Here is a 57,265-nt window from a genome sequence, read left to right as displayed (position 1 = left end):
AAAATCGGCCTAAGTCAGCCCGGAAGGTGTAGCTCCAAATTTGCCGGGAAACCTGATCCGCATGGAAAGGAGCACGGCACCCGCGGAGTGCGCTACCCGCAAGCGAAGGCGATCGAAACAGTTAATGGAGCAGTTTCCACTATTAGATTCCAGTTCCGACATGCCTCTCCGCGCCACACCGGCAACGCAGGTCAGCGCTCATCATTACTAACTTCCTGGGCCCCGCTCTCGAAAGGTTGAGCAAATGTCAGCACCGTCAAGTGGCAAAAGCCTGGGTCTGGCCGCCTGTACCGCCATCGTCGTCGGTAACATGGTTGGCTCCGGCTTCTACCTCTCGCCGGCGGCAGTTGCTCCCTACGGCAATCTCGCTATCGTGATTTGGATCGTGATGGGAGCGGGTGCGATCTGTCTCGGGCTGACGTTCGCACGGCTCGCAAAGCTCTCTCCGGCAGTCGGCGGGCCTTATGCATATACGCGCCTTGCCTATGGAGACTTTCCGGGCTTTCTTATCGCTTGGGGATATTGGATTTCCATCTGGGCGTCCCTGCCCGTTATCGCCGTGGCGTTCGCCGGCGTGGTCATCGATTTTTTTCCGTTCCTCCGCGGGCGCGGAACGGCGACGCTGCTCACGTTGAGCGTGATCTGGCTTGTCGTGCTCGTCAACTTACGCGGCGTCCACGCGGCCGGGCTCTTTTCGGAAATCACCACCTACGCTAAGATGATCCCGTTCGGGGCCGTCGCGCTGCTGGGCCTGTTTTACATCGACTTCTCTCACTTTGCCGACTTCAATCCAAGCGGCCAGCCGCTCCTTCAGGCGAGCGCTGCGTTGGCGCCGCTTACCATGTTCGCCTATCTGGGGCTTGAATCTGCCACGGTGCCCGCTGGCGATGTGCGCGACGCCGAACGTACGATCCCGCGTTCAACGGTGCTTGGAATCGCCATTGCTGTAACGCTGTACGTTCTGGGCACCATTGTCGTTATGGGGTTGGTGCCGAGAGAGGAGCTCGTCCACTCGGTGGCGCCGTTCTCCGAGGCAGCCAGGAGAATGTGGGGACCGGCCGGTGAGCTAGCGATTTCTCTCGCAGTTGTCCTGTCATCAATCGGAGCGCTGAACGGCTGGACATTGCTGATGGGGCAGGTGCCAATGGCGGCGGCGCGAGACGGATTGTTTCCACCGCTGTTCAGCCGGCTCTCGGCGCGACATGTGCCGGCCACGGGGATTGTCGTTTCGGCGACTCTGGCGACGATTCTCGTTCTCGTTCAGGCAGCCGGTTCCGAGGGCTTCTCATCCATTTATCGTCTATTCGTCGGCTTGAGCACAATGACCGCCGTCATACCTTATGCGTTCTGCGCTCTTGCCAGCAGTCTCGTCTCCGCTCGTGTTAGCGGAGGTACTGTAATACCGCGTGTAACCCTTATCGAGCTTGTTGGTTTCACTTTTGCAATTTTCACGCTTTACGGCTGTGGTGCGGAGCCTGTTCTCTATGGACTAGTGCTGTTGTTGCTGAGCATCCCCGTTTACATATGGCAGCGACGGCGGAGCTTCGTGCCGGGTGATTTCGGCCAATGATCCTAGCCGTGACCTGACGCGAAATCGATTGCGATGACTTAAAGCGGATGCGGGCGGAGAACCGCGTGCACTTTTCCTCATCCCGATCGAGGCAAGTAGCAGCGCCTGGTACCGGTGTGTGGTTCGTTCCGTACCTCGAGGGCGATATGTGCAACGAGCAGACCTTCCTTCGGGCTTCCATCGCCGCTACCGTTGTCGTCGCGGCATTCGGAATTATCCTGGGACTTCTGTCCGGATCATTCTCCATCACATTTGACGGCGTCTACTCGCTCGCCGATGCCGGAATGACTGTCTTGGCGCTTTGGGTTTCCAGACTGATTGCAGTATCGGCAACGGGCGGTGCGTTGTCCGGCCGGATGCGGGATCGTTTCACGATGGGGTTTTGGCACCTCGAGCCGATCGTCTTGCTTCTCAACGGTACATTGCTAATGGCCATAGCCGTTTATGCCTTGATCAATGCGCTGACCAGCGTTCTGAAAGGGGGCCATCAGCTCCAATTCGGGTTCGCCATTGCCTACGCTGCCGTCACCGTGTTCGTTTGTGCGATGATGGCGGTGATCGGTGCGCGAGCTAATCGCGGGCTTCGATCGAATTTCATCGCGCTTGATGTCAAGGCCTGGATCATGTCAGGGGGCATCGCCTCGGCGCTGCTCGTTGCTTTCATAATCGGCCATGCGGTCCAGGAAACGGCATTGCATTGGATGACGTTATACGTCGATCCCGTGGTGTTAGCTTTTGTCTGCATCGTCATCATCCCCCTGCCGATCGGTACGGTTAAGTCGGCTCTCGCCGATATCCTGCTGATCACCCCAAACGAGCTCAGGGCTCGGGTGGAGCGCATCGCCGACGAAACGGTGCGGAAGCAGGGCTTTCTTTCTTACCGGGCCTATGTTGCCAGGGTTGGGCGCGCCAAGCAGATAGAGCTTCATTTCATCGTGCCCAGCAACTTTCCTCCTCAACCGGTAGAGTCGTGGGACCAAATTCGAGATGAGATTGGGATTGCTATTGGCGACGAAGGCCACAATCGCTGGTTGACAGTCGCCTTTACCGCAGACGAGAGGTGGGCAGAGTGAGCACGAGCCCTGCCGGCATCGTTGGTGTCGCCGCCGCCGATCCGTCGGTCGGTGCCCGATCGAACACGATTATCCGACCATTCCGGGATGAATATAAGCTCGCGGTCATAGGTTTGATCGGGATCAACGACGCGGCGGCGTCGCGCGTGTACGAATTACAACGAAAGCTTTGAATTCGCCGCCGCGTCCGCAGGAGCCTGGGACCATGGAGTTCTACAAGGCATTCCCCATCGCTGTGATCGATGAAGATTACGAGGGTAAAAGCGCGGCCGGGCGGGGCATGCGCAGCCTCGCAGAGGCGATTGAAAAGGAAGGTTATCGGGTCGTTGCAGGGCTCAGCTATGAGGATGCACGCCGCCTCGTGAACGTCTTCAACACCGAGTCTTGCTGGCTGATTTCAGTCGACGGGACGGAATCAAGTACGACGCGCTGGGAGATTTTAGCCGAGCTGCTCGCCGCGAAACGCTCCCGGAACAACCTGCTGCCAATCTTTCTGTTTGGCGACGATACAACGGCGGAAATGGTGCCGGCGCCCGTGCTGCGCCACGCCAATGCCTTTATGCGTCTTTTCGAGGATTCTCCGGAATTCATGGCGCGCGCGATCGTGCGCGCGGCGCAGAATTATCTTGAGAGGCTTCCGCCTCCAATGTTCAAGGCGTTGATGGAATACACGCTTCACGGCGCCTATTCCTGGCACACGCCAGGGCACGGAGGCGGGGTGGCGTTTCGCAAGAGCCCGGTTGGCCAGCTCTTTTATACGTTTTTTGGAGAGAACACATTGAGGTCGGACATTTCTGTGTCCGTCGGCAGCGTTGGTTCGCTCCTCGATCATGTTGGGCCGATTGGCGAGGGTGAGCGCAATGCCGCTCGCATATTTGGTGCGGATGAGACGCTGTTCGTTGTCGGCGGCACATCGACCGCCAATAAGATCGTGTGGCAGGGTATGGTCACTCGGAACGACCTCGTCCTCTGCGACCGAAACTGCCATAAGTCTATCCTGCACTCGCTGATCATGACGGGTGCAACGCCGATTTACCTGACGCCCTCACGCAACGGCCTCGGCATCATCGGACCGATTGCGAAGGAGCAGTTTACCCCAGAGGCAATCGCGCACAAGATCGCCGCCAGTCCGTTTGCCAGTGAGACGAACGGTAAAGTGCGCCTGATGGTAGTGACAAACTCCACCTATGATGGGCTCTGCTACAATGTAGATGGAATCAAATCGGCGCTCGGCGATGCGGTGGAGGTACTGCATTTCGACGAGGCCTGGTTTGCTTACGCCAATTTTCACGAATTCTACGATGGTTATCACGCGATCTCTTCAACGAAGCCCGCGCGCTCGCAAGAAGCCATCACATTCGCAACCCAGTCCACGCACAAGCTGCTGGCCGCCTTCTCTCAAGCTTCAATGCTTCATGTGCAGCATGCCGTGGCGAAGCAACTCGACATCACACGCTTCAACGAAGCGTTCATGATGCACACATCGACATCGCCGCAATATGGGATCATCGCCTCGTGCGACGTGGCTGCTGCCATGATGGAGCAGCCCGCCGGGCGGGCGCTGGTACAGGAGACCATTGACGAAGCCATGAGTTTCCGCCGAGCCGTCAACGCCGTGCGGACACAGATGCAGGATTCCTGGTGGTTCGAAGTCTGGGAGCCCCCCATCGCGGATCGGGCCCCGAGCGACGCCACGTCGGATTGGCTTCTAAAGCCCGGTGACGCTTGGCATGGTTTCGAAGACCTGGCTGAGAATCACGTTATGGTTGACCCGATCAAGGTCACGATCCTTTCGCCCGGACTCAATGCGGGCGGAGCGATGCTGGAGCATGGTATTCCGGCTGCAGTCGTCACGAAGTTCCTTTCTTCTCGCCGGATCGAAATCGAGAAAACCGGCCTTTACTCTTTCCTGGTGCTCTTCTCCATGGGGATCACACGGGGCAAGTGGAGCACCCTGATCACCGAGCTCTTGAACTTCAAAGACCTCTATGATGCCAATGCGCCTCTTTCACGCGCCCTTCCCGCCCTCGCGGCAGCCCATCCCGATGTCTACCGTGCAATGGGCCTTAGAGATCTTTGCGAGAAAATTCACGACGTGTACCGCAGCGATGGCGTGCCGAATGCCCAGCGCGAGATGTACACCGTGCTGCCCGAAATGGCACTGCGCCCGGCAGACGCCTACAACCGCCTGGTCAAGGGGTGCGTCGAAAGCGTCGATATCGACGAATTGATCGGCCGGACACTCGCAGTCATGATTGTACCCTATCCTCCGGGGATCCCGCTCATCATGCCTGGCGAGCGGATCACTGCAGCCACAGGATCGATCCAGGACTATCTCGTCTACGCCCGGAGCTTCGACAGGAAATTCCCGGGATTTGAGACGGACATCCACGGACTCCGTTTCGTCGCTAACCCGAGTGGACGGAGATATCTCGTGGATTGCATCGTCGAGGAGGGACAAGATGATACCGCGTGATGTGAAGGCTCCGACCGTCCCCATTCCATTCCACAAGCTGCTCAAGGTCGTGGCATTCGTCGACGAAAGCAATCTGGAAACGAAGAGACTTCTTGCGCACATTGTCGCGGAAAATTTCGAAGTCGAGTTGCGCGGCAGCTATAACGCCGACGTGTCCGAGGACGCTTCGGTTGGTGCCTATATTGGGACGGTCGAGGGCGGACGGCTCGAAGATGCCCGCAAGTTCGTCCGTGCGGTCAGAGACATCGGATTCCGCACGCCGCTATGGGCCCTCGCAGACTCCCACGGCATTGCGGACATTGCGGCGATTAAAATGGCCGGTGAAGTGGACGGCTTCGTTTATCTTGGGCAGCAGACACCGGCGTTCTACGCAAAGCAGATCATTTCAAGTCTGGTCAATTACGGCAAGACGCTCCTCCCGCCGTTTTTCGGCGGCCTCATGGCTTACGATGGAGAAGCCAACATCGCGTTCGACTGTCCAGGACACCAAGGCGGTCAGTTTTACCGGAAGTCGCCCGCAGGCCAGCTCTTTTTCAATTATTTCGGCGAAAGCATATTTCGCGCCGATCTTTGCAATGCCGACGTCGACCTTGGCGACCTGCTAATCCATGAAGGGCCGGCGGCCGAGGCGCAGAAGAATGCGGCAAGGATTTTCGGCGCGGACCGGACCTACTTCATTCTGAACGGCACAAGCACATCGAACAAAGTGGTTACGAACGCGGTACTGCGCGCAGGCGACCTCGTGTTGTTCGACCGCAACAATCACAAATCGCTTCATCAGGGCGCGCTGGTGCAGGCGGGAGCGATACCAGTTTACCTGCCGACCTCACGCAACTCGTTCGGGATGATCGGTGCCGTGGACTGGGACGCCTGGGACGAAGCGAGCCTGCGCCGGCAGATCGAAAGGCATCCCCTGGTCGAGGACAAGACGCGAGCCAGTGCAGAGCGACCGTTCCGACTCGCCTGCATCCAACTTGCGACCTATGACGGCACTATTTACAACGTCCGCAAGGTGTTGGAACAGATCGGACACCTGTGCGACTACGTACTCTGGGACGAGGCGTGGATCGGCTACAACGCTTTCCACCCGTTGTTTGAAAACCACAGTCCGATGCGGATCGACACGCTTGATGCCGAAATGCCGGGGTTGTTCTCAACGCAATCCGTCCACAAGCAAGGGGCGGGCTTTTCGCAAGCCTCGCAGATTCACAAGCGCGACGAGCACATCCGTGATCAGCGCCGCTACGTCGAACATAAGCGCTTCAACGAGTCGCTTCTCATGCATGTTTCGACTTCACCATTCTACCCGCTATTCGCCTCGTTGGACGTCAATGCCAAGATCCACGAGGGCAAGGCTGGTGAAATGCTCTGGGATCGCTGTATCGAGCTGGGTATCGAGGCACGCAAGAAGCTCAGAGAATTCACCCGGTACTACGAGTCGTCGGGTGCGGGGCCCCAGGAGCAGTGGTTCTTCGACCCCTTCGTACCCGATGTGGTCACGATCTCGGGCTCCAAACATACCGAGGATGTTGTCGAGTCCCGTTGGGAGGCGCTCCCGACGGAGGTCATCAAACGGGAACAGCAGTGCTGGCGCTTCCGTCCAGGGGCTTCATGGCATGGATATTCCGGCTACTCCGATGGCTACGCAATGGTGGATCCAAACAAGCTTACGCTTCTCACTCCAGGCATAGACCGTGCGACCGGGGAGTATCGAGACTTCGGCATCCCAGCAACGATCGTTGCCAATTATCTTCGCGAACAGCGCATCGTTCCCGAGAAGTGCGACCTCAACAGCATACTGTTTCTGCTCACACCTGCCGAGGACGAGAGCAAGCTCAACACGCTGATAGCCAAGTTGGTGAAGTTCAAGAACTTATGGGATCGGGACGCACCTTTGGCCGAGGTTCTACCAACCGTGTTTGCGGCGAACAGAGAGCGCTATGCAGGATACACACTCCGGCAGGTCTGCGCAGAGATGCACGACTTCTATCGGCAAGCAGGGGTCAAGGAATTGCAGCGCCTCTGCTTCAGGGCGGAGAGCATGCCCGAGCCCGCAATGACGCCGAAAGCGGCTTATGAAGCCCTCGTGGCAAACGAAGTTGATTATGTGGCACTCGACGAGGCTTTCGGCAGGATTTCGGCCACGCTCGCGTTGATCTACCCGCCGGGCATAGGCGTCATAGTCCCCGGGGAGCGCTGGGACGAAAGGGCGCGGCCGATGCACAACTATTTCCTGGCATTCCAAGAGTCCTTCAACCGCTTCCCCGGCTTCAATTACGAGGTCCAGGGTGTGTTTCAGGAGCGCGTTGACGGCCAGATCAAATTCTACACCTACGCCGTGCGCGAGTAATCGCCTCTTCCGAGGGAGGATCAGGTCATGACTGAACATTCGCTCAACGTTGCCATGGAAGCTGCGTCGAAGAAGAAAATGAACCTGGTCCAGCTCACCTTTATCGTTGCGGTGAACATGATGGGCTCGGGAATAATAATGCTGCCGGCGAACATGGCGCAGGTCGGCGCCATTTCACTTCTGTCCTGGCTGGTGACCGCGGTCGGGTCGATGGCGATCGCTTACGGATTTGCACAAGCCGGTCTATTCAACCAGCGTCCCGGAGGGATGTCGGCTTATGCGGAGGATGCCTACGGTAAACCTGGCTATTTCCTCGTTTTCTTACTCTACTTTCTTTCGCTCGCTGTCGGCAATGTCGCGATTGGCATTTCGGCCGTCGGCTATCTCGCCGGGTTCTTCCCGTGGCTGACGTCCACGCCGATTGCGACTTGCGTGAGCCTGATCATCCTCCTGTGGCTTACGACTGTAGCCAATTTTGGCGGGCCGCGCGTCACGGGCCGTATCGGGTCAATCACGGTATGGGGAGTGATCCTCCCCGTAGGGCTGCTCTGCGTTATCGGTTGGGCATGGTTCAGTTCGGAGGTTTTCGCGGCTGCCTGGAATCCCAATGGGCTGACCCTCGTTCAAGGCATGGGATCGAGCATCTCGCTGACGCTCTGGGCATTCCTGGGGATGGAATCGGCTGCACAGAACTCCGATGCGGTGGAAAATCCCAAGCGGGACGTTCCTCTTGCCTGCCTGTTCGGGACACTCGGTGCCGCTATTATCTACATTCTCTCGACCACAGTCATTCAGGGTATCGTGCCGAACGCTGAGCTTGCCGCGTCGACGGGACCGTTCGCGCTTGCCTTTGCCACGATGTTCAACCCCGCCATCGGATCAGTCGTCATGGCGCTGGCTGTTCTCGCCTGCGTCGGCTCGCTACTCGGCTGGCAGTTCACCATCGCGCAGACCGCGCGGGCCGCCGCGGACGAGCGCATGTTTCCGTCCCTTTTTTCGCGGGTGAACGAGATGGGTGCGCCCGTAACCGGGATGATCGTCATGGGCGTTGTTCAGTCTCTGCTGGCGCTCATGACGATTTCACCCACGCTCAACGAGCAGTTCGCAGCGCTCGTCAATCTGGCGGTCGTCACCAACGTGCTTCCCTACATTATCTCCCTTTCCGCACTCTTCGTCATGATGAGGGCGGCTGGCGTTGCAGAAAGCAAGTTCCGCTTGAATTCTTCGATCGCGATCGTGGGCATGCTCTATAGCGTCTTTGCGATTTATGCGTCCGGAAAGGATGCCGTGCTGGGCGGTATGCTCGTGACTGGAATTGCCTTCATCATTTACGGCCTTATCGCGCCTCGCTTCACCCCAAGACCGGGAAATGTGAAGACAGCGTGAGGTCAAGAGAAGCGTTGGGAGGATGCAACATGCAAGCCGCACCGGGCGAAGGACGTCAAACGGGACGACGGATAGTCAGATTTGGGCTGACGCTAGGAGCAGTGACCGTCAGCATGTGGGCGAGCGCCGAAGCACAGACGCTTGATCGCATCCGCAGCAGCAACACCGTCAAACTGGGCTACGATGCGACCGCGCGCCCATTCTCGTTCAAGGCCGAAGGGGAGAGCGCGACCGGCTACGCCGTCAGCCTGTGCATGGAGGTGGCCGAGGAACTGAAACGTGAACTTGGGATTGCCGATCTTGCGGTCGAGTGGATTGAGCTCACCAGGGAGGCTGCCGACCACGCCATACGACAAGGTTCGGCCGATCTCTTCTGTGGTGCGTCACCCGTGACCTTGACGCGCAGAAAAGAGGTTTCGTTCTCGATAGCGATCTTTCCGAGCGGGACGGGTGCAGTACTGAATGCGAGCGCACCCCTTGCGCTGCGCGAGGTTCTGACGCAGGGTCGCCCCTCTGACCGGCCCATTTGGCGGGGATCCCCTGCAAGAACCGTACTCAATCAGAAGACATTTTCCCCGATCGCAGGTACTACCAGTGAGGATTGGCTTGCGGAGCGGATAAAGACATTTCAGCTTTCAGCGACAATCGCTGCTGTGGAGAGCTATGATCAGGGAATCGCCAATATTCTGGACGGCGAGTCCGACGTACTCTTCGGCGACCTGCCGCTCTTGCTCGACGCCGCCGCGCGCGGCGAAAATTCCGGCGATCTCATCGTACTGAAGCGCCATTTCACCTACGAACCGCTTGCGCTTGTGCTGGCGCGCAACGACGAGGATTTTCGTGTCGTCGTTGACCGAGCGTTGAGCCGCACCTACCGATCGGAAGATTTCCCGGCATTCTTCAGCGAGTGGTTCGGACCTCCCGACGATACGATCGTGACCTTCTTCCGGCAAACGACATTGCCTGAGTGAAGCGCTTCCACGAGAGCCTCTCCTGGAACCCCGTTGCGGTCAAACGTCCTTTCGTCGAGCAACGGCGCAATGATGAGATCGGGTGGTTCGTCGTCAGTCCTCGGATCATGCTTAGTAGTTGCGTAACGGCGAAATGCAGTTTGCCCCGTTTGCGTCATGCACTCGGAAACCAAGTCACGAGCCCTTCAGGGCCGGAGGACCATACGGATGCGCACTTTCGAGGTGAAAAGGTCCACCAAGCAGTCGCGATCTGCAATTGAAACGGTCTTACGGGAGCTTCGACGATCTCCACTCCTGGCGTTGATCTTGTTCGTACCTGTGGTCATTCTCCTGGAGCGGATGGCTCCGAAGGCTCATACGTTATTGTTTTTCATGGCGATCGCAGCGATCGTACCGCTCGCTGCGCTCTTGAGCCGCGCCACGGAATCGGTGGCGGCAAAGACCGGCGATGCGGTCGGTGGCCTGCTCAATGCCACGCTCGGTAACCTGACGGAGCTCATTATTACGCTCGCCGCTCTGCAGGCCGGGCAGTATCTCCTCGTCAAAGCCTCAATCGCGGGCGCAATCGTCACCAATAGCCTTTTCATGTTTGGAGGCGCTTTTCTCATCGGCGGCCTGAAACATCATCTGCAGGAATTCAACAGGGTGAATGCACGTTTTCAGGCGAGCCTCCTGTTCCTTGCGACGATTGCAATCCTGGTACCCTCGCTCACGAGCGGCTTGGACCGCACCCCGGCAGCGGAATTTTCCCAGCAGTTGAGCCTAGGATTGGCGATCCTGCTCATAGCCGTCTACGGACTTGGCATGGTGTTTTCCCTGAAGACGCACAAGGAACTGTTTGCAAGCGTCGGTCAGGCCGAGGCGGGAGAGGAGCCTTGGCCGCTTTCGATCGGGATCGTCGTTTTGATTGTCGTCACGCTCCTCGTCGCAATGGTCAGCGAGATTTTCGTCGGGTCGGTGCAAGCTGCCGCGCAACATCTAGGACTGACACCGGCCTTCGTTGGTTTCATAGTCATCGCCCTGGTTGGCGGAGCTGCGGAAATGACCACGGCGTTCTCAGCGGCGCGCGCAAATCGCCTGGACCTCAGCGTTGGCATCGCGCTGGGCAGCGCTGCGCAGATCGCTCTGTTCGTTGCGCCGGTACTCGTCCTTGTCAGCTACTTCATTGGGCCCCAGCCGATGTCGCTCGAATTCTGGCCCGGCGCGGTGGCAATGATGCTGGTGGCGACCATGGCGGCGACCCTTCTGTCCAATGGCGGGCACGCAGCGTGGTATGCGGGCGTCATGGCACTGGCGGTTTACGCCATATTTGCGTTGACGCTGTTCCTCTTGCCCCCAGGAGTGACCCAATGAGCGAGAAAGTGCCGGGTAATGGCGGCTCGAAGCATTTGTTCTACGGCGTCCTCAATCCTGTTGACCGCTCCAACGAGGTGCTCTTTGGATTGATCATGGTCATGACGTTCACGAATTCGCTGAGCACCACGGATGCAGGACGAGCGGATGTGCGGTCAATGCTGGTTGGAGCTGTCGGCTGCAATCTGGCGTGGGGTATCATCGACGCCGTCATGTACTTCATGAGCTCGATGGCTGAGCGCAAGCTTTCGGAGCGAACGGTTCACCGTGTGCGGACAGCTGATGACGTTAAAGCGGCTCGCGGTATCGTGGCAGAGGCACTGCCGGGCATCATTCTGCCAGCGCTTTCGTCCGAAGACCTGGAACGGATACGCCGGCACCTGGCCAGCCTCCCTGACGATGAGGTGCGCGCGCGACCCACCACGCGTGATGTCATCAGCGCGCTAGGTGTCTTTCTGTTGGTCTTCTTTTGCACATTTCCGGTTGTGTTTCCGTTCATCGTCATGACAAACGCCCTGGCCGCAGTGAAGGTGTCCAACGCGATAGCCACTGCTTTGTTGTTTCTGGCCGGGTATACTCTGGGACGTCACTCCGGCAACCCAGTGGGTCTGGCGCTTGCGATGGTCGCGATCGGTTTGATTCTGGTGGCCTTAGCCTCGGCCCTCGGGGGATGACACGCAAGTCCAGCATCGCTTTGAGCCGTTCCAGTTTAAATGGAAACGATTCTGCCGGCTCGAGCGAGTGGAGTGTTTGCTCGGCTGCCCGGCTGCCGCGCGCGTCGTAGCCGAAGATACGGCAAGCCGCCGACGACCGCAGACGCACAGCGCCGGACGTGCTCAGAAGAGGTTTGGCACCGTGCGGCGGCGCGTATCTCCTTCGAAATCAGCCGGCCGCTTCTGACGCTTGCCGAGGTCGGGTTCCTCGAACTTCACCCGTTCGTAGGGAATAGAGGAAAGAATATGAGCGATACAATTCACGCGCGCCTGCTTTTTATTATCCGATGGGACGATCCACCATGGCGCATCGTCGGTGTCTGTCATCCTGATCATCTCGTCATAGGCTCGAGTGTAGTCCCACCAGCGGCGATAGGATTCGACATCCATCGGTGATAGCTTCCACTGGCGCAGCGGATCATTGATGCGTTGCCGGAATCGGCGGTCCTGTTCCTCCTCGCTTACATCGAGGAAATATTTAAGCAGCACTATTCCGCTTTCAATCATCGCTGCCTCGAACCGGGGAGCGATCTCCAGAAAGCGCTTTGCCTTCTTCTCCGAGCAGAAGCCCATTACGCGCTCGACGCCGGGTCTGTTGTACCAGGAGCGGTCGAAGATCACGACTTCGCCGGCCGCGGGAAACTGTTGTATATAGCGTTGCATGTAAATCTGCGTCTTCTCACGATCCGTCGGGGCAGGTAGGGCCACGACACGAAAGACGCGTGGGCTGACTCGCTCAGTGATCCGTTTTATCACGCCGCCCTTGCCGGCTGCGTCTCGTCCCTCGAAGACGATGACGATCCGAGCCCCTGTCTTCTTCACCCAAGCCTGCAAATGAGCAATCTCCTCCTGCAATCGGGCCAGCTCTTTTGCATAGTTTCCACCGGACCGCGTTTCCGAGGCCTCGGTCGCAGCGGATTTCCTGTCCTCCGCTTTGTTCTTTTTCCTGTCGTCGGTGTGCTTGTCCATTGTCCCCTCCTCTATTGCATAGGGGTCGCTGCCCCGATCGGCATTAAATCTGCGGTTGAGTGCTCGACAGGTATTGGCGTCTGCGCTGGGCGCCGCGGAGCCGACCCTCCTCAATGGCCCTTGAAGACCAGCGTCTGGACCGGCAAGAGCAGGGCCTGAAGCCTGAGGATCATGGCGTGCACCAATCCCACCGCATCGACGACGTGCAGAAATAGCCAGTGCGGTGTACTGATGCCGGGCGCATGTAGTGCATCGTGATTGCTCGTGTACGCGTTGGCAATGCAACTGCTTCCAGGTGGTACGCCGCTGAACTGTCCCTCGTAGAGCGGCTCCAGATAGGCAGTCAGCGTGCCAGGACTGGCAAGTTGCTGCGCGTCGACGAGCTGGTCGGTCGGACGAATTTGGCCGGCGGCGATGACGTCCTGCACCTCGGTCACCACCATCGGGATGATGGTGAACGGCTTGCCGATACAGGTCGCCTCGGCAATCATCCCGGCCTTCATCACCTGTGCCTCGATCTGGCCGAAGCCAGCGATCAGGCCAATGCGGCGTTGCTCGGGAACCAGGATGCCGGCCGAGCGAATCATCGGATTGACAATATCTCCAGCTCGGAGCGCGAACTGCTGGACTACGCCGGCGGTTCCAGCCCGTACGATCGTCTTGTCGAGCTCCACCTGGGCTTGGGTCAGCGCCGCTTCAGCGCTCGCCTTCTGCGCCGGCAGGAGTGAGGCGATTTTCGTTTCCAAGGTCCGCTTGTTGGAGATCGACGCGGCACGCGCACCATCGCGACCGTCGACAGCGACCTGAAGGCGCTCGATTTCGCGCCTTGCGACGATGTTAGGGTTGCGCTGGTTCAATTCGACCTGCGTCTCGAGTTCATTCAGCGCCTGGAGATAGTCGCCCTCGGCTTGGGCGATAAGTCCGTCGGCGGAGGCCAGTTCGCTCTGCGCAACAATTGCCTCTGCCTCGATCTCGGCGACGCGTCGGCGGGCGGTCTCAAGTGCTGCCTGTTGCTCGGAATCGTCGAGGCGGAAGAGGGGAGCACCGGCAGAAACCTTCTCGTTGAGGTCAACATAAACCTCTGCTACTCGCCCGGTTGATTCGGGCATGATCGTTACCGTGCGGAACACCGCGGTGACGTTGCTGGTAGATGGATGGAAGTAGAAGATCATTGTGATCAGTGAAATGGTGAGGATAAGGCAAGCCGTTATGCCGTATCGGAGCTCAAACCACATGGAATAGAGATTTATCTCACGGCCGACACGCTTGCCCTGGACATAGCGGCGGACGAGGTAGTCCGGAAAAATGGTGAGCAGCGAGCAGATCAGGAATTCCAGCACAATTTTCACCCCCTCCGTTCCGCCTTATCGTCACCTGCCACGGCCTCTATCTCGAGCGGCACCCATTGCGGCGGGCTTGCGTGGGATTCGTTGGCTCGCGGGGGCATCGCCGCCGGCTGGGCACTCGTCCCGGGTTCGTCGGTTCCATCGTGGCGGTCGGCCATTTTTGCCAGAGAGCGAGCGATCGATTCGACTGGAGACGAGAAGTTCGGAAATTCGACCATGGCAAGTAGGAGAGCCGCAATCCAGAACAAGTGATTGTGGGTGAAGAGCGCGATCAGCGCCAAGACGCCGACGATCTGCAACTGCACTTTGCTGGCGCCATGCGCCATGTGCTCGGGCAAAGCGTGCAGGCGCAGGTAAAGGATGCCGACCACAAAGATCATCAGCAAGACGAAGACGATCATCACGTTGAAGAGAACGTCGGTCTGACCCGGCGCGGTGATGAACGGCGGCAGATGGGCAACCGCAGCCGGATGCAAGGAATCTTCCATCTCTGCGCTCCCCCTTCCTATAAAGTGGCAGAAGCCGCTAGCTGCGGCAAAAATGCTTGAACCTAAGGCAAGTAGAGAAGGGGACTAATCACCTCAATTTCCTTAAGTCTAATATTACGCCAGAATGCGTCGGTGGCATTGATCGTGGTCAATATCGATAGGTAACTTGCGGGCAGTCCCGTCAATTCCTCATCATTCACGCGCTTGTAAAACCTGCCATGAGCGAAGTTCTGTGTACGACGAAACGCGCAAAGCCGGAACGTTGATTGACGTATGCTACGGTATGTTACTGCTGTGCTACCGATAAGCGGCGTACGATCAACGATCATCTTTTGCTGCATGAGGGTGAGCTGGCCCCCGCGACGGAACGATCGGTGCGGAAGACAGGACTTGCGTTGCTCCAACTGAAATGGCCCTGTGCGACCGGATCGAACGCACAAGCCTCAGAAACCAAGCGGATGAGCTTTTGTTTCCGGCATTACAGGCGAGGTGCGCCATGGACGACAATCCATCATCCCAAAGAAACCCGGACCCGGTTAATCCCGCCGCGCGGCCGTCTATCGAGCCGCGAATCACGGAGATCGCGCGGATCGGCCTGGTTGGACTTTTCGCCTACTGGTCTTTTACCTTGATCGCGCCGTTTGCGATTATTCTTATCTGGGCCGCGATCCTGGCTGTAGCCCTTTATCCCGCCTATGCTGCGCTTTCAGCTATTCTCGGCCACCGGCCCCGCGTGGCGGCGCTCGTCATCACAATGCTGGGGCTGCTCGTTATCGTCGCTCCGCTCGCAGCCATTGCGATCAGCTTTGCCGAGGGAATACAGGTGGTGCTTGCAAGACTCAATGATCGATCTCTGCTGATTTCGGCGCCGCCCGACAGTATTCGCAGTTTTCCGCTTATCGGCGAGCGCATCTATTCCGTCTGGAGTATGGCTTCCGACAATCTTGAAGCCGTATTGCAACAGATCAAGCCTTCGCTCCTGCAAGCCGGCAGCAAGGCGCTCGGCAAAATCGCGTCGATCGGTGCCGACCTGCTCAGCTTTGTGGTTTCCGTTCTTGTCGCCGGTTTTCTCTTCGGGTCCGGAGCACGGCTGGCAAACAGTGCGCAGGGATTTGCGAGCAGAATGGGTGGGGATAGAGGCGTTGGCTTTCTGCAACTGGCAGCGGCAACGATCCGCAACGTGGCGCGGGGTGTGATCGGTGTCGCCCTCTTGCAAGCCTTTCTCTGCGTTTTGATCCTCAGCCTTTTCAAAGTTCCTGCACCCGGTGCAATCGCCTTCGTCGTCCTTATCCTCTGCATCATTCAGATTGGACCAGCGTTGGTTCTGCTGCCGGTAATCGTCTGGGCGTGGACGTCAATGGAGTTCGGGATGGCTGCCTTGTTTACGATCTTGCTGATACCCCTCCTCATCATCGATAATGTCATGAAGCCAATCCTGGTCGCGCGCGGACTTTCCACACCGACACTCGTGATTTTGTTGGGTGTGCTCGGCGGCACGCTTTCTTACGGATTGATAGGACTTTTCCTGGGGCCAATCGTTCTCAGCGTGTTCCACAGTTTACTATTAATCTGGATGAACACGGACACCGTAGGATCGGAAGGGCTGCGGCTGGGGGCATCCAGACTACCGAATCCGACGTGAAAAGACGCAGTCCTGTTGTCCTGTTCCCCTTGGGGCGATACCTCATTTTCCGGGAATCGATACGCCCGCCTGACGCAAACCCTCTATGAAATGCTGCTGGTCTTCCGGGCGGTGAATTCGTAATGCGACTTCGTTGCGTGCGTTCTCGAGGAAGCCAGGCACGTTGGTTTCAAGCCATTCTCTCTCGGTACGAGCCAAATCCATCTTGCCGAGCTTTCCAAGGATGGCAAGCAATATGACATGGTAGATAGGATTGGCGTGAAGGTCCGCCGATCGGGCCCACCGTTCGGCGGCGACGTAGTCGTGTTCAATATAGCGACAGACCGCGAGCGCGGCCTCGAAATATCCAACCGGCCCGGGATTGCTCGCTACGGTTTTCGATACAAGGTCGCACCCCGAACGCCACTGACCAGACAGGGCGAGCCGGAAACCATATTCGCCCGAGAGCTCAGTGTCGTTGGGATTGATAGCATAAGCGCGCGCGCCGACCGTCAGGGCAGCGTTAACTTCGCCCCGGAAAAATAATGTAAGCATCTCCGCCTGCAGTGCGCGAACGTTCTGAGGGTCAAGTTCCACCGCACGCGCCGCAGCCTCGATCGCGTGCGCGAGCGACACGGTCGTCGATCGGTGCAGACGATATCGAAAGCGAAGCTCGTCAACATAGGTCAGTGAGAGTAGTGCCCATGCCGTCGCATAATCGGGAAACTGTGTCGTTGCTTGCTGAAGACACTCTTGAACGGTGGCATGTGTCTGCGGATTCAGATCGCCCCGATACCCGTAGTAGGCCAGGGTGCACGCATAAGCCTGCCAATCGTCCGGGACAGAGCGCATGAAGTGTGTGGCGTTGGCCTGGAAAACAATGCCGTATGGTTGTGCGATGGCGCTGGCCACTGCAGCAGCGGCGTTCTGCTGCAACTCGATGATCTTACGCGGCTGTAGTACTTCGTCATAGGTGTTCGCCCACACGACTGAACCATCGGAATGCTGGACTAACCGTATGCCCAGCCGAAGTTTGTCGCCATCGAGCCGGACCCGGCCTTCTAACGCAAAGGCCGGGTATTCCCTTTCGGCGATATGAGGGTTCGGGGCTGCCGGCCCGGCGACCACAACAATCTCCTTGAACTTGGCGATGTTGCTGATGACCTCATCTGTTAGCCCGCGTGTGATCATCGCCGATTGGGGCGTTTGTGAAAGGTCTTCAAACGGCATCACCATCAGCTTCGGAATGCTTGGTCGAGTGCCGCCAGGCTTAGTGAGGCTCTCGATTGTCGTTGCCGCGGAGCCGAAAAATGCATTTGCTAGCAAACCGCATGTCAGGAGACCCACTGTGGCCACACTGACCCACAGCGCGGTCTGCTCAAGCGGCATGGAACGCGACTGAACGTTTGCGGCCTGTCCGGAGCTTAGCTGGTACGGCGCACCGTCCCGTTTTTCGAAGGCGGGCGCGTAGCCGCCCTTGGGAATTTTAATCACGATCGGATCGTTGCTCCCAGCAACGAAATAATAGCGCTCGAGGGCGCGTCGGATACGACCTGCTTCGATCCGTACGACTGGATCCGTTTGAGCATCGAAAGAAGAATCCCGCCCGAACACTTCGGTGGCGATGGAATAGGCCTTTATCCGGTCGGCACGACCCGCAATTGCCTCTCCGACAATGTAGGCCAGGAATTTGCGCGCTCGGTCCGGCACGTCGAATTCGGCGCTTAACCGTATTCGATCGAGTTGTGAAAGAATTTCCGTGTTCGTAGGGAGAGCGGTGGGCGATCCGGCTCGGACGCTCCCCCTGTCAGCAATTGTCATGTCCGCCCCTCATGGGCAAAACGTAGGATTGCAAAAAACTGCCCCGTATACTCTCGTATATTACGTCCATACCCCGGCAGAGCGCAATACAATCCGACGAGATAAAAAACATCTTTGAAACCAAAGGTGGAGGCAGCGCAATGAATGGGGAACCGGACTGGAAACACTGCATGGCAGCGGCATTGCGGCGGTTTCCGGCGCGCTCCTTGCAAATCAGGGAGTTGTCGATGCGCGATGAGGACTTCAGGGGAATGTGCGAGGATTTTGCAGCCGCTGAGAACGCACTCGCGGCCGTCGATCAGCTTCCTTTGCATATTCGCGAGGAGCGCCGCGCCGAGTTCAAGGGGCTGATAGAGAGCTTGGCAGCAGAGATTGCAATAGCGCTTGGCCCGGCGGACGGGTCCATTTGACTGAAGGCATTTTGCCTGCTCATCCGAAGGGCAGCGTTCTTACGCGGGTTAACGACAGGGAACAGCGGCGGGAGCCTGGCGAAACGGGCGGCCCAAAGTTCTGGGAGTGGAGCAATGAATACCTCGATATCGGCATCCTGGGGCAGGTATATAAATGCCATTCCCCCGCGGTCAGGCGAGGCGGCGTTGGCGCCGCTCAGCAGCTTCGTTGACGGACAGTGCATTTACTCTTTCGGAGAACGCGCCGATCAAGTCTATCAGGTCGAATTCGGCGCTGTCCGCGTCTATAGGCTAGCCGCGAATGGGAGGCGACAGATCCTTGCATTCCATTTTGGTGGCAACTGGTTTGGCCTGCAAAGTCGGGACCGGCACAGTTCGAATGCAGAAGCGATTGGGGTCACCGGCGTAAGATGCATCAGCCTTCAGGAAGAACCGCTCTTTCGGCCAGCTCTATTCTCCGCGGCGCTGGATAACGTCTCCGCCGCACAAGAGCATCAGCTCGTCATCGGTCGTCAAAGTGCGATTGAGCGCGTCGCGGCATTCCTGCTCGAGATGTCGGAGCGCTCGGGCTATTCACGCAGGTTCGAGCTGTCCATGTCCCGTGTCGATGTTGCGGACTATCTCGCGCTGACGGTTGAAACGGTTTCGCGCTCGCTGACAAAGCTGAAGCACAGGGGCTTCATCGAGTTGCATGGCGCTCGCGGGATTGAACTCGTGGGATATCGAGCCCTTCAGAATTTATGCCTTTAGTGGTTGCTTAAGATCGCATGACGAGGGGCCCCCAATATCGCGCCAAAGCAAATCAAGTTAGCGGAAGGCTCCCGGCTCGAGCATCTTGTCGCTGTAAGGGGAAGGGATCTTTGGCGCTCCAACGTGGAGAAAAGGCTTTCCAACCGCCCTATGGCAGTCGTTGCATTCGGTTGTCATCAGGGCGAAGGACTGCTGAAATTGCTCGTCACTTCTTGCGACAATGGCCTCTTCGATCAAATTTGCGATCTTTTGCGCGTTAGCGAAATCGAAGTTGGACTTGTCAGGATGATGGCGAGAAACGTCATCGAAGCCTGTCTTTACCTGATCCAATTGATAGCCGGCCAAAGCCCAGTTTCTTAACTTGACTGAGTACCAAAGCTTAGAGCGGCTGAGATCTATTTTATTCATGATCTCGCCAACGCTGGGTACGTATTTGCTGGGCTGGTCAGCTGATTTGCCCGGTTGGCCAGCCGTTCCATCGGAGCTGTCCAGTAGGAGCACCAGAGCGGCTACCGGAATTGCCCACGTTGCTCGCATCCCGATCTCCAATTTTTTTGGATATAGGACCGTCAGAACGGATCCTGTAGTTTCCCAGTAGCGCAGGACCGATGTGCCACAACCGGATGGCGAAATAAGTAGCTGCCCGGTCGGCGCGTCGGCGACGCTCGTTCGGTGGCTCAAGTTACTCCGCATGCCGAATAACTCTACGCTCTCATTCCGGTTGAGTCGTTGATTGTGATCAACAATGGTCAAATTGCACCGGAAAGGCTGCCGTCCGCCTTTTTGCACATCAAAGCTCTTCATGAAGGTCTGTGACCGGCGTGCACTCTCCAGCCAAATGAAACTTGATACGGTGTCGCACTTGAAAATAGAACGTACCCTGGCGAATTGTTCCGGACGATGGAAGGTTGACTTGCACCGTGAACTGAAGCGCAATACCTTTCATGATGCCGAGTTTCCGGAATACAGCGGCTATTACAACGGCATCGCCAACGACATCTCCAAGGAGCGTCGGCGACGGCTGCGCAAGCCAGCCGCCACCCTGAATTACGCGAACTGTCATTGAGCAGCTGAAGGCACTTTGGTCGCCGGAGCAGATCGCTGGCCGCCTGCTTGCCGACGTGTGAGCGCCCTGCGTGTCTGCACGGAAACGATCTACCGCTTCATTTATGGCAAGGAAGATTATCCGCTGCAGCTCTATCAGCATCTGCCGGAAGGCCGTCGTAAGCGCCGCCCACGCCGCTCCCGCAAACCCCGTGACGGCTCGATCCCGTTGGACTGCAGGATCAGCCAACGCCCTGATTTCATTGCCGATCGCTCTCAGTTCGGCCACTGGGAGGGTGATCTCCTGATCTTCCGGCGCGACCTTGGTGAAGCCAATGTCACCTCGCTGGTCGAGCGCAAGAGCCGCTACACGGTGATGATCAAGAATGGCAGCCGTCACTCTCGTCCGCTCATCGACAAGATCATCGATGCCTTCTCACCGCTACCCGCCTTTGCCCGGCAGAGCTTCACCTTCGACCGTGGTACCGAGTTTCGCGGTTTCAAGGCTTTGGAAGATGGACTCGGCGCCAGGAGCTGGTTTTGCGATCCAAATTCACCGTGGCAGAAAGGCGCAGTCGAGAACACCAACAAGCGCATCCGCCGCTTTGTGCCAAGCAATACGGACCTGTCCGCGGTCAACCAGCCGCAACTGGTCGCCCTCGCCCATCATCTCAATTCACTGCCCAGGAAGTGCCTTGGTTACCGCACCCCCGCCGAGGTGTTCATGGCGCATTTGCGCGATTGCGGGTAATCCTCTACCTTCCACTCGTATTGTTGCACTTGGATCAGATTCTCCCTCGCTCGTTCAATCCTGATCTACTATAGTACGGGCGTGCGAGACACGGACACGCTAGAGAAACTGTTGCGCGCGCTTCCCCTAGGGGGCAAACCGCCGTTCACTATGCACTGAGGTTGCCCCGCTGCTTGATGGCGAGGTCGCCATATATTCGCCCCAAAGAGAGACCAGTATTCCGGTAGTATTGGATAGATACTATTCCTTCCTGTTGAGTAACGCTCGGGGCGGCCGGAGTTCTTCTCCGATCAATGGCTGTCCCTAGCTGCCGTGATGGCGGAAGCCAGCGACGACCGCGTGCGTTCACGTGTCGAAAATAAGTCGGTCTTTTACAATCTGACGGGAGAATCCTATGGCACGGCTACCTAGCATGGCAGCGGCAGCGCTTGCGCTTGCCTCTTCCTTCCCCTTGATCTGTGTAACGACAACCCCGGCCTCTGCACAGTCGTTGAGTGCGGGGGACGACGGCGGAGACATCAGCGCCAGCGACGTGCGCGACTTCCTGCGGGATGCCCTTCGCGCCCGCAGCGATCGGCGCGATCTGATCCGGGACCTTGTCCCCGAGCGACAGGACCGTCGTGACGAGCTCTTAGATCTTCTCGGAGACGGCGGCGATCTGATGGGCGACCGCGGCGACCGGCTCGAGCGGCTTCGGGACCTCCTTGCCGCGCGGCGGGACCGCCGTGATGACCTGATGGAACTGATCGGCGACCGCGGCGACCGGCGCGAGCGGCTCATGGACCTGATCGCCGCGCGGCGGGACCGCCGGGATGAGCTCATGGATCTAATCGGAGACCGCGACGATCAGGGTGGAGGCCGCGGTCTCCTGCGGCAACGCCTGTTGGAGCGTCTTGCCGATGGAAATGACGAAAACTGCGTCTTTATTACCCGCAGCTTGCGGGCCGAGAACGGTGACTGGCTGGCCTTCGTTCGCAGGCGGGTGTGCCGGGACTAGGCCATGGTGCCGTTTTGATATGCGTATGACCGCATGATTTTTTCCGAAACTCGCGATGGGTAACGAAGCAGATCCCGCCGGCGAATGCGCCCGCAAGTGAAAGGAGTTATGCGCTCCAGTGCCTGCTCGCAGGCGGAGTGCACCACGCCGGGTTTGGGAATTCCTGCGCGCCAACCGCGCACGAAGCCAAGGAGAAGGTGAAATGAACAAGTTTCTTCTCATGACGGCAGGCCTCCTGCTGATGCCGCTCCCAGCCTTGAGTCAAAGCGCGCCCGACTCCGGCTCTCGCGACCCGGGCTCGATCCAGGATCGCGAAATCGAAGACCTGCTGCGTAGCATCACCGACGAGGTTTCCGGCGGGAGCGGTGGCCCGCGGCGCGGCGCCGCCTTCCTGCTCCGTAGCGGCGACGCGACAGTAGCAGTCCGTTGCGACCCGCGGGAATCGATGAAAGACTGTGTGGACCTGACCACGTCGCTGCTGGAAAAGGCTCGTTCTGCGATGCCTACGGGCGGCGGCGCTCCCGGAACCGCGCCGCCGCCGCGACCATAGCCTGCTGCTTCCCGACTTGTCGGAGCCAGCAAGTGGCAATTCATCTGAAGCATTCTTGCAGGGTGTTTACGATTCGAAGGACCAGGGAAGCGGCGTCATCAACGGTCACGAGTGCAATCTCCCGCAGGCCAAGCTCCAAAACGATCCGTCGCGCCGCCTGCGGCGTGACGTCGAGCGTCTTCGCCACCATGCTCGCCGACACCAGCGGCCGTGCCATGACCAGATCGACCAGTTCCGGCAATGTCGATGACGTGCGGCGCCCCTTCAGCTTCGCTCCATCATCGTTTTTGCCGGCGCCAGCCGGTCGTGCTCCTTCAGCGCGATCTCGCCGGCTGCAATCAGCCCATGGGCAACGCAAGCAGCTGAAAATTGCGATCGCGATGCCGGCGCCGTTCGACGGGCATTGTTTCGAGGCCGAGATTGACGGCGGCGAGATGCGCACTGGCGGTGACCCCGGCCTGGCGGAGGATGGAGGCGGCCAGCACGCGGCCGAGCCAGGGCGCATGCTGGAGGACACTCAAAACATTCCAGGCATCGAGCGCAACGATTGCCTGCAGCACCGGCGGCAGGTCGTACGCCTGCCGCAGCACCCCGCGCCATTCTTCCAGCCGCGCGTCCTCGTCCAGTCGAGATCGTAGACGAGCAGATCTCGTTCCCGAGTGCCGGCGCGACCGGGTCGCGTCGCCTGTTCAATGGGCCGCATCGGGTCAGGCCAGCACCGCGTCGATGCCGACGAACTCGGCGCCGAACACACTGACGTCGCCATTGCTTTCGTCCCCTCCCTCTGTCGACCGATCGACATCCGGATCCGTGGTAACCTCTACCGTGCCATCCGCAGCCGAGGATGCTGCAGGCGAGCCGGAGACGAAGTCGCGGCCGCGGAGACTGCGCAGGCCGGCGGCCGACAGACCAGGCGGCTGCGTATTGATGCGCCGCCGAGATTTCAAGACGTCGGGGGCGATGGTCAGTTCGTGAGTCGGTGTGCGGACATTCTTTGTCGCGTCGTCCAGCACGAGGTCCTCGAGATGGACGAGTTCGCCACCGATGTCGTTTTGCATTCAATTGGGTTCTTCCTCACTTTTTGTGGCGGTAATTTTGGTCAAGCGGCAGCATGCGTGCCCTGAGCAGCTCCGGGCCAGCTCTGCCATACATTGCACGCTTGATTGTCTTCAGGGGGTTGATTTGGCCTTCCGCCTGGCCGTTGCTCCACAACAGTTCGATGGCGCTGCAGACGGCGTCAAGATCGCGGTGCAGGACGCGTGCGAACCGCGCAATTGCGACCAAGCCCGAAATAGCGGCATCGTCAATCCAGTTGTTGAGCTTGCCTGGATTCACCGCTGCGAAAGATTCCGCGGAAGCGCATGCCAAGGACTGGAGCCGGCGACGCGCTGTCCTTGACCGACCTCTCCGGGCGGCGCAAGCTTGCGAGAAGCCGCTCGAGATTCGAGAAACTGCCCGTGTAACCGCGCTGTTTGAGATCGTGGAACAGATGCTGTCCGCAACGATTGCCATTTCTCCAGCACTGGGCGAGAAACGCCTCGAAATATAAGGGGAATGTCGGCTTCAACGCCGCCTTCTGTCGGTCGGGTGCCGTCTCGAAAGTCAACCATTTCGCGATGCTGCGCCGGCCGTAGCCGGTGCTACGTGCGATCTCCGAATAGGACAGACCTTCCTCATTCAATGCGTGCACAGTATCGAACACTAACTGCCGTGATTGTCGATGAGCGTGACGCCGGCGGCGGTGCCTTGCGTCAACGCGTGGATCCTGAATCAGATCGATTTGCGCGCCCCCGGTTCTTTTATCCGGCGGCAATGCTCGTCCAGTGGCGCGGCCGGAAAGGCTCATCTGCTCCTCGATTGCGACCCGCAGCTTCTGCATGAGATGGAACCGATCAGCGACATGACGCGCTTGCGGCGCACCCTCGCGAGCAGCTTGCCCCGTACAGCCCGCATCGGTCTCGGCTGACGATCTCGACAGTAGGGTGCCGCTCCAAGCATCGCGCTGCACTCGCCACGCTCCGGTCGCCAAGGATGTCTACAACCAAACGGCGCTCCAGGTCGACGATCATCGTGCCGTAGCGCCATGATCGCCGCCAGCTCCAATCATCTATGCCAACGACCCGGATCGTGGCATCCCAGGAAACGAGCGCAGCATCCCGCTTCAGCTGCCGCAGGATCGTGTCGTCGCTGACCGGGATGCCGAGCCGTCGCATCAAGCGCTCGCCGGGCCGGCCGCCTGCGCTATGGCCGAGCAGGCCGACAATCTCGGAGACCCTCCGTGTGCGGCGCGCGTAAGGGACCACAAGTTTCATCGGTACATGATGCGATGACGAGAGTACAGAATGGGCGACACTGCACGGCATTCGATTTTAAGGCAGCTACGCCCGGCCAAAACCGAGCTTCCGCAGGACCGCTTGTGCACGCTCAAATGCGGCTAGGAGAGAGCGTTCAGCGTCGACCAATTGACGCAACAGACTGCAGCGTTGCTCCACAATTATCCGATACCGGGCTGCAACTGCGTCCAGCTCTGTTGCAGGCGCCTTCTCGGCCTGACGATCAACCCATTCCTGCAGTAGCGCTCGCGCTTGCCCATCGAGGTCGTGCTTCCGCTGTCGAAGTCGGTCGGCGTGGCATTCTGCCTTATTGTACCGTTTAAGCGCCATCGCAGCTTCAAGTCTCAATTTCACCGGGAGTGGCCCGACAAGAGGGTTGGCTTTTCCCATAAAATCCAGCTCCGCCTACCAGCAGGCCTTCCTTTTTTGGACATTGTTCAGAAACTGGAACAAGATTACAAGGGCAAAGCCGGAAGGGGCCAGCCGGTAAGATACCGCAGGCGGCAATGTTTCTGAAGTGTTGAATGCACCGGCCCGGTCTATCTCAGAGGCGCTGCTCTTAGCGGCAATCGCACAAGTCGACCAACTGCAACGGTCCTTTTCAGTTTCACTGCACCAGCGGGTGCGGATCATGCGTCAGGATAGAGGCTGTTGAGCGTATTCTGACGGCCTTCATCGACGTCGCCGCTTCGGCCGCCTGCTTCTCCACCGCCGATATTCGCAGCCGTGATTGTCGACCTGCCGGAGGGAGACTTCGGCCGCTGTCAGGCGCTTGTGGAGGCGATCGATGGAATTTGCCTGCGAATTCTAGTTGGCGTTCACCCTCTCCCAAGTCGCGCCCCAAGCAACGAGTCCGCCGGCAAAGCCAAATAGGATGACAAGAGTATTGAGGTTATATTCAAACCTCCTTTTCGGAGTTGCGACCATCTTTTCGGGTTCCTGTGTTTCAGACAATCCCCTGCCCTCGTAGTCTGGTGCGATTTACTGCTGCGCTTCGCCGTGGCGGGCGCATTCCGCCTTCGTCTCAAACTGCCGCTGCGCAGACACAGCCGACGCGCGCCATTACGCTCGCCATGAAAGTCCTGCCGGACACGCGCTGAGCGGCCGTTCTCGCCCCTTCAGTTGTAAGGTGAGTTGCACGGGCGGCGCGCACCCTCGAACGGCTGGAATGTGTCGTCGGCCAGTCGATACGACAGGTATCGCTCCTGGCACCAGCGAAGATGCTTGTTCGCGTCGATTACCATTCGTTGGCGAAGGCGAAACTGTTGACGCACTCCGACCCGGGGACCCCCAACAGTTGCACCCGGGCCTATGCTGATGTCGGGCCTCATGCCGCGATAGCGGGAGCCGTAATTTGGATATCGCTGCTGCAGGAAGTCTCGGTACTCTCTCTCGATGAAGAGGTTATGGTTGGTGGTGCCTCCCGTACCGCCGTTGCAAATTCCTATGCATGTCTGGGCTTTTGCTGGCGACATACCTATTGCTGAGGCAAGCACCGCAAAGGCGAGCGTTGGGGCTTTCACAGACCTGACCTTCTTTCTGCCAAAAAGAATCGATCGAAGCGCTTACGCGCGGCCCCTACGTAACGCTTAGAATTCTGCAGGGTTCCTGTACCCAAAACGGCACCGCTTGTGGGGAACGCTAGCTGAGTTCGCTGTCGCTCGATCGAGCCGCGATCAACCGCGCTCCAATTGACTGGCTCTGCCGTTCACAGATACTTCTGCTCCAAAATACGCGGGTCAAGGCGTTTCAGCCAACCGTCCACCACTCTACACCCGGCACTCGCCGATGCCGAAGTCCCACATCCCCGGAGGGCAAAGGTCAAAGCGAGTGCGGGCATCGTCCGCAGTGCGGCCAGCTTCATTGTTCTGCCTTTCGATGGAGGTTCTGACGTCGTCGCCGCCCTGCCGGTAGAGGAGTGGAGAACATCACGCCATCCCCTCGACCCTTGCCACGGCCCTCCGATCGGCGTTCTTGCGCCAGTAGAGGAAGCCGGCAATTGCACCGAACGCCACGAGGATCAGAAGAAGGTTCTGCCACGGTATGCCGCCGATCACGGTGAGCAGCGAAGCGCCACCGCCGATGACAGATGGCGTGATGACCTCTTTCGACTTCCACCAAGGCGCATAGAGGCTGGGTGGGCGTGATCGGTACCGGCTTTTCTCTGTCACCGGCGCCGCTGTCACCTCCGGCCGTGCCGCTTCGCCCGGAGTGAGCGCGACAAGCGCCGTACTCTAGTCGGGCAGCTGGCGTGAATCTGGCACTGACCGCTACTCCCCCGGCGCACGCTAAGAGTGATGCGAGCCGTTTTGAAGGCCGCCGTCACGCACGGCAGCTTGCCCCGCGCGCGCCGGCGTCATCGTTGCTTTCCCCGGCGAAGGAGGTGTTTGATCCGCCGATCAAGGCAGCGGCAATGGCGAGAGCCGCGGCGACGTATATCATGCCTGCCGGTACCCACATGATCAGACCGGCAAGCTGCTGATCCTCGTGCGCCGAGACGCCCCAGCTTGCAGCGCCGGCGACCTGACTGCGGTAGAGTGGCTCACGCGCGAAGGAGACTCGCGCGTTCATTTCGTTCCTCCCTCCCGGTTACGGAATACAACCATAATTGTTCGCCCTGTTGAATTTCCCTTCACCGAGTGGCGGCGTAAGGTACGGGCGCCCACAATGACGCTGGACACCATCCTGCATTGTGGCCACGGGGGCGGGACATGGTACACGCGGGCCAAAAGGGCGTTCGGGTCGACTCCACAACTGCTCTACCCACCGAGGCGGAAGTTCTCGCACGACTTGATCGAATCCGATTCAGCACCGAGTTCGATGCGCCGGAACGCGCCCGCCAATTCCTGGCCTATGTCGTCCGGGAGACGACTGCAGGCCGTGCCGATCGTATAAGGGGCCTATTCAATAGCAACCGAAGTCTTCGGTCGAGATTCTTCCTTCGACGCTCAAACGGATGCGGCCGTGCGGATTGAAGGGGTTGCCGAGAAGTGGTTTTGTGAACGGCAGCGCTATTGAGTGTAGGGATCTGGAAAATGCTCCACGATGCCCCTGACCCCGTGGACACTCTCAGCCATGATCCGCGCGGCCCCGCGACAACCGGCCGTCTCGACTTGACCCCAAAAGTGCACGATCCCCTCGGTGACCGTGACAGTCACATCCAGTTCTTCCAGACTGGTGTTTTCGCCGAGGCGAACAAGGATGCTGCGTCGAATGGCTTCGTCGCCCGCTGCTGTTTCGTCTGGCTTCGTTGAAAAAATTGCCTGCAGCAGGTCGGCGCGGCTGACGATGCCTACCAGTTCTCCATCGCGCACTACGGGGATGCGCTTGATGCCGCGTTCCTGCATGAGCCCTGCAACGCGTGCAAGGGGCGCTTCCTCCTCGATGGTTACCGGGTTGGCCGTCATGACGTCGCCGACGCGCCATGAGCATCGCCTGATGAAGGCGTTCGCCCTGTCATCGGGATCGATCGCCATGTCCGCCATCAACACCGATGCTTCACTGCAGAGTTCCGCCCGTCGGATCAGGTCGCCCTCGCTGATGACGCCGAGCAAGTGCCCATCGTCGTCAACGACCGGGACGCCGCTTACGTGGTGGTCGAACATCAGCTTGGCTGCCTGTCTGACGCTGTTGTCAGGCGACAGTTTGACGACCTTTGTCGTCATCACATCCTTAACATGCATATCGATCGAACTCCGGTACAGACGTCTCCGCTACTACGGCACCGCGCTCATAAGACGCGCGAAAGTTGTTGTAGCGCTTTGGATCGCTGCGAAGCTGAGTTAAGCCATACTCAAGCAAGCTCCGCGACGATCTCAAGCGTGGCCCATCGAGATCCCGCCTGATTGTGAACTCCTCCATTCTGTGCTGCCATTCGGAAAAGCGAATTGCAGCGGAAAGATGCTGAACGCCGACTTCCTCGTGTGACGATAAGACCAAAGGGACCGGTTGGCATTGACCCGAGTCAATATATCGACACTTGCTCCGGCGAATCGAGAAGCTCGTCCGGCGCTGCTTTCGTCGATATCGGCGCGTTGCAGGATGCTCCCCGACAAACTCGCCCAGCCTCTGCCACAGCAGAAGCTATGCGGACGCGCACGCGGATAGGGTATGTCCATCAACCCGCGCCTAAGCCAGTCCGCCGGGAGCGCGCCCGCTCCGCATGGATTTGATGGAGATCAATGCGCAGAAGGCGGTGTTGGTGTATGTGCGATCAGAGACTGGGACCGCCCTTCGTTCAAGCCGAGGAGTAGACCGAATGCCTCAGCAATCGGCAACAGGCCGGCTGGGCGCTGATGATCCTCGTATCGCTGCGCCCGGAACTGTTCGGGCCGATCGTCATCACACCAAACGAATGACTTCAAGGGTACCCAGGACAACATGGGGACGCCGGTGCTAGATCAAGTGGGGTTCGAAATGATCGTATACGTCGCCGAGATTTCAGGACGCGGCATCGCCGCTTTTGACGCAGCCAACGACATTGAAGCGCAAGCGCAGTTGGCAAACAGGGGACTCCTACGGGACCTGATTGTCTTGCAGAATGAGGGTCGCGCACTCTGGGATGGTGTCGCGGACATCCATTTGCGGACGGCGACCCCTGAGGAGACCGAGATCTGGCAAACAAGCCGGACGGCGGCTGTTCAGTCAGGTGAGGATTCCGATGACGAGGGTCGACATGTCTTCCTAGTCCCCGTCGTCGATCCTTCTCATGACAATTTCGACGATGACGATAACCCCCACCATGACGACGACCGTGACGGCGACTGAAAACGGATGACGCGGCCCTGATCGAGGAAGGGGCGGACTGCGGGCGGCTGCCCATCCCCGACATTATGATGCCGTCCGACAAGGTCGACGGATAAGAGCGAGAGTTGGCCGCGCGGTCAAGCCGAAACCTCCGATCTTCTGGTCGCGCTGCCCGCCAAAAATCAATCCGGAGCGCCCCATGAATAGCGTACAACCCATTCGAATTGGTTTTCTGCTGCTGGCCGTCGCTCCAATCCTCTTTTGGATGCTGCTTGGAGTTTCCTGGGCACAGCAGGCTCCCGTCGGCGTGCCGCCCGAAAAGGCACAACAGTTCCTCGATCTGCTCTCTGATCCGCAGGTGAAGACATGGCTCGAGGGTAAGATCCCTTCGGCTGCCGCGGAGCCGCCTGCCGGGTCGCCTGTCGAGACCATATCTAGCTGGGAGGCCGCCGTCCGCGATCGCATCAACGGGCTTATGGGCTCAGTTCCCCGCATACCAGAGGAGCTGGCAAGGGGCGCCGCTGTTGTCTCGCGCGACGTGAACTCGGGCAGGCCCGGGCTGGTGGTCAGCATATTGGCCGTTCTGATTGCCGTTGGCCTCGGCGCCGAGTGGCTGATCCGGAGGGTCTTCGCCCGGGCACGCAAATCCGGGGCAAACGAGAACGCCGGACAAGAGATCCTGTCCGAGATCGCTGCCTTGCTGACGTTTGCCTTGGCCAGCGTCGGTTCATTCCTGGCTTTCGAATGGCCGCCCTTACTGCGTAAGATCATCCTTACGCTGCTTCTAGCCGTGATCGTGTTTCGGGTCGTCCGAGCGATCGGCAAGTTGCTGTTTGCCTTGAGCGGCGCCAGCGGCATTGCCGATCAGCCGCCGTCAGCTTTTGAAAGCGATGCGGCCCGTCGTTTCTGGCTTTCGCGGATCAGCATTATTGCCGGGTTTCTTCTATTCGGCTGGGCCATCGTCAGTCTCATGCCCGCTTTGAGCTTCTCCAATGAGGTGACCCGGCTTGCTGCCTTTCTGTTCGGGTTGGGCATTCTGGTAACCGCAGTCGAGGTCGTCTGGCGGCGCCCCGACAAGCCGGCTCCGCTTGTCGTCAAGTCACTGCTTACCCTCTATCTAGTCGTGCTTTGGTCGGCTTGGGTAGCGGGATTGCTAGGACTGCTGTGGCTGGGCATCTATTCGCTGCTCTTACCGCCTCTGGTGCGCGGCGTTGGCGACGTGGCGCAGGCCTTAGCGACCAGAGCACAGCGCACCGGCCCTCCCGGCATCGTACTGAGCGTGGTCATAGTCAGGGGTGCCAGGGCAGCGGTGATCGCCGCCGCGGTCGCATGGCTCGCCTACATCTGGCGCATCAGAGCTGCAGCCCTCGCCGGCAGCGAACCCGGCGCGATCGTGATACCGGGATTGCTCAACGGTATCATCGCCCTCTTGGTCGCCGACCTGCTTTGGCAGATGTCAAAGGCGTTAATCGCTTATCGGATGGGACTTGGGCCGAAGGACGGTTCCAACGTCGATGAACTCGCCCGCAGCGGCCGGTTACGGACGCTCTTGCCGATATTCCGCAACGTGCTCGCTGTCTTCATCGGCGCCGTTACCGTGCTGACGATCCTGTCCGGACTGGGCGTGCAGATTGCACCGTTGATCGCCGGGGCGGGTATTTTCGGCGTCGCCATCGGGTTCGGATCGCAGACGCTGGTCAAGGACGTCCTGAGCGGCGTTTTCTACATGCTCGACGATGCCTTCCGTGTCGGTGAGTACATCCAGAGCGGCAGCTACAAGGGCACGGTCGAATCGTTCAGCCTGCGGTCGGTCAGGCTGCGGCATCACCGCGGCCCGATCTTCACAGTGCCGTTCGGCGAGCTGGGGGCCGTTCAGAACATGAGCCGCGACTGGGTGATCGACAAGATGACTCTCAACGTCACTTACGATGCCGACGTAGACCTCGCACGGAAGCTCATCAAGAAGGTCGGCCAGGAGCTGGCTGCGGATCCGGAGTTCGCGGCCGACACGATTGAGCCCTTGAAGATGCAGGGCGTCGACAGCTTCGGCGACTTTGCGATCGTGCTCAGGATGAAGCTGATGACCAAACCGGGCGCGCAGTTCACTATAAAGCGACGAGCCTTCATGATGATCAAGAAGGCATTCGATGAGAACGGCATCAAGATCGCGGTTCCAACCGTTCATGTCTCGGGAGGAAGCGACAACGCCGCCGCCGCGCAGCAAGCGCTCAACATGAGCAAGGCCGCCGAACTGGCGGCGAACAAGGCACCTGTAGGCCTTTAACCTTAAACCACGATGATTTTGGATTGAATCAATTCAAAATCATACGTGCGATGGACTCTCATAATTTCGAGCGTAAACGCGCAAGCGGCCCCACGTAGCGTGATCGCTTATGCTAGGGGCGGGAAGCAGGGCGGAAAACTGCTGTCCCGCTCTGGTTTCGGGGCTTCGTCGCGGCTGATCGGGGCGATCGACCTCGCCTTGCACTTGGAGTGGTAGGCGCTCGCACGCGGAACGCCTTCGTCGCAGCGCGCGCCAGATTTCAGGCGCACACTCGCGTCCGCTCGATCGCCGCCTTGGTCTGGCCGAAAGACATTCGTCGCCCGCTGCAACTATGCGATCCAGAGCAACGCACTGGTGCGTAACGAATTCGAAACGCGCCGCAGCGACGTTCTCGAGTGATTTCGCCGCACGCTCGACGATAAACATGCCCGCTTTGAAAAACTTGGGTCGGACAGCTCTCCTTTTGAGTGAAAGGCGAACACTCGCAAAGTTCGCATGCGGTAATACACCATCCCCCGCGTGCGGGCTAATCCTGTCGTTCGGCTGCATTGTTTGCTTAGATGGGAACTGATTCAAGGAAACATGCAGCAATTCAAGATGCTACAACGCCCCTTGTGCGTCTGATAAGACGCTGGGCGCTTGGCAGCGACGCATCGTCGAGCCGGTCTAGTCTACCGGTCTAAACTCCTCGCCAACGCTCTTCCAGACGATCCCGGCGATTGCTGCACCGAAAAGCGGCGCAATCCAGAAGAGCCAGAGTTGGGAAAGCGCCCAGCCGCCGACGAACAGCGCCTGTCCGGTCGAGCGCGCCGGGTTCACCGAGGTATTGGTGACCGGGATGGAGACAAGATGGATCAAGGTGAGAGCGAGGCCGATCGCAATCGGCGCGAAGCCCGCTGGCACCCGACGATGCGTCGAGCCGAGAATGATGATGAGGAAGAAGAATGTCATCACGACCTCCGTGACGAGCGCTGCCGTCAGCGAATAGCCACCCGGCGAGTGCTCGCCGTAGCCGTTCGCGGCGAAGCTCCCCAGCTGGAAATCCGCCTTGCCGGTAGCAATCACGTAAAGCACCGGCAGCAATGATCGCGCCTGCGACCTGCGCGATGACGTAGCTGACCAGGCTGGCGGCCGGAACTCTGCCGGCCACGGCAAGCCCCAGCGACACGGCAGGATTGAAATGCCCGCCGGAAATTCCGCCGACCGTATATGCCATGGTCAGAACAGTGAGACCGAATGCGAAGGAGACCCCGAGCAAGCCGATGCCAACCTGCGGAAATGCGGAGGCAAGCACCGCACTACCGCAACCGCCGAGAACAAGCCAACACGTCCCGAGAAATTCTGCACAAAGCTTCTTGAACATGAAATTCTCCCCCGGAATCCGCTCCACGGTGGCTTAACTGTCGCCGATGCAAGAACGCTTTATTTGCATCAGTTTCGTTTTCGCGAACAACCGTTGTTTTGCGAGTGCATTGAGCTCCGCCTGCGCTGCAAGGAGGCGCTCCAGCGAGACCCGTTCTGAGCGGTGGTCGAAAGCGCGTCACTAGCAATTATAGACACCCGCGGCACAGCGCCGGGTCGTTCGCCGAGCGACACCGGCCACACTAACAGGGGTCAGCGGCCGACCAACTCTGGCAACGGCAGAAGAGACGAGACTGGGGATCGAAACAATTGACCGGTCCCGCGCAAGATCACCGATGCAAAGTCCTGCCCAGGTGAGAGAGATGATTAGCATGCGTTTACAAAAGGTCATTTTCCCCCTCCTCCTACAAAATTCTCCGGCAATTCGCCTAGGGTACCCTTCAGGTCGTTAACATCGATCTTTTCGGCATCAGTCGGGTTCTTGAAGCTAAAATCACCCAGCGTAACCCCATCCCCAGACTTCCAATCCCTGATCTGGACGCTGTATTCCGGTCCACCCTTGACCAGTCTGGAAGTAATGACCAAGCGGCATGGGTGAGGTTGTGCTCCTTGTGCGACCCAGATCTGAAAATCCACATCGTCCTTGCGGAAGGCGAGCGAATCGCACTCGGCACCATTGATGACGCCGCTTCCCAGGTCTTTCGAATCGTAAACACCCTGGATTAGCTCGTCATATGCATTGGTCAACAACAAGTCGGCGGCAGGCAAGGGCAATCCATACTTGTCCTTCAACTCGTCTACAAGATGATCGACCGTGCCGGGGATTTCGACTTGTGTATACTTATTGACGTTCTTTCCCAGAAGCGTAAGCGTCTTACCATCGAAAAGGGACTCGACATCGACAAAGCCGCCGGAACGGGTCGTGTGCACCTTGTCCGGCCGGCTGAGGGTCACAGTCCCTGAACTCGCCAGCCCGAGTTTTTGATCACTGTTGGTGACAACCTGTAGATTTGCATCGTACGCGAACGATATCGCTTTCTGGGCTGCCAAATAATCAGACATGGCCTTGAGCAGCTTCTTGGCTTCGGCCGAGTCGGTGAACCTCATGAGCTCGACCCGACGGTTGAGCGCTTTTCCTTCATCGGTCTCATTGCTAGCAATCGGCCGGCTCTGCCCAGCGCCCGCCGCCAGCAACTTGCCGGCATCGATCCCTCGTTCGACCAGCGCGGCCTTGATCGTGTTGGCACGCTCAAGTGAAAGACGTTCATTGCTCTCTGCACTGCCGCTTGCGTCAGTATGGCCGACAATTCTCAAGCTCCAATCAGGGAAGTTCTTGAGCGCGGTCGCTATATCATCGAGAAGCGGCTTCGCACCTGGTTGTAATGTTGACTGGCCGGTGTCGAAGCTTAGGCCATGGACATCGTACTGCTCTCTGGTTTGCAAGGCCTGCTGCATGGATTCTTTGCTGTACTGCTTGACCGGGTCTGCCACGCTTTGTGACCAGCACGGGACATTAGTGGCCGCCACAAGGGCGCCCGCCATGAGCAGTTTTCGAGCAACGCCCTCACATAGCGATGCATTTCGGCCAGATTTTCGCCAGCGCAGGTCGTATTTGCTGTCTCCGAAAATCGTAATGTGTGCGTTTGACATCGGCTAAATCCTTCTCACGACTTGTGAATCTGGCTACCGAGCACTAAATTCTTTATATTCTGGAACAAGACATACTGGAAAGGAAAGTAATCTTAGCAGGCGTTCGGCAAGAAGTGTAGTACATTATTCAAACTGTTGAAGTTCGCGTGGGTGTGAACCGCGCCAGGTTGGCCGAAATTTTCTCATCGTTCTTCGCCTGGTTGGGGCGAATGAGGACCAAGATAGTGAGCGCAGCTGCTGGGGACCTGAAACATGCCTATGGTTTTTTCTGAGCGCCGCCACCGACGGAAAGCTCCCCTATGGATATCATGTCCGACCCATAGCAAAGCGTCACCGGCGCAAAGCGGCAAGACGGACCCGAAGAAATGCCAGCGGACTTACTGCATGTTTCCCCAAGTCGTATCCGATTAAAAGATTGCAAAGTGCTGAAGCGACCCGTGTGGGCTCAATATGGGACGGCGGCGCTGTGGGTCTAAGCCAGTCAGCAATCGCTTCCAGAGCGGCGAGCTTTCTGACTGAATTTTATGGGGTGCCCGTAACGCAGAGCGAATTGCCGAACGCGTCGAATGGTAGGATATCCGATGGCTGGCCGGCGAAGGCGTGGACCACGGACTGCAGGAAGAGCATGAAGGCGGCGACCAGCGCCAGCGCCGGGCTCAATCCCGTCCGTTCTCTCGCCATCATCCATTCTCCATTCTGGCGCTGCGATTACAAATAGACGAGCCTCCGGAACCAACCATTGTTCCAGATCAACAACCGTGGGTGTCGTAGAGATATCCGCCTTCGCCGCGGCCAATTGATAGGCGGCAAAGTGATTGCGGCTGTCATCCGTCAACTTGCTTGGGCACTCTGACCCCACGCATGACGCCAATCGCAGCTCCCACAGTCCCCCCGGCGACCACGCCCGCAGAACCGCCAGCAAGGACCGCAATCAGGCAATTGAGGACGGCAGCCCCGAAAGCGGAATCCGACAGGAAAACGATACCGGCGACGAGTCCGACCACAGCGCCGATCGCTCCAAGGGCAATTGCAAACAGGGTGACGGACTCCGACGGATCAATCTGCCGGTCGGGAACCTCTTTCTGTGTCGGATCTGGCCCCTGAGTGGCCCGCTGGCGTTCATCCGTGTTTGGCATTGGATACTCCGGAGTAGAGCTTCGATTCACCGTCCTCTTTCGGGGAACGCTGGCGTCTGCTGGCAGTTCCGTCCCGGACCGGGTCCGGCAACGGTCCCTCGTCCTCCTCATCGTCCAGCAGGATCCTCTCGGCCGCTCCGTCGAGATCATCGTACTGCCCGGAGCGCAGCGACCAGAAGAATGCCAGTAGTCCGACGAAGCCCATCGCCAAGGCAACCGGGACGAGGAGAGCAAGATAATTCATATCTTTACCGTGGCTGGTTTGGTCGCGCCGAAGGTGCGCGGCCCCTTTTTAACCTTTGCACCTTGGCGCAGCGCGTTTCCAACGACGACGATCGAGGACAGCGACATGGCAAGCGCAGCAGCGAGCGGCGTGACCACTCCGCCGATCGCGAAGGGCACGCTGACGACGTTGTAGGCGATTGCCATTGCGAAGTTCTGGCGGATCAGCACGTCGGCCCTCGCCGCGGTCTGGATGATGTCTCGGACAGCCAGCAGGCTCTGACCGAGAAAAACGAAGTCGGATGCGCTCCGTCCGACGTCCGTTGCCGACGAGGGGGCGATCGACACGTGCGCGGCCGCCAGCGCCGGCGCATCGTTCAGACCGTCGCCGATCATCAGCACCTTGCGGCCTGTCGCCGCGAGTGCCCTGATGGCCTCGACCTTTTCACCCGGAAGCAGCTCAGCCGAAAACGCCTCGATGTCCAATTGCCTGGCGATGGACGAAACCGCGGCACTACGATCTCCAGAAAGGATGCGCACCGAAAGGCCGGCCGAGCGCAGCGTCTGGACAAGCTCGCGAGCACCGGGACGAACGGTTTCCTCGAACGCGAAAACCGCTATCGTTTCGGCGTCCTTCGACAGCACGGTTGTCGACGACGTTCCCAAGTCGACCTGCTTTGCAGTCGATGCCCAGGACGGGCGTCCGAGACGGTAGACCGCGTCCCCTGCCCGCCCCTCGATGCCGCAGCCATGAACCTCCTCGAGGCTGTCGAATTCCACAGGGGCCACGGGCCGTCGAGGGTCTGCCAAGGCGATGGCGACGGACGCGGGATGCCGTGAGACCCTCGCCATCGCGGCTGCCAGAGACAGGAGCCGGGGCTGTATGTCGCCCGCGTTGACGAGGCGCATCTCGCCGAGGGTCAGCGTCCCGGTCTTGTCGAAGAGTACGGTGTCGATTTCGTTCAACCGCTCGAATGCGGATCCGTCGCGCGCCATGATGCCGCGTTCAAAGAGGCGCCTTACCGCCACTACCTGCACCATCGGAACGGCAAGTCCAAGGGCGCAGGGGCAGGTTATGACAAGTACGGCGATCGCAATGGTGACGGATTTGTGGAGGTCTCCGGTTCCAAAGAGCCATGCGACCATGGAAAGGAGGGCGACGCCATGCACGACTGGCGCATACAGGCTTGCAGCGCGATCCGCGATGCGACGGTAAGTGGAGCGCCCGCTCTCGGCAGCCTCCATCATGCGGGTCATCTCGGCCAGGAAGGAACCGTCGGCGGATGCGGTCGCCAAGAGGGTCAGCGGATTGGCGAGGTTCATCACGCCCGCCTGCAATGCGCTTCCCGGCGCGGCACGCCTCCACTCGCTCTCCCCTGAAACGATCGAAGCATCAAGCTCCGAGGCGCCTTTGACGACAACGCCGTCGACCGGCACGCGCTCGCCGGCGGCGACAAGCAGACGCATGCCCGGCTGGATCTCGGAAAGCGGGACGTAGTCAATCGCCTCGTCTGCCTGGACGACACTCGCGCCACGCGGCGAGAGCCTTGCAAGCGCTCCCACGGCGGAACGCGCCCGGCCCCGCATCAGATGGTCCAAAGTTCGGCCTGCCAGCAGAACGAACAGGAGGGACGTGCTCGCGTCGAAATAGGCAAAGGCCGCGTTGTGAAGGGTGTCGTAGACGCTCAGGGCGAAGGCGAGGAGAACGCCGACGCTGATCGGAACGTCCATGTTGGTGCGACCATGCCGCAGCGCCGCCCAGGCCGAGCGGTAGAAGAACCTCCCGGAATAGACGATCGCCGGCAGAGCGAGCGCCGCCGAGACCAGGTGGAACGCATGGCGCGTCGCGGGATCGGCCCCGGACCAAACCGATACCGAGAGGATCATGATGTTCATCGCCGAGAAACCGGCGACCGCGAGCGCCTTCAAAAGGGAGGCAAGCACCGGGTCCTGTGTCTCCTCCTCGATGGAGGCCAGATGCGAAGCATAGCCGATCTTCGCAAGCGCAGCGGCGAAATCCGGGCTCTCGTCGTCATTGCCGCGCCAGTTGATGGTGACACGCCGGGCGGACAGGTTCACGCGTGCAAGCTCGACGCCGGAGATTTTCCGGAGAGCGCCTTCCACGGCAGCAATGCAGGCGGCGCAATGCGCGTCGGGCAACGTCAATGCGGTTTGGCGAAGGCCGTCGCCAAGGTCTCGGCTCGCAAGCCGGATCTCCTCGGGGGAGATGCTCGTCCGTGATGCCGCACCGGCGCTTGGGACGGCTATACCAGAGCAGCAGGACATGGTGCTAGCGCACCGCTCTGTAGGCGTGCCAGGTGGCATGCCCGAGCAAGGGGAAGATCACGACAAGACCGATCATCGCCGTGGCTACGCTGACCAGGAACATCCCTAGCACGATCGCGCCCCAGACGAGCATCGGACGGAGGTTGTTCCAGACAAGCGCCACGCTGACGCCCATTGCCGTGAACGCATCGATGCGCTGGTCGAGCAGCATCGGTATGGAGAACACGCTGATGGCAAAGGAAAATCCGGCAAAAAGCGCGCCGATGAAAATGCCGACTGCAAGCATGGCCCAGCCGGTGGGCGTCGTTAGCAGCAACTGCGTGATATGCCCGAGGCCGGGAAACGGCCGCACCCCGAAGAACAAGGCATAGACGAGCACGGCCGCGCGCATCCACAGCAGCATGAGCATGCAGAGCAGAAGCCCGGTAAAGAACACCTGGGCGCCGGCCACCGGCCTGACGCGCAGCATGCTCCCGAGACTGACCGGCTCGGATCGCTCGAGGCGCGAACTCTTCAAATAGAGCCCCGTCGCGAGCAGTGGCGCGATGATCATAAAACCTGCAACTGCGGGGAACAGGAAATAGTCGCGTCCGGTGGCGAACAGGAGCCAGATGATCAGGAAGGAAACCACAAAGACGGCTACCCCGTAGCTCAAACTGAGCATCGGGTAAGTGATCAGGTCACGCCAACCTTTCGCGAGCCACTCAAAGGGTGCCTGCGCCGGCAGATGGCGTTGCCACTTCGGATTCCAGGTCTCCTCTATGCCTGAGACCTCGCCTACCCACCGTTGTAACTTTCCAGTCCCTGACATATGTCTCTCCACGGGTGCACGATGACGTCAGCAGGATGATTTCGCGGCCCTGTACCGTCCCGGCGCCGATCCTGTTTCCTTCAAGTGAGCGACGCAGCCGGGATCGCTGTCGATCGCGACGTAGAGCATGTGGGCGTTGGCACCGACAAAGATGGCCGCAGCGACGAGGCCCCACCAGGCTAGGAGCGACCGGCTTCGTCTGGCGGCAGCTTTCGTCATCACGGTTTCTCCACGCCCAGAGAGTTGATATAGAGCGCCAGAATCTTGATCTCCGCGGATGTCAGCCGTTCGTCCCATGTCGGCATATGACCCTGGCGCCCGCCGTGGACGGACTCGATGATAGTCTGCATCGTGCCGCCATAAATCCAATAGGCGTCGGTCAGGTTCGGAGCGCCGACCTCGCGACTGCCTCTCGCATTTTCGCCGTGGCAGGCGGCGCAAGAGGTGAGGAACACTTCTCTGCCCGCCTCGATCCGGCCAATGTTCTCCGGGGTGGAATATCCTGGATTGGTCAGCGAATAGGCATAGGCGGCAACGTCACGGACCTGATTGCGTTCAAGCATCTGTTCCCGTCCGAAAGAGGGCATCTGCGCAACGCGGCTTTCGGGATGCCGCGTGTTAATGCCGACCCTGAGGGTCTGTTCGATATCCTCCGGTCCGCCGCCCCAAAGCCAATCGTCGTCGGTCAGATCCGGATAGTTGCTCCGGCCCTTTCCGTCGATGCCGTGGCAGACCGCGCAGTTGTCGCCGAACAACTGATGGCCGGTGGAGCGGACCGTTGCCATCAACTGTTCGTCCGCCCTTATCTGCTCGTAGGAGAGCGTATCGATCCTCTTTTCCCAAACCGCCCTGGCTGCAGCCGCGGCGGCGAGCTTCTCTTCGACGACGTTCCGCTCGTCGATCCCGAGCAGGCCCTTCGTATAGGTGGTGCCGAGCGGCCACGTCGGCAGGAGCACCCACCAGAGGAGCGCGAAGACATGGGTGACGACCAGGAAAAGCAGCACTCCTCGGGGAACCGGCGTGTCCAGTTCCTTGATGCCGTTCCACTCATGTCCGGTGGTCCTGCGGCCGCTGATCGGATCGACTTCCTCTACGTCCATGGCTGGTCGTCCTCATCGAGAATGCCCCTCTTGGCGCGATCGAAACGCTCGCGGTTAGCCGGCCAGAACGCGTAGACGATCACGCAGATCGAGAACCCGATGAGGTAGAAGAGCCCCCAGGTCTTCGCCGCCTCCACCAACGTCTCGTGCGTCACCTCCATGACGATCTTGTCCCTTCCGTTTTCAATTGGTGGGGTCGGGTACCTGTTCCGGGGCCGCGGTGTTCTGGTATGCAGCCTTGGTTAGCCGTCCGAGGACCTGCAGGTACGCGACGAGCGCATCCATTTCCGTCACCCGAGTTGCCACTCCGTCGAAGGCGCTGACCTGGGTCTCTTCTCCATAGCGTTCCGTCACGCCGGAAGCCTGTTCGCTGTCGGGTACCGCCTGACCGAAAGCGTCCCGTGCGGCGTTCTCGATCATCTCGTCGGTATAGGGCACGCCGACGCTTCGCTGCGCCTCCAGATGGGAGCCGAGGTCGTCCAGCCGGAGCGGCGTCCGCGCCAGCCAGGCATAGGCCGGCATGTTCGATTCCGGCACGACGTCCCGCGGATTGGTGAGGTGGGCTACATGCCAGAAATCGGAGTATTTGCCTCCTACCCTGGCGAGATCCGGTCCAGTCCGCTTCGATCCCCAGAGCATCGGGTGGTCATATTTGGATTCGACCGCCAGCGAGAAGGGCCCATAACGCTCCACCTCGTCCCGCAGCGTGCGGATCATCTGACTGTGGCACGCATAGCAGCCTTCGCGGATGTAGATGTTGCGACCGGCGAGTTCCAGCGGCGTGTAGAGACGCATGTCCTCGACGTCCTCCACCGTCTCGTCGATGGTGAAGAGCGGAGCGATCTCCACGATGCCGCCGACGCTTGCCGCCAAGATGATCGCCAGCACAAATCCGATGGCCGTCCGCTCGAGCTTTCGATGGATAAGTTCGCGCATGCTCCTACTCCGCCGGTCCCGTTGCCGCGCCTTCCGGCAACGGTGCGGCGACCGGAACATCGCCGTGCCATTCAGCCAGAGCGGGGACGCCGCGAACTGTCATCCAGATGTTGTAGGTGGCAACGACAGCTCCGATCAGGAACAGCAGGCCGCCGAAGGCACGGGCGATATAGTAGGGGTACATCGCCACGAGGGAATCCACGAAAGAATAGGCGAGCGTCCCGTCCCCCGTATATGTTCTCCACATCAGGCCCTGGATGATGCCCGAGTTCCACATTGCGAAGACGTAGATTACGGTGCCGGCGAAGGCGAGCCAGAAATGGACCTCAACGAGGGCTGCCGAATACATCCTTTCGCGCTTCCAGATCGCAGGCACGAGCGTGTAAAGCGAGCCGTAGGTGATCAACGCTACCCAGCCCAGGGCCCCCGCATGGACATGTCCGACGGTCCAGTCGGTATAGTGCGACAGCGAATTGACGGGGCGAACCGCGAGAAACGATCCCTCGAAGGTCGAGAGGCCGTAGAAGAAGGCGGCCATCATGATAAAGCGCAGCGTCGCGTCGTCGTGAACCTTGTGCCACGCGCCGTTCAGCGTCAGCAGGGCATTGCCGGCCGATGCCCATGAGGGAACCAACAGCATCACAGAGAATGTCATGCCGAGGTTCTGCACCCAATGCGGCAGGGCCGTGTAGTGCAGGTGGTGGGAGCCGGCCCACATGTAAAAGAAGGTTATGCCCCAAAAGCTGAGGATCGACAGCCGATAGGAAAAGATGGGTCGCTCGGCACGTTTCGGCAGGTAGTAGTAGAGCATCGCAAGGAAGCCTGCCGTCAGGAAGAAAGCCACCGCATTGTGACCGTACCACCACTGCACCATCGAATCCTGCACGCCCGACCAGATCGTGTAGCTCTTGGCATGGCCGAGCGAGACCGGCACTGTCAGGTTGTTGATGATGTGCAATATCGCCACGACCACGATAAAGGCCATGTAGTACCAGTTGGCGACGTAGATGTGAGGCTCCCTGCGGCGCGCCAGCGTACGAATGTAGAGGATGAAATAGGTGACCCAGACGATGACGAGCCAGAGGTCGGCATACCATTCGGCCTCGGCATATTCCTTCGATTGCGTCACGCCCATGAAATAGCCGGTCACGGCCAGGATGCAGAAGAGGTTGTAGCCGAACAGCACGAACCACGGACTGAGTTGATCTGCCAGCCGGGCGCGCGAGGTCCTTTGAACCACATGGAACGAGGTTGCGATCAGGGCGTTGCCGCCGAACCCGAAAATGACCCCGGTTGTATGAGCGGGCCTGATCCGCCCGAAGCTCGCCCAGGCCGTGTCGAAATTGAGGCTCGGCCAGGCAAGCTGCGCCGCCGCCCAGACGCCGATGAACATCCCGAAGATCGCCCAGAACAGTGTGAACCAGACGCCGACCTTAATGGGATCGTCGTAGTAGCGCGAGATGCGCGACGGGTCCGGGGGAGGTCCAAACGAGCTGGACATGATGAGGTACAGCAATGCAAGGCTATAAAGGAGAACAACCGCTCCGTGTACTCCGAGCGGGTCGAACTGGCCGGCCGCCGCCATGGCAATACCGACAATAGCCAGGACGAGCAGTATTGCCGCGGCCAGGTCCCGTTCACGCGTCGTCAACTGTCCCATGAAGGTGCTCCCTCGTCATGAAAGGCCCCTGACAACGATCATCTATCTCCCGAGGGAACAAATCAAGGCTTCAGCCGATCTTTGCCGATACGCACCTAGACTTGTGGTTCGGTGCTCCGAGGCACGGCACATGGCTCCCCCATCCTCGCGTGACGTGGTTAGGAGACCAGCCAACCGCAGTCTTCTGGGACCGGACTCACCGAAAGATGTGCATCCGTGGCCGGACGCAAGAAGATTGCATTGGATCCTTCAATCCATCGCGTGTAGCGCCGCGTCAGAAGCGCTCCAGCGCGTGCCTGTCGTAAATCTCGATCATTCGACCCTTTACGGTGACTCCCGACTGGCGAACCGCCGAAGAGGCGCGTGACAGGGCTTCCGGGGCGAGGCCAAGTTTCACCCGCAATTGGCTGAACCGTGCCGGCATGTCTCTAAGAGACCCGTTTCACGCCGGGTGGCTGCCATGTCCCTTTGCCCGCAGGAAGGATCGAGGGTGGCGTAGTCTTCGGCCAATATAGCCGCATCACCAGATAGATTGTGCCATCCGGGGCCGGAAGCCAATTTGCTTCCTTGCCCGCACCGGGGTTGTCTTTTTGAATGTACAGCGTCAGCGAGCCGTCCGCGTCCCTCTGCATCCCCGGCAACATCGGAGAATTGATGAGGTAGCGATTGATCGGGTTCTTGACCAGGAACTGGCTCTTGCCGTCATACATCGTAACGGACCAGAACGCATTCACAGGCGGCAACTGGCCGGGTGGAAAGGTGAGTGTGTACTTGTGCTTGCTGCCGTCGAGCGGTTCCCCGGTCGCATCCGTTCTGGTGAAGGGGTACATGGCCTCTACTGCATCGTTGCCATAGAGGCCAGCCTTTGCAGCTCCGGCCCGCCTCAACCAATCGCCGTTGAAGAAGACCTCGTCGCCAAGAAGCGAGCTGACGTTCCAGCCGTTGATGGGTTTGTTTCCGCTGGCCAGCCATTTGTTGATTTTATCGTCACCCTGCTTCACGCCTATCAGCATCTCGGCTTTGTGTTCGAGCGATAGTTCCTTGAACTCGAAGGTCTTGCCCGGGCCGATGCCTATCGTGGCTAGCTTCGCACGGATCGCCTGGTCCCTTGAGGTCTCGGGAACGAATTGCAGGGCCGCGTCGAGATATTGGAAGAAGTTGTCCTTGATCCCGGCGGTGCTGGCAGGAACGAACGCGATCTCCGGCGCGGCGGTCGGGGCGGGTTGTTTCAGGAATGCGGAAAGCGGCTGCGCCTTGTAGCCGGCCTGCACCTTTTCCACGTTCGGCATGTCTTCTACGTTGATAAGCTGGGTCCGAAAGTTGGCGAATACGAACGGGGTGGTCGATCGGAAGACCTGCTTGATGCCCTTGGGCTTCTCGCCTTTCCAGTCGGGTCCGACAACGAGATAGGAGCCTGGCTCGGTCCCGGTGGCGCGAGAGCCGATATATCCGATATTGTAGGTGTTGCCGTCGATGAGCTGAACCGAGTAGTAGCGGTCCTTTTCAACCGCCGGCACGGAGATAACCATCGGTTCAGCACGCAAATCCAGCCAAAGGATCGAGTAAGGGGTGTCGCTGTTCGGCGTGATGATTGCCGTGTCCTCGGGGCTGGCGACCTGGTGCATGTTGTTGATTTCGTTGAACGGTGCCTTGAACTGACCCGAGTCCCTGTTTACAGCGAACTCCTGCATGACCGCATAGTTCATCACCAGCGGTAAGCCGTAGATGAAGCCTTCTTCGGCGATGTCCTTGGCCTCCAGCGGACTCGGCCATTCGGCCTTGTCCTGCGCAATCACCGCAGTGGAGTTCGCTGTCGCGGCGACGAGTGCCCCTATCGCAGCAGAGCGAAGCAGATCGCGTTTCGTAATCATTCTAGACTTCCTTTGGGTTCGTAGATGCGCCGCACCCGGATGTGCCGCTCCTCGCAGTTATCTCACCTCTTCGATCTCGCCCGGCCGCCAGGTCTTGTCGAACCAGGGTTCGAGCGGACCGTAGAGGCGGAGGAGCGAGAACCAGCCCTTGCCCGGAACCGTCTCGATCCAGTTGCTGTCCTTGCCCGCGGGAGCCTTGGGTCCAAAGTAGAGATCGACCGAGCCGTCGGCGTTGGCGACCAGTTTGTCGCGCTTGCTGTTCCTGCTTGGGAAGGGCTGGCTCGTCTGCAGTTCGGAGCGTGTCTGGGGATCGTAGAGCACGACCGACCAGAAGTCCTTTGCCGGAGGGTTGGACGGTACGTTCAACCGGTAGGTCTTTGCGCCATCGAAGGCGTTACCGGTAGCGTCGGCGGTAATCAGGGCATATTGCGACCCCTTGCCGATCAATTTCGCGGCCATTGCCGGCGTGTTTACCGTGGCCATATAGAAGAAGTTGGTGCGGGCATCCTTGTTGCGGCCAGAAACGCCGTCGAGGTCAATCCAGCGATAATCGCTGCCGACGAAACCGCTCCTCCATTGGCTGTTCGGATACAACGGAGAGCGAGGATCGCGGTTGTGGAAAGCAATCGACCGCGCCGTGGCGTTGCCGATGCCGACGGCGTCGGTCAGAATCTTCGTCATCCGATCGTCAGGGGCGAACGATCTGCCCTTGCGAATGCCGATGCCAGCCGCCAGGCCCCGCAATTCGGGATCGAACAGGTCGATCGGTTCCTTCTGGATGACGTGGTCGAGCTCCTTGTAGAACTCGAAAGTGTTTGCGTGGACCGTGTTGAAGGCGACCTTCGAGCCGTCGAGGAACTCCATCTTCGGCGGATTGCTCTTCTTGGCGAGCGGGTAGACCTTGAGTCCCTCGCGGAACAGCTTTGACGCTGCGTCCGGCTTGCCGTCGACGAGGAAGCCGCGAAGGATCAGCCAGTTCACATGAGACGGAGAGCGCGCCACATAGTAGTCGCCGCCCTCGCTCTTATCCTTCGGGAGGTCGCCCTTGTAGTCCGCCGGGACGATGAGGTACTTGCCGCCCTTGCCCTGGTCCGGACCGGGCGCGCCCATGTCGATGACGAAGCGGAAGAACGCGTCGTTGACAGTGCCGGGGCCGGTGCCGGGCGGAACCTCGACGACAGTCGGCCCGTCGGTCTCCAGGTCGAGGAACACGGAGCAGTAGACGGTGTCCGTGTTGCCGGTGAGCAGAAGGGGGTTGGAGTCGAGCAGTTGGTCGAAGATGAGCGCTTGGTTGGCCTTGGTCGCGCCCATTTCGGCATTGCCCATCCGGAGGGCCTCCAGGCTGGCTGCCGGCATGAAATTGAGGAAGACCTCGACGCCGCGGAGGGTGTCGAGGTAGTCGTAGACTTTCCCGGCGGTCTCTGCGGTGGGCACGCCGTCCGCGAAATTCAGCGTCCCTATGCTCGATTCGACTTTGTCCGGCGTCAGGATTTGCTCGGGAATTTTGGTGTTGTAGCCAGGCGTCGGTGACTGCGCATACGATGTCGTGACGGCCAACGCGGTAACGAACGCTGCGGCAATGGGGCCGTATTTGCGGGCGATTTTCATGATCCTGTCCTTCAATATCAATTCGATATGTGATTTTCGCTAATTGCTGGAATCAGTCCACGTAGACGACGACGTAGCGGCCGCCATAGGGCTCGTAATAGATTCCTCCGCACTGCCATAAAACCGTACCGCTGACGCTCGTCTTCACGCATGCGGCAGGCAGGGCGGCCACGTAGATCGCCGAACGCCGTATCGTCCGGCGCGTGGTGCGCCGCGCGACGCCGGCGACGCTGGCGGGGGTCAGCGGCCGGCCGACGCGCGCCTGGGCATTGCCGATGAAGACCGCGCCGTGGCCCGACTGTCTTGCAGTCCAGCCGTCAACGGTTGCGAGGGCGGCCATGATGGCCGCAGCCGAGATATATTTTACGGAGGTCCGCTTCATGCTCATTGCTGTGCCTCCAGGAGCAGGTCGCCGATGACATCGGCGTGGACCACGTCCACCTTGCTTGCCTCGACCGGCGGCTTGAACTCGAACGATTTCGAGCTAACGCCGCCTGTGCCCCAATTTCGGAACCGCAGCGTGTATTGTGGCGAACCTGTCACCCATTTTGTGGTGATCACGTACTTCAATGGCAGGTTCTGCTCGCCCTTGCTGATCCAGAGCTGCCAGTCCACGTCATCGTTCCGAAACGCCAGATGATCGCACAGCATGCCGCCCACGAAGGCGGTGCCGACCAACGATCCCGAAACGACGCCTTCCGTCAGCGAGACATACGGATCGGCGGACAGGAAGTCGGCCCCGGCGGCGTCAAATCCTGTCGCCGCCCGAATCTCCGCGACCGCTTCGTCGATCGAGGGGCCAGGACTGTCGATCCGGGCGTAGACGTTAAGCCGCTTGCCATAGAGGGAAACGACCTTGCCATCGAAGCTGATCTCGGTATCCGCAAACGGGCCCTGCCGGGTCATATGGAAGCCCGCGAACCGGGACAACGCAATCCGCCCCGACGCGCTGTACTGGATTTTCTCCCCGTCCAGCTGGACGACCTCATGGTCTGTATCGTATTCGACAGAGAACTCCTGCAGTGCCTGCAACTGATCGGTCATGGCGCGCAGGACGGAATCCGCATCCGGATTGATTACGCTCTGGGCTCGGGACGGCGCATTCGACAGCGCGACGGCCATTGCGGCGACCGCCAGTCCCCCCGCTCGACGTCTCGTCCCGGAAACGAGATTGGCACCCACATTCTCTTGCTTCATGTCACTCACTCTCACCTAGTACGATGCTTGGGTGAATCGCCAATGACTTATCGGACGATCGCTTCACCCGGGGCTCACCGGACCCGGCTTCCACCCTCCGTGCTCTGCAAGCGCCTGGCCGATTTCGTTGGCGAGGCAATCGATAAGCTCCTGCCACTCGCTCTGCCGCTCTTCAGGTTGCCTGGCGGATTGCGGAACCCGGGCCAGCGCGTCCTCGGCCTCCGCGAGCTCACCGCACAAGTCGTAGAAATCCTCGCTCATTCTCATCAGACGGCGGATCGTGAATTCGGCCTGTGGGAAGCGGCGCGCCGCCGCTGAAAATGCCTGCTCCCTGCCCGTCAGGTCGTTGATCTTAGTCATCGCCGCTCCCATAAGCAGGCAGCCTATGCGGAGTTTCGGTATGTGCGCAGGAGAACTGCTGTAACTTACGTGGTAAACTGTTGCCCGCCGGCTACCGGGAGGCGATCGCGCAGTGCTTCCCCATCTTGCGGTCACCGTCGCACTAAGATGATCTATCACCGGTTGTCGCAGTTGCGTTTCACACACTTGATGTATAGCTTGCGCTACTGGATGCGTCCTCCGGCTGGCGGGAAGGCCGGCGTCTTCTCTTTCACGTACGGGGGGTGCCGTGATTCACGCTGCAGCATCGGAAGCGGAGAAACCGCAGTCCACGGACTCCAGGTGTCTCGCCCAGCTCGCCCGCATCCGGCAGAGCGCCGAGTTCGACGCGACTGGCCGCGAGCACCGCTTTCTGCAGTATGTCGTCGAGGAGACCCTCGCCGGGCGCGGCAGCCGGATAAAGGCGTATACCGTCGCCGTCGAAGTGTTTGGCCGGGACAGCACGTTCGATCCGCAGAACGATCCGATCGTGCGCATCGCTGCGAGCCACCTCCGCCGATCTCTCGAGCGCTATTACCTAACGGCTGGGAAATCCGATCCTATTGTCATCGGCATTCCCAAGGGCGGTTATCTCCCCACCTTCTCGGAGCGAGGCTCGCCGGAAGACGCTAATGCGGCGGAAAGTTCGATGCCGACGATGCAGGCTCAGGCACCAGGACCCAGCGATGCCTCGCCCGTTACCGCGCGCCCGCCTCCGGGTCCGGATGATCTTCGGGCCCAGTTCGAGCGGATAGTATCGAGCAAGGAATTTCACGGTGGCGGGCGAGGAGACGCGCTCCTGCGCTATATCATCGAGGAGACGCTCGCCGGCCGCGCCGAGCGGATCAAGGGCTACTCGATCGCCATTGAGGTCTTCAAGCGGGATAAGAGCTTCACGCAGGACGATCCGGTCGTGCGTATCGAGGCGGCACGTCTGCGGCGGGCGCTCGAGCGCTACTACCTGGTGGCGGGGCAGAACGATCCGTTGCGGATAGAGGTTCCCAAGGGGGGGTATGGGCCGACGTTTAGCTGGAACGAAGCCGTGCGTGCCGAATCGGACAGGACGGCGGTTCCGGATGCGTCCGGCCCCATCGTCTCTGCGAGACGGCGGGGCCGGGTGTTGTTGACCGTAGGCGTCGTGGCAGTCGCGGCCGCCGCGATCCTGGGCTACTGGACGATTGATCGGCCGGGGTCGGTTTCCTCTCTCCGAGCGGGCAGTGTTTCGGTGCCCGATGGCCCAACGCTAGTGATCGCGCCCTTCGCGAATCTTGGAGAAGGGCCGAATGCAGAACTCTATACGGATGGTGTGACGGAAGAGCTCCTGACCGCACTTCCTCGATTCAAGGAGATCAAGGTATTCGGTCGCGAGACGTCGAAATCGCTACCGCCGGACGTGGACGTATCGCAGGTCCGGGATGAGCTGGGTGCGCGCTATCTGCTCGCGGGCGGCGTGCGGGTCTCTGACAGCCGCATCCGAGTGACCGCGCGGCTCGTCGATGCCTCCGACGGAGCGATCCTGTGGTCGGAGGACTATGACAACGATCTGCAGTCACGCGATCTCTTCGCAATCCAGTCCGATGTAGCGAGCAAGGTCGCGACGGCCGTCGCGCAGCCGTATGGCATTATTGCCCAAGCCGATGCCGCCAATCCGCCTCCGGACGACCTTGGCGCTTACAGGTGCACACTGAGTTTCTACGATTACCGCGCCGAATTGAGCGTCGAACGCCACGCCAAGGTCAGTGCATGCCTCGAAAGCGCTGTCGCCCGCTATCCAGGCTATGCGACGGCGTGGGCGATGCTGTCGATTGCCCATCTCGACGAGGAGCGGTTCAAATTCAATCCGAAGTCCGGCGCTCCGACGGCCATGGAACGGGCGCTTCAGGCGGCGCGCAGGGCCGTCCAGCTTGATCCAGGCAACACTCGCGGTCTTCAGGCGCTTATGACCGCATTGTTCTTCAACGGGCAGTATGCCGAGGCGATGCGCACCGGAGAGCAGGCGCTCGCCATGAACCCGAACGACACCGAGCTCATGGGAGAGCTCGGAACTCGAGTGGCCATGGGCGGCCAATGGCAGCGAGGCGCCGCACTTCTGGACCGTGCGATTGCGCTCAATCCAGGTGGAGCGGGATACTACCACGGGACCCGCGCCCTCGCTGCCCACATGCTTGGAGACCATCCGGCTGCGGTCGCCGGGATTAGACAGGCCGACCTGCAGAAATTCCCGCTCTTCCACGCCGTGGCCTCGGTCATCTATGCGGAGGCCGGGATGCTGCATGAGGCCCGGCGAGCGGGCGAGACGTTCATGCGGAGGCGCCCGGATTTCGTTCCAAACCTCCAGGCCGAGTTCATGATGAGAAATCTCCAGGCAAAGGACCAGCTCCGTCTGGTCTCGGGACTTCGAAAGGCGGGATTTTCGATACCGGACGGCGTGGAGGCATCGATTGCGGCAGCGGAAGCAGCCGATGCGAAGTCGCGCTAGAGATATGCGTGTCCTTGCTCGCGTTTCCGATCCGTAACCTCCCTGATGCTACGGGCGCGCCGCTCTGTCTTCGGCTAGTTCTGTGTGTGGGCCGGGGGCGGCTGATCGACGGCATACCGCATCTCGCGGGACTCACTCTTAACATGGGGAAACAAGTGACCGGTCAAAATCGCCGCACGATTCACTCCGGACTCTTCCGGCCTCTGCAAAGCATCGTGGTCTGCGGAATGCTCGTCGTTGCGGGATGCGGCGGGCATCCCAAAGGCGTGCTGACGCCGGTCGCCGACAGCATGCCTGCAACGAGCCGGGTTGACATGCTGATCACTACCACCCGTGGCCGTTCAAAAGTGCCCGGGGAGATGTTCACGGGCGAGCGGGCACGCGCGGCAGCCTTCGCGAACATAACGGTCTCGATCCCGCCTGTCCGGAAGGTCGGCGAGGTTGCCTGGCCGAAAAAACTTCCGTCCAATCCGGCCACTGATTTCGCGACGTTGAAGGCGGACGACCTGACCAGGGATGGAGCCAAGACCTGGCTCAATGCCACGGTCAGGAAGAGCCCTGACCGCAGTGTGCTCGTGTTCATTCACGGCTTCAACAACCGCTTCGAGGACTCCGTCTACCGCTTCGCCCAGATCGTCCATGATTCCGGCGTCCACAGCGCCCCTGTCCTGGTGACATGGCCGTCGCGGGGCAGCCTGCTTGCCTATGGCTATGACCGAGAAAGCACCAATTACACCCGCAATGCGCTGGAATCGCTCTTCCAGTACATCGCCGCCGATAAAGAGGTGAAGGAGGTGTCGATCCTCGCGCATTCGATGGGGAACTGGCTCACGCTCGAGGCTCTCCGCCAGATGGCGATCCGCAATGACGGCCTGCCCGCCAAATTCAAGAACGTGATGCTTGCGGCTCCGGATGTCGATGTCGACGTCTTCCGCTCGCAAATCGAGGACATGGGCAGCCAGCACCCCCGGTTCACCCTGTTCGTATCCCGTGACGACCGGGCTCTTGCCTTCTCGCGCAGGGTCTGGGGCGACATTCCCCGGCTCGGTTCGATTGACCCCGAGGCCGATCCCTACAAGCAGGAATTGGCGAACAACGAGATCACCGTCATCGATCTTACCAAGATCAAGGCAGGCGACGGCATGCATCACGGCAAGTTCGCCGAGTCCCCGGAAGTCGTCCGGCTCATTGGGGCTCGCATCTCCGAAGGTCAGCCACTGACCGACAGCCGGATGGGTCTCGGAGACCATCTCATTGCGGGCACGACGGGAGCCGCCGCAGCAGCCGGCAGCGCTGCCGGCCTGATCCTCGCTGCTCCGGTCGCCGCCATCGATCCGCATACCAGGGGCAACTACGCCAACCACGTCGGCGCGGCGATGGGACAGTCGGATGGCAAGCAGAAGATCGCCGTGACAGACTGCGTTTCGAGACACTCGGCTGAGCGCGATCCGGCGTGCGCGCCGCAAAACTGACTGGTTTCGTCGCGGGAAGTCGATTTGGATCCTGCCAGTTCCTGTCGACATGGCCTTTATCAACCAAAAACAGCATAACCTCGATAGCCGAGGAATCTGATCGTATGGGGAAGTCAACCTTCGCGGCGCTTGAAGAGCTTAAAACCGTTCACAGCAAGAGCGATATCAGCGCCCTCAAGGTCCGGCTTCGCGAACTCAATATCGAAATCGTTGATCTGGAAAATCAGGCCGATCCGGCAACAAGATAATCTTGACAACGACAGCATATATACTGTGCTGGCGAACTGCATTCGCTAGGCCAGGAAGAGGGGGCAAGTGATTTTGGACACGCACAATCCTAACCTGGCGGTTGGGGCGGTTGCCGAGCAGGTACTTTACGTGACTTTGGACAAAGCGGCTGGCTACAAGTTTACTTATGAATCCGGGTCTATCGAAAATCCGCGTATCAATGACGCTATCGTGAAGATTCTTGAGGGTTCAAAGCCGGCGTTTGTGCAACGCCGCCTTGCGTACCAGATTAAATAGCTCTCCGCTTGAATCATGCTGTCGTGGCCGAGTCCGCAGATTGCGGTCTTTGCGCCATCCCAAGCGGTTTGCGGTCACCGCTAGCGGCGCGGACGACGTTCTTTGCTGATGGGGCTATTCAACAAGCGTTGCACTTCCGCCTCGACGCGGTTGAGCGAAAGCCCTGCCACGCCAAACCTCTCATAGAGCGACGTCAACAACGGGAGCATGCATTCGGCCAATCGGCTCTCGATATCGTTGGCAGAAAAGTTTGCCTCCAGCACGGCTTCATCGCTTCGTGCCGCATGACCTTCGACAAGCAGATCACTCAGCGGGTTAGCCCAGGAGCGCAACACGCGACCGCGCAGGCCCGTGAACATGACGCGGAAATGAACCGTCACGGCTGTTTCGGCATCTTTGCGAAGGAGCGACGCAAGCTTTTCCGCGTGCAACAGAACCTCACCCATCCGCCATAGGGGAAGCGTCGTGTCGAGGATCGTTCCGGCGGGGAACGTCTCCGCACCATCTTCCTGATAACCGCGGATCAGGAACATGCGCCCCGAAGGGGCCGCACGCCAGAAATCGCAATGCGCAGGATCATTGAACCCGCGCTCGACTTCCTCGCCTTGCGGAGCAAGCCAACATTCAATCAGTCCATCAACTTCACGCGGCTGAATAGCCTCGCGTGTCGGAAGCCAGAACGGCGGCCAGCCCGTTTTCCGAACTACGGCCTTTTCAAGAATGCGTTCAAAGGCGGTCAGCTCCGACATCTTGAGATCGCCCTCAAGCCAGTAGTCGAACCGATACCAGCCATTCGGAAACCGCGCAGGCGAATCTTGGGGGAGCGGAGCAACCAGATTACGCCAACGCTCAAATGCATCGCGCACGAACCGGGCTTGCGTGTCCCCCTCGGTAGGCTCATCCACCAAACCAACGACGCGCAGGATGTCGAGGGCTTTCGCCAGTGTCAGGGTCGTTTCACCACGCTCGAACGCAGCCATTGTCGGATGGCTGACACCCGCCAAAGCCGAATGATGTTTTTGTGTAAGACCTTCCGCCTTGCGACGGCGCAAGGTTTCTTCCACGTACCGTTGCCACGCAAGCGGAGCTATGTTTCCAGTATTCTCAGGCATGAGTTGTCCACGATCTCCTTGAATCTATGCACGAAGCCATCCGCCGGCTCCGCGTCGGGCGGACGGATAATGGATGCAGCCTTCTCCACCTGCCGCTTTAGCTGTTTGAATGTCTGGTCGATGGCCCTGTCCGGCAGGCCGATCTCCTTGCCGAAGGCGCGGAAAATTGCCTGGTTGGCCGCTTCCAGATGGATTTTCTCACCGCCGATTGACAGCGCCAATGTTTGGTCGAACCCGTCATAAAATGCGGTGTTCACCACATCGTAGGCGGGGGATAGCCGTAAGCCCGTCGGCGTTTCCAGAAGGGAGAAGTTTTTCAGGTGGGCATCGCAATTCCCGATCAGGGTGAAGACAATCAGGCGATTGAAAAACCGCAACAGGTCGATTGGCGCGCGCGATGAGTGCTGACGAATGATCGCGGCAATATCCTCGTAGGCCGCATCATACTTGCCTGCGTAGTCCTGTCCCTTGGGCTTGCTGAGGATCTGCGCACAGTCTTCGAGGCGCAGTTTCTCGCCGTTCGGTCTCCGGTCGAAGCGGGCAACAATGAGCGCCGTTTCGTCAACAACCGCGGTGAGCGAGGCCGTGAACCCGGTCACTTCCCTTTCGCCAAGGACGGCGGCGGTCCACCGCAGGCTCAGGAGTTCATTTCGAACGAGGTTGTCTATTCGGTCGGAATTGAATTTAGCGATATAGAGCGCTGATCCCGTCGCACTCGCGGGAACAAACCTGTTTTCATCGTCCTTGGTGACAAGCAGTTTCTTCTGCACACCTGAAACCGTGCGTCCGGGACTGACGGTGGCTTCGGTGATTTCCGGGAGCTGTGCGGCATCGTCCGGCGGCCGGATGCTGACGGCCCCGATACAGTCTGCACCGTAACGAAGGAGCAGCCCAAGGTCGTCTTCTTCGACGATATGTGCCGAACGTGCCTGTTGTTCGCGTAACCATCCTTCCGGGCCGAGGTGCTGGAAAAACGGATGCAGGCCGACCTTCCATTCATGTTCGCGTTGCGTGGAGGGGAAGCAGCACGCGATATTGCCTTCATTCCAGTCTGAATGATAGGCGAAGCGCGTTCCGCCGTTGGCCGTTTCGACCAACGTGCCGGCGGTTTCATCCTTGAACAAAATATTTGCGCTTCTCAGTGCCATTAAGTTATGCCTTCGCTCTCTACCTCGTACGCGCCCGCTGGGGGGCGCTTACGAAGCCATACATCCATCATGGTGTGCTGATTTGTAAGAAAATCAAGGTATAACTCGATTTCACGCATTTCGCGCCAAACTAACAATCTTTAGCTTTATATCCGTCCGATCCGCGCCAGCCACAGCTCGCCTGCGAAACTATGACTCGAATCTAGCGTAAAAATCCATTCGCGGAAGGCCGTTTTGTCCGAGGACATCGATGAACCTCGTCTTCGGCGGGCTGGCTTCCTGTGCCAGCATCGTCAGGTTGGCCTGAGACGGGCGAAGAGGGCGAGATTGTAGGCGACCACCGAGGACGAGACGTAGGTCTCGAAGTGGTGGAGCCCGCGCCAGGTGCAGTGGGCCAGGCCATAGGTCCGCGTCAGGCCGGAGATGCCGGCTACGATGCCGGCCCGGAAGTTTCTGAGCTTGCGATACACCCAGCGGCTCCTGACCATATCTTTGATCCGGAGGCGGCCGCTCTTCTTAGGAAGGCCATATCGCGCATACCCCAGGCCTTGGCCTGGGGTATGTTTTCACGGCTCGCATAGCCGCCGTCGGCGCCCGCCTGCCGCGGCGCCTCGCCATAGAAGGATGTGGCGCTCCAGTAAGGGCAAAAGCCGCTCGCTGTCGGCCGGATTGCCGGCTTCGATGACGAGATAGAGAATCAGTCCGCTCCTGCCGGTGGTCAGATTGATCTTGCGCTTGAGTTTGACTTGCTAGAATCCGGGGGTTGGGGGTCGGTGCGTGATATCCGGAACCTCCCCGTCCGTCGTCGGTTCCTCCTTCCCTGGCAGGAGAAACAACATGGCGAGCGACGAACTGAGCGCCGGCTTCACCGGGAAGCCGACCGAACCGCCCACGGGTGTCCGAAAGATAGCTAAGGCAGCCAGCGGCGCAGTTGGCCGCGAAGCGAACGCTGTCGTGGTAGGGGCCGCAGATCACCCATACACTGCAACAGGATTGGCGCTCACAGTCGGCGCCATTGCCTTCGCGGTCGGTTATACTATGGGTCGATCGTCAAGCGAAAAGGGCCGAAGTTACTGGCGATAGAGGCCGCGCAATGCACAAAATCGCGCGCCGGTGGCGCGCTGCTGGTGTAGCCGCAAGTTGTGGCGGCGCTTGGCCACGCATCCGCCGAAGGCGACTGGATGCGCAACTCACCCCGCCATGAGCGGGGTTTTTCACAGTTTCAGATCAGTACGCCTTTTAGCTATGCGTTCCGCTCGACCAACTGACCTTCGGGCCCCTCGTCTTTCCCGCGTCACCTTGGATCTCGTCGTGGTTGGAACGGGTCACCCTTCCGCGCAGTCGGCAACGAGGCAAACAGCATTCACGGGATACACCGACATCAGCATGTTTTCCCAGGCAATGGCCGCCCTGGCCCAGGCTCGCTCAACGACATTTCAACGCCACCGCCGCTTTTCTACGCGGAATGACGACTTAACTCGTGCTGCAGTGCACAACATGTCATCGTGATTTGCTAATGTTGCTTTTTTGAGCAGGCGCCTGAACCACCCATTACTTATTAGATTCAAAGGGATATCGTGACCGCCCAAAACTGGCATGGGCCTTGCTTTTTTATCATTGCTTTGATCAACGGCGATTGAAGCGAGCTCAGGCGCCGATAGCGCCTGCCAAAGACACCGACGTCGCAAGGTCCTTGCCTCCATGGGTTTCCTTCCCAACCCAGGAGCGCAATGCCCAAGCGGCGTTTTTTTGTCGGCTTTCGACCGGCCACCACATTGAGGGAACGTGCGCATGACCAAGACTTTGTTCGGCGGCCTGACCCGCCGCAGCGTGCTGAAGACCACCGCGACGGCCGCCATGGTCGGCGCAGCGAGAACGCTTTTGCCCTCCGGGGCCTTCGCCCAGGGCGCCGGTCCCGAGACCGCGAAGGCCACCCTCGGCTTCATCGCGCTGACCGATTCAGCCCCGCTGATCATCGCCAAAGAGAAGGGTTTGTTCGACAAGTACGGCATGACCGAGGTCGAGGTGGTGAAGCAGGCCTCCTGGGGCACGACCCGCGACAATCTGGTGCTCGGCTCGGCCGGCGCCGGTATCGACGGCGCCCATATCCTGACTCCGATGCCCTATCTCATCTCGACTGGCAAGGTGACGCAGAACAACCAGCCACTGCCGATGGCGATCCTCGCCCGCCTCAATCTCGACGCGCAGGCGATCTCGGTCGGTGCAGCCTATGCCGATCTGAAGGTCGGCATCGACGCCTCGGTGCTGAAAGATGCCTTCGCCAAGAAGAAGGCCGGTGGCGAGGCCGCC

50 protein-coding genes and 9 pseudogenes (1 of these 59 cut by a window edge) are annotated in these 57,265 nt (G+C 59.6%); 24 read left to right on the top strand and 35 right to left on the bottom strand.

Annotated features, from left to right (window positions below):
- Positions 1-244: 244 nt before the first annotated feature.
- The 9 genes from PZL22_RS29790 (at position 245) to PZL22_RS29750 (ending at position 11,853) form a co-directional block, all read left to right on the top strand.
- Entirely contained in the window at positions 245-1,570 is a 1,326-nt protein-coding gene (locus tag PZL22_RS29790) for an amino acid permease (protein WP_102763285.1), read from the top strand.
- Between the two features lie 146 nt (positions 1,571-1,716).
- Positions 1,717-2,643, top strand: a complete 927-nt coding sequence (locus PZL22_RS29785) for a cation diffusion facilitator family transporter (protein WP_014528434.1) — start codon at positions 1,717-1,719, stop codon at positions 2,641-2,643.
- On the top strand, positions 2,640-2,816 hold the full coding sequence (locus PZL22_RS29780) for a hypothetical protein (RefSeq protein ID WP_164843070.1): 177 nt from the start codon (positions 2,640-2,642) through the stop codon (positions 2,814-2,816). Before PZL22_RS29785 ends, PZL22_RS29780 begins: the two co-directional genes overlap by 4 nt.
- Before the next feature lie 32 nt (positions 2,817-2,848).
- Entirely contained in the window at positions 2,849-5,119 is a 2,271-nt protein-coding gene (locus PZL22_RS29775; RefSeq protein WP_127701304.1) for an arginine/lysine/ornithine decarboxylase, read from the top strand.
- Positions 5,106-7,469 (top strand): ornithine decarboxylase, encoded by a 2,364-nt coding sequence (speC, locus tag PZL22_RS29770; RefSeq protein ID WP_028010621.1) that lies wholly within the window; start codon positions 5,106-5,108, stop codon positions 7,467-7,469. The genes PZL22_RS29775 and speC overlap by 14 nt, the downstream gene beginning before the upstream one ends.
- A 27-nt stretch (positions 7,470-7,496) precedes the next feature.
- Complete coding sequence (gene potE / locus PZL22_RS29765; RefSeq protein WP_127522277.1) at positions 7,497-8,855, top strand: putrescine-ornithine antiporter; 1,359 nt, start codon at positions 7,497-7,499, stop codon at positions 8,853-8,855.
- 29 nt (positions 8,856-8,884) lie between these two features.
- Positions 8,885-9,826, top strand: a complete 942-nt coding sequence (locus PZL22_RS29760; protein ID WP_127616517.1) for an amino acid ABC transporter substrate-binding protein — start codon at positions 8,885-8,887, stop codon at positions 9,824-9,826.
- A 207-nt stretch (positions 9,827-10,033) separates the two neighbouring features.
- Positions 10,034-11,179: a calcium/proton exchanger gene (gene cax, locus PZL22_RS29755; protein ID WP_127616519.1), complete on the top strand. Its 1,146-nt coding sequence runs from the start codon at positions 10,034-10,036 to the stop codon at positions 11,177-11,179.
- Complete coding sequence (locus PZL22_RS29750; protein ID WP_014528428.1) at positions 11,176-11,853, top strand: VIT1/CCC1 transporter family protein; 678 nt, start codon at positions 11,176-11,178, stop codon at positions 11,851-11,853. The genes cax and PZL22_RS29750 overlap by 4 nt, the downstream gene beginning before the upstream one ends.
- A 162-nt stretch (positions 11,854-12,015) precedes the next feature.
- Here PZL22_RS29750 and ppk2 read toward each other — a convergent pair whose 3' ends face one another.
- From ppk2 to PZL22_RS29735, 3 genes are all read right to left on the bottom strand, one after another.
- Complete coding sequence (gene ppk2 / locus PZL22_RS29745) at positions 12,016-12,861, bottom strand: polyphosphate kinase 2 (RefSeq protein ID WP_127616521.1); 846 nt, start codon at positions 12,859-12,861, stop codon at positions 12,016-12,018.
- A gap of 110 nt (positions 12,862-12,971) precedes the next feature.
- Positions 12,972-14,201, bottom strand: a complete 1,230-nt coding sequence (locus PZL22_RS29740; RefSeq protein ID WP_088194663.1) for an HlyD family secretion protein — start codon at positions 14,199-14,201, stop codon at positions 12,972-12,974.
- Positions 14,202-14,206: 5 nt separating this feature from the next.
- Positions 14,207-14,695, bottom strand: coding sequence for a hypothetical protein (locus tag PZL22_RS29735; protein WP_088194664.1), 489 nt, complete (start codon positions 14,693-14,695; stop codon positions 14,207-14,209).
- Between the two features lie 496 nt (positions 14,696-15,191).
- Between PZL22_RS29735 and PZL22_RS29730 the strand changes: the two genes are divergently transcribed.
- The gene (locus tag PZL22_RS29730) at positions 15,192-16,337 is read left to right on the top strand and encodes an AI-2E family transporter (protein ID WP_088194909.1); all 1,146 of its coding nucleotides are present in this window, start codon (positions 15,192-15,194) and stop codon (positions 16,335-16,337) included.
- A 42-nt stretch (positions 16,338-16,379) separates the two neighbouring features.
- On the opposite strand, the gene PZL22_RS29725 is transcribed toward PZL22_RS29730, so the two are convergent.
- Positions 16,380-18,137, bottom strand: a complete 1,758-nt coding sequence (locus PZL22_RS29725) for a hypothetical protein (RefSeq protein ID WP_095918790.1) — start codon at positions 18,135-18,137, stop codon at positions 16,380-16,382.
- A 140-nt stretch (positions 18,138-18,277) separates the two neighbouring features.
- On the opposite strand from PZL22_RS29725, the gene PZL22_RS29720 reads away from it, so the two are divergent.
- On the top strand, positions 18,278-18,547 hold the full coding sequence (locus PZL22_RS29720) for a hypothetical protein (protein WP_010967342.1): 270 nt from the start codon (positions 18,278-18,280) through the stop codon (positions 18,545-18,547).
- A gap of 114 nt (positions 18,548-18,661) precedes the next feature.
- A complete protein-coding gene (locus tag PZL22_RS29715; protein WP_010967341.1) occupies positions 18,662-19,297 on the top strand; it encodes a helix-turn-helix domain-containing protein in 636 nt (211 codons plus the stop codon).
- A gap of 57 nt (positions 19,298-19,354) precedes the next feature.
- On the opposite strand, the gene PZL22_RS29710 is transcribed toward PZL22_RS29715, so the two are convergent.
- Positions 19,355-19,834: a hypothetical protein gene (locus PZL22_RS29710; protein WP_015242499.1), complete on the bottom strand. Its 480-nt coding sequence runs from the start codon at positions 19,832-19,834 to the stop codon at positions 19,355-19,357.
- Between the two features lie 301 nt (positions 19,835-20,135).
- Here PZL22_RS29710 and PZL22_RS29705 point away from each other — a divergent pair.
- From PZL22_RS29705 to PZL22_RS29695, 3 genes and pseudogenes are all read left to right on the top strand, one after another.
- Positions 20,136-21,092, top strand: a pseudogene (locus PZL22_RS29705) (IS30 family transposase).
- 394 nt (positions 21,093-21,486) lie between these two features.
- The gene (locus PZL22_RS29700; RefSeq protein ID WP_088194669.1) at positions 21,487-22,089 is read left to right on the top strand and encodes a hypothetical protein; all 603 of its coding nucleotides are present in this window, start codon (positions 21,487-21,489) and stop codon (positions 22,087-22,089) included.
- Between the two features lie 202 nt (positions 22,090-22,291).
- The gene (locus tag PZL22_RS29695; RefSeq protein WP_041169964.1) at positions 22,292-22,639 is read left to right on the top strand and encodes a hypothetical protein; all 348 of its coding nucleotides are present in this window, start codon (positions 22,292-22,294) and stop codon (positions 22,637-22,639) included.
- Positions 22,640-22,679: 40 nt separating this feature from the next.
- Here the strand turns inward: PZL22_RS29695 and PZL22_RS29690 are convergent.
- The 7 genes and pseudogenes from PZL22_RS29690 to PZL22_RS29665 all read right to left on the bottom strand — a co-directional run.
- Positions 22,680-23,685 (bottom strand): annotated as a pseudogene (locus tag PZL22_RS29690) (RHE_PE00001 family protein); the annotation flags it as partial.
- Positions 23,686-23,713: 28 nt separating this feature from the next.
- Positions 23,714-24,936 (bottom strand): annotated as a pseudogene (locus PZL22_RS29685) (ISL3 family transposase); the annotation flags it as partial.
- 671 nt (positions 24,937-25,607) lie between these two features.
- Positions 25,608-25,899 (bottom strand): annotated as a pseudogene (locus tag PZL22_RS29680) (hypothetical protein); the annotation flags it as partial.
- A 191-nt stretch (positions 25,900-26,090) separates the two neighbouring features.
- Positions 26,091-26,447 carry a BA14K family protein gene (locus PZL22_RS29675; protein ID WP_153416884.1) on the bottom strand — a complete coding sequence of 119 codons (357 nt, stop codon included), beginning with the start codon at positions 26,445-26,447 and terminating at the stop codon, positions 26,091-26,093.
- 281 nt (positions 26,448-26,728) lie between these two features.
- Positions 26,729-26,938 (bottom strand): annotated as a pseudogene (locus PZL22_RS31735) (hypothetical protein); the annotation flags it as partial.
- A complete protein-coding gene (locus tag PZL22_RS29670) occupies positions 26,901-27,143 on the bottom strand; it encodes a chitinase (protein WP_234825842.1) in 243 nt (80 codons plus the stop codon). The pseudogene PZL22_RS31735 and the gene PZL22_RS29670, both read right to left, overlap by 38 nt.
- 151 nt (positions 27,144-27,294) lie before the next feature.
- Complete coding sequence (locus tag PZL22_RS29665) at positions 27,295-27,543, bottom strand: cytochrome c oxidase assembly protein (RefSeq protein WP_234827128.1); 249 nt, start codon at positions 27,541-27,543, stop codon at positions 27,295-27,297.
- Positions 27,544-27,683: 140 nt separating this feature from the next.
- Between PZL22_RS29665 and PZL22_RS29660 the strand changes: the two are divergent.
- A pseudogene (locus tag PZL22_RS29660) lies at positions 27,684-27,948 on the top strand (hypothetical protein); the annotation flags it as partial.
- Between the two features lie 35 nt (positions 27,949-27,983).
- Here PZL22_RS29660 and PZL22_RS29655 read toward each other — a convergent pair.
- Positions 27,984-28,655, bottom strand: a complete 672-nt coding sequence (locus PZL22_RS29655) for a CBS domain-containing protein (RefSeq protein WP_127700878.1) — start codon at positions 28,653-28,655, stop codon at positions 27,984-27,986.
- Positions 28,656-29,352: 697 nt separating this feature from the next.
- Here PZL22_RS29655 and PZL22_RS29650 point away from each other — a divergent pair.
- Both PZL22_RS29650 and PZL22_RS29645 read left to right on the top strand, forming a co-directional pair.
- Entirely contained in the window at positions 29,353-29,739 is a 387-nt protein-coding gene (locus PZL22_RS29650) for a hypothetical protein (protein ID WP_010967326.1), read from the top strand.
- Between the two features lie 178 nt (positions 29,740-29,917).
- A complete protein-coding gene (locus tag PZL22_RS29645; protein WP_164824541.1) occupies positions 29,918-32,002 on the top strand; it encodes a mechanosensitive ion channel family protein in 2,085 nt (694 codons plus the stop codon).
- 666 nt (positions 32,003-32,668) lie between these two features.
- Here PZL22_RS29645 and aqpZ read toward each other — a convergent pair.
- From aqpZ to PZL22_RS29550, 19 genes and pseudogenes are all read right to left on the bottom strand, one after another.
- Positions 32,669-33,365, bottom strand: a pseudogene (aqpZ, locus tag PZL22_RS29640) (aquaporin Z).
- A gap of 180 nt (positions 33,366-33,545) precedes the next feature.
- Positions 33,546-33,755: a hypothetical protein gene (locus PZL22_RS29635; protein ID WP_127700880.1), complete on the bottom strand. Its 210-nt coding sequence runs from the start codon at positions 33,753-33,755 to the stop codon at positions 33,546-33,548.
- The gene (locus PZL22_RS29630; protein ID WP_017266934.1) at positions 33,752-34,906 is read right to left on the bottom strand and encodes a DUF2092 domain-containing protein; all 1,155 of its coding nucleotides are present in this window, start codon (positions 34,904-34,906) and stop codon (positions 33,752-33,754) included. The genes PZL22_RS29635 and PZL22_RS29630 overlap by 4 nt, the downstream gene beginning before the upstream one ends.
- 630 nt (positions 34,907-35,536) lie before the next feature.
- Positions 35,537-35,695, bottom strand: coding sequence for a hypothetical protein (locus PZL22_RS29625; protein ID WP_164820661.1), 159 nt, complete (start codon positions 35,693-35,695; stop codon positions 35,537-35,539).
- A 143-nt stretch (positions 35,696-35,838) separates the two neighbouring features.
- Complete coding sequence (locus PZL22_RS29620; RefSeq protein ID WP_284718734.1) at positions 35,839-36,150, bottom strand: hypothetical protein; 312 nt, start codon at positions 36,148-36,150, stop codon at positions 35,839-35,841.
- Positions 36,134-36,394 carry a cbb3-type cytochrome oxidase assembly protein CcoS gene (gene ccoS / locus PZL22_RS29615; RefSeq protein WP_010967319.1) on the bottom strand — a complete coding sequence of 87 codons (261 nt, stop codon included), beginning with the start codon at positions 36,392-36,394 and terminating at the stop codon, positions 36,134-36,136. The genes PZL22_RS29620 and ccoS overlap by 17 nt, the downstream gene beginning before the upstream one ends.
- Positions 36,391-38,658, bottom strand: coding sequence for a cation-translocating P-type ATPase (locus tag PZL22_RS29610; protein WP_014528377.1), 2,268 nt, complete (start codon positions 38,656-38,658; stop codon positions 36,391-36,393). The genes ccoS and PZL22_RS29610 overlap by 4 nt, the downstream gene beginning before the upstream one ends.
- A gap of 4 nt (positions 38,659-38,662) precedes the next feature.
- Positions 38,663-39,469: a DUF2189 domain-containing protein gene (locus tag PZL22_RS29605; RefSeq protein WP_010967317.1), complete on the bottom strand. Its 807-nt coding sequence runs from the start codon at positions 39,467-39,469 to the stop codon at positions 38,663-38,665.
- Positions 39,470-39,496: 27 nt separating this feature from the next.
- Positions 39,497-39,688, bottom strand: coding sequence for a hypothetical protein (locus PZL22_RS29600; RefSeq protein ID WP_014528376.1), 192 nt, complete (start codon positions 39,686-39,688; stop codon positions 39,497-39,499).
- Positions 39,688-40,569, bottom strand: a complete 882-nt coding sequence (gene ccoP / locus PZL22_RS29595; RefSeq protein ID WP_127700882.1) for a cytochrome-c oxidase, cbb3-type subunit III — start codon at positions 40,567-40,569, stop codon at positions 39,688-39,690. The genes PZL22_RS29600 and ccoP overlap by 1 nt, the downstream gene beginning before the upstream one ends.
- Positions 40,560-40,730 carry a CcoQ/FixQ family Cbb3-type cytochrome c oxidase assembly chaperone gene (locus PZL22_RS29590; RefSeq protein ID WP_014528375.1) on the bottom strand — a complete coding sequence of 57 codons (171 nt, stop codon included), beginning with the start codon at positions 40,728-40,730 and terminating at the stop codon, positions 40,560-40,562. The genes ccoP and PZL22_RS29590 overlap by 10 nt, the downstream gene beginning before the upstream one ends.
- Positions 40,731-40,752: 22 nt before the next feature.
- The gene (gene ccoO / locus PZL22_RS29585) at positions 40,753-41,505 is read right to left on the bottom strand and encodes a cytochrome-c oxidase, cbb3-type subunit II (RefSeq protein WP_014528374.1); all 753 of its coding nucleotides are present in this window, start codon (positions 41,503-41,505) and stop codon (positions 40,753-40,755) included.
- Between the two features lie 4 nt (positions 41,506-41,509).
- A complete protein-coding gene (gene ccoN, locus PZL22_RS29580) occupies positions 41,510-43,165 on the bottom strand; it encodes a cytochrome-c oxidase, cbb3-type subunit I (RefSeq protein WP_284718733.1) in 1,656 nt (551 codons plus the stop codon).
- 274 nt (positions 43,166-43,439) lie between these two features.
- The gene (locus tag PZL22_RS29575) at positions 43,440-43,589 is read right to left on the bottom strand and encodes a hypothetical protein (RefSeq protein ID WP_017267631.1); all 150 of its coding nucleotides are present in this window, start codon (positions 43,587-43,589) and stop codon (positions 43,440-43,442) included.
- Positions 43,590-43,593: 4 nt separating this feature from the next.
- A complete protein-coding gene (locus tag PZL22_RS29570) occupies positions 43,594-45,036 on the bottom strand; it encodes a DUF1254 domain-containing protein (protein WP_088203585.1) in 1,443 nt (480 codons plus the stop codon).
- A 57-nt stretch (positions 45,037-45,093) separates the two neighbouring features.
- Complete coding sequence (locus PZL22_RS29565; RefSeq protein ID WP_040120826.1) at positions 45,094-46,644, bottom strand: DUF1254 domain-containing protein; 1,551 nt, start codon at positions 46,642-46,644, stop codon at positions 45,094-45,096.
- A 52-nt stretch (positions 46,645-46,696) separates the two neighbouring features.
- Positions 46,697-47,032 carry a hypothetical protein gene (locus PZL22_RS29560; RefSeq protein ID WP_014528370.1) on the bottom strand — a complete coding sequence of 112 codons (336 nt, stop codon included), beginning with the start codon at positions 47,030-47,032 and terminating at the stop codon, positions 46,697-46,699.
- Complete coding sequence (locus PZL22_RS29555) at positions 47,029-47,766, bottom strand: DUF2092 domain-containing protein (protein ID WP_040120827.1); 738 nt, start codon at positions 47,764-47,766, stop codon at positions 47,029-47,031. The genes PZL22_RS29560 and PZL22_RS29555 overlap by 4 nt, the downstream gene beginning before the upstream one ends.
- 138 nt (positions 47,767-47,904) lie before the next feature.
- On the bottom strand, positions 47,905-48,213 hold the full coding sequence (locus PZL22_RS29550; protein WP_040120828.1) for a hypothetical protein: 309 nt from the start codon (positions 48,211-48,213) through the stop codon (positions 47,905-47,907).
- Between the two features lie 256 nt (positions 48,214-48,469).
- Here PZL22_RS29550 and PZL22_RS29545 point away from each other — a divergent pair, with 256 nt between their 5' ends.
- The 4 genes and pseudogenes from PZL22_RS29545 to PZL22_RS29530 all read left to right on the top strand — a co-directional run.
- A complete protein-coding gene (locus PZL22_RS29545) occupies positions 48,470-50,698 on the top strand; it encodes a tetratricopeptide repeat protein (RefSeq protein WP_127700886.1) in 2,229 nt (742 codons plus the stop codon).
- 8 nt (positions 50,699-50,706) lie between these two features.
- Positions 50,707-52,170 carry an alpha/beta hydrolase gene (locus PZL22_RS29540; RefSeq protein ID WP_164843025.1) on the top strand — a complete coding sequence of 488 codons (1,464 nt, stop codon included), beginning with the start codon at positions 50,707-50,709 and terminating at the stop codon, positions 52,168-52,170.
- On the top strand, positions 52,152-52,418 hold the full coding sequence (locus tag PZL22_RS29535; protein ID WP_127700890.1) for a hypothetical protein: 267 nt from the start codon (positions 52,152-52,154) through the stop codon (positions 52,416-52,418). The genes PZL22_RS29540 and PZL22_RS29535 overlap by 19 nt, the downstream gene beginning before the upstream one ends.
- Positions 52,411-52,695: pseudogene (locus PZL22_RS29530) on the top strand (hypothetical protein); the annotation flags it as partial. The gene PZL22_RS29535 and the pseudogene PZL22_RS29530, both read left to right, overlap by 8 nt.
- An 80-nt stretch (positions 52,696-52,775) precedes the next feature.
- On the opposite strand, the gene PZL22_RS29525 reads toward PZL22_RS29530, so the two are convergent.
- The 3 genes and pseudogenes from PZL22_RS29525 to PZL22_RS29515 all read right to left on the bottom strand — a co-directional run.
- The gene (locus PZL22_RS29525; RefSeq protein WP_164823095.1) at positions 52,776-53,759 is read right to left on the bottom strand and encodes a helix-turn-helix domain-containing protein; all 984 of its coding nucleotides are present in this window, start codon (positions 53,757-53,759) and stop codon (positions 52,776-52,778) included.
- 23 nt (positions 53,760-53,782) lie between these two features.
- Entirely contained in the window at positions 53,783-54,955 is a 1,173-nt protein-coding gene (locus PZL22_RS29520; RefSeq protein WP_127700892.1) for a type II toxin-antitoxin system HipA family toxin, read from the bottom strand.
- A 293-nt stretch (positions 54,956-55,248) separates the two neighbouring features.
- Positions 55,249-55,686: pseudogene (locus PZL22_RS29515) on the bottom strand (transposase); the annotation flags it as partial.
- Positions 55,687-55,792: 106 nt separating this feature from the next.
- On the opposite strand from PZL22_RS29515, the gene PZL22_RS29510 reads away from it, so the two are divergent.
- Both PZL22_RS29510 and PZL22_RS29505 read left to right on the top strand, forming a co-directional pair.
- Positions 55,793-56,038, top strand: coding sequence for a hypothetical protein (locus PZL22_RS29510; RefSeq protein ID WP_041169960.1), 246 nt, complete (start codon positions 55,793-55,795; stop codon positions 56,036-56,038).
- Positions 56,039-56,746: 708 nt separating this feature from the next.
- Positions 56,747-57,265, top strand: the beginning of a protein-coding gene (locus tag PZL22_RS29505; RefSeq protein WP_010967301.1) for a CmpA/NrtA family ABC transporter substrate-binding protein. The gene runs 774 nt beyond the window's last position; the window shows 519 of its 1,293 coding nt (coding positions 1-519); its start codon is at positions 56,747-56,749; its stop codon lies off the right edge, out of view.

Source organism: Ensifer meliloti (assembly GCF_030064585.1).
Taxonomy (GTDB): Bacteria; Pseudomonadota; Alphaproteobacteria; order Rhizobiales; family Rhizobiaceae; genus Sinorhizobium; species Sinorhizobium meliloti.
The sequence above is the reverse complement of the archived record's forward strand: the minus strand, read 5'-3'. Positions and strand labels throughout refer to the sequence as shown.

Bases quoted from the DNA above. Each gene is read 5' to 3' on its own strand.
- PZL22_RS29790 (WP_102763285.1), top strand. From the start codon at position 245: ATGTCAGCACCGTCAAGTGGCAAAAGCCTGGGTCTGGCCGCCTGTACC.
- PZL22_RS29785 (WP_014528434.1), top strand. From the start codon at position 1,717: ATGTGCAACGAGCAGACCTTCCTTCGGGCTTCCATCGCCGCTACCGTT.
- PZL22_RS29775 (WP_127701304.1), top strand. From the start codon at position 2,849: ATGGAGTTCTACAAGGCATTCCCCATCGCTGTGATCGATGAAGATTAC.
- speC (WP_028010621.1), top strand. From the start codon at position 5,106: ATGATACCGCGTGATGTGAAGGCTCCGACCGTCCCCATTCCATTCCAC.
- potE (WP_127522277.1), top strand. From the start codon at position 7,497: ATGACTGAACATTCGCTCAACGTTGCCATGGAAGCTGCGTCGAAGAAG.
- PZL22_RS29760 (WP_127616517.1), top strand. From the start codon at position 8,885: ATGCAAGCCGCACCGGGCGAAGGACGTCAAACGGGACGACGGATAGTC.
- cax (WP_127616519.1), top strand. From the start codon at position 10,034: ATGCGCACTTTCGAGGTGAAAAGGTCCACCAAGCAGTCGCGATCTGCA.
- PZL22_RS29750 (WP_014528428.1), top strand. From the start codon at position 11,176: ATGAGCGAGAAAGTGCCGGGTAATGGCGGCTCGAAGCATTTGTTCTAC.
- ppk2 (WP_127616521.1), bottom strand. From the start codon at position 12,861: ATGGACAAGCACACCGACGACAGGAAAAAGAACAAAGCGGAGGACAGG.
- PZL22_RS29735 (WP_088194664.1), bottom strand. From the start codon at position 14,695: ATGGAAGATTCCTTGCATCCGGCTGCGGTTGCCCATCTGCCGCCGTTC.
- PZL22_RS29730 (WP_088194909.1), top strand. From the start codon at position 15,192: ATGGACGACAATCCATCATCCCAAAGAAACCCGGACCCGGTTAATCCC.
- PZL22_RS29725 (WP_095918790.1), bottom strand. From the start codon at position 18,137: ATGACAATTGCTGACAGGGGGAGCGTCCGAGCCGGATCGCCCACCGCT.
- PZL22_RS29720 (WP_010967342.1), top strand. From the start codon at position 18,278: ATGAATGGGGAACCGGACTGGAAACACTGCATGGCAGCGGCATTGCGG.
- PZL22_RS29715 (WP_010967341.1), top strand. From the start codon at position 18,662: ATGAATACCTCGATATCGGCATCCTGGGGCAGGTATATAAATGCCATT.
- PZL22_RS29710 (WP_015242499.1), bottom strand. From the start codon at position 19,834: ATGCGAGCAACGTGGGCAATTCCGGTAGCCGCTCTGGTGCTCCTACTG.
- PZL22_RS29700 (WP_088194669.1), top strand. From the start codon at position 21,487: ATGGCACGGCTACCTAGCATGGCAGCGGCAGCGCTTGCGCTTGCCTCT.
- PZL22_RS29695 (WP_041169964.1), top strand. From the start codon at position 22,292: ATGAACAAGTTTCTTCTCATGACGGCAGGCCTCCTGCTGATGCCGCTC.
- PZL22_RS29675 (WP_153416884.1), bottom strand. From the start codon at position 26,447: ATGTCGCCAGCAAAAGCCCAGACATGCATAGGAATTTGCAACGGCGGT.
- PZL22_RS29665 (WP_234827128.1), bottom strand. From the start codon at position 27,543: ATGAACGCGCGAGTCTCCTTCGCGCGTGAGCCACTCTACCGCAGTCAG.
- PZL22_RS29655 (WP_127700878.1), bottom strand. From the start codon at position 28,655: ATGCATGTTAAGGATGTGATGACGACAAAGGTCGTCAAACTGTCGCCT.
- PZL22_RS29650 (WP_010967326.1), top strand. From the start codon at position 29,353: ATGGGGACGCCGGTGCTAGATCAAGTGGGGTTCGAAATGATCGTATAC.
- PZL22_RS29645 (WP_164824541.1), top strand. From the start codon at position 29,918: ATGAATAGCGTACAACCCATTCGAATTGGTTTTCTGCTGCTGGCCGTC.
- PZL22_RS29635 (WP_127700880.1), bottom strand. From the start codon at position 33,755: ATGACCTTTTGTAAACGCATGCTAATCATCTCTCTCACCTGGGCAGGA.
- PZL22_RS29630 (WP_017266934.1), bottom strand. From the start codon at position 34,906: ATGGCGGGCGCCCTTGTGGCGGCCACTAATGTCCCGTGCTGGTCACAA.
- PZL22_RS29625 (WP_164820661.1), bottom strand. From the start codon at position 35,695: ATGGCGAGAGAACGGACGGGATTGAGCCCGGCGCTGGCGCTGGTCGCC.
- PZL22_RS29620 (WP_284718734.1), bottom strand. From the start codon at position 36,150: ATGCCAAACACGGATGAACGCCAGCGGGCCACTCAGGGGCCAGATCCG.
- ccoS (WP_010967319.1), bottom strand. From the start codon at position 36,394: ATGAATTATCTTGCTCTCCTCGTCCCGGTTGCCTTGGCGATGGGCTTC.
- PZL22_RS29610 (WP_014528377.1), bottom strand. From the start codon at position 38,658: ATGTCCTGCTGCTCTGGTATAGCCGTCCCAAGCGCCGGTGCGGCATCA.
- PZL22_RS29605 (WP_010967317.1), bottom strand. From the start codon at position 39,469: ATGTCAGGGACTGGAAAGTTACAACGGTGGGTAGGCGAGGTCTCAGGC.
- PZL22_RS29600 (WP_014528376.1), bottom strand. From the start codon at position 39,688: ATGACGAAAGCTGCCGCCAGACGAAGCCGGTCGCTCCTAGCCTGGTGG.
- ccoP (WP_127700882.1), bottom strand. From the start codon at position 40,569: ATGGACGTAGAGGAAGTCGATCCGATCAGCGGCCGCAGGACCACCGGA.
- PZL22_RS29590 (WP_014528375.1), bottom strand. From the start codon at position 40,730: ATGGAGGTGACGCACGAGACGTTGGTGGAGGCGGCGAAGACCTGGGGG.
- ccoO (WP_014528374.1), bottom strand. From the start codon at position 41,505: ATGCGCGAACTTATCCATCGAAAGCTCGAGCGGACGGCCATCGGATTT.
- ccoN (WP_284718733.1), bottom strand. From the start codon at position 43,165: ATGGGACAGTTGACGACGCGTGAACGGGACCTGGCCGCGGCAATACTG.
- PZL22_RS29575 (WP_017267631.1), bottom strand. From the start codon at position 43,589: ATGCCGGCACGGTTCAGCCAATTGCGGGTGAAACTTGGCCTCGCCCCG.
- PZL22_RS29570 (WP_088203585.1), bottom strand. From the start codon at position 45,036: ATGATTACGAAACGCGATCTGCTTCGCTCTGCTGCGATAGGGGCACTC.
- PZL22_RS29565 (WP_040120826.1), bottom strand. From the start codon at position 46,644: ATGAAAATCGCCCGCAAATACGGCCCCATTGCCGCAGCGTTCGTTACC.
- PZL22_RS29560 (WP_014528370.1), bottom strand. From the start codon at position 47,032: ATGAGCATGAAGCGGACCTCCGTAAAATATATCTCGGCTGCGGCCATC.
- PZL22_RS29555 (WP_040120827.1), bottom strand. From the start codon at position 47,766: ATGGCCGTCGCGCTGTCGAATGCGCCGTCCCGAGCCCAGAGCGTAATC.
- PZL22_RS29550 (WP_040120828.1), bottom strand. From the start codon at position 48,213: ATGGGAGCGGCGATGACTAAGATCAACGACCTGACGGGCAGGGAGCAG.
- PZL22_RS29520 (WP_127700892.1), bottom strand. From the start codon at position 54,955: ATGGCACTGAGAAGCGCAAATATTTTGTTCAAGGATGAAACCGCCGGC.
- PZL22_RS29510 (WP_041169960.1), top strand. From the start codon at position 55,793: ATGGCGAGCGACGAACTGAGCGCCGGCTTCACCGGGAAGCCGACCGAA.